We start from the raw sequence: 55064 nt of genomic DNA, 5'->3' as shown, positions 1-55064 counted from the left end.
GCCGCAATGCAACCGGCAGGGTCGAGGAGTTCATAGGGCACGCCGAACTGCTTGAGCACCTCGATATCGCCCCCCGTGCCATCATATTGGCTCTGTTTGCGGAACAGCTGCAATGTGCCCTGACTGCGCTCGTCATAGGTGATGCCTGTTTCAGCCCGCAGATCGCGCAGTGAATCGCGGCTATATTCAGCGATGGGAACCATGCGGATTTTGTTGCGGGCATAACGTGCCGACGTGCAGTTACGCAGCATACGCACCAGCCACAGCGCCATATAGGGATCGAATTTCGGCCGCACGACGAGGGGGCCGAAATGCATCAACATCCATTTGATGGCTTTGATAGGAACGCCGGGGCCAGCCCAAGGCGATGAATAGCCGGGTGAAATCTCACCGGCATTGGCAAAGCTTGTCTCCAGAGCCGGTCCAGGCTGTCGGTCGACCACAGTGACCTCGTGACCTGCCTGTGCCAGATACCAGGCAGATGTGACGCCAACGACGCCACTTCCAAGAACGAGAACTTTCATGGCCACAGGGCTCCTTCATACAATGCAAATTGTGCCGGTGTCTTCGCAGACATCAGCATAGGGGTGACTCGCACTGTGGGATGCCGCAAAAATTCTTTCCAGAGGATTCTTGAAGAATACGCGGAAATATCTTGGAAGAAGCGATGGCGATCTCAGCGCGTGGCCTTGCGCACGATGTCTGCAAGCCTGTTCTCGGTTGCCGCGTCCAGTTCGGTGAAAAACCAAGCCGCCGCCATGAGGTGATCAGTTGCATCTTTCTCGCGGGCGTGATGTGCCTTTTCGGTAAGGCCGAATGTCATGAAATGTTCATCCACGCGAAAGAAGCAGAGGACGGGGCCGTCTTTTGCATATCCCGGCATGCCATACCATACCCTTGGCTTGAGTGCTGGCTCAGTGCGCAGGATAAGCGCATGAATCCGCTCGCCCATGGCACGATAGGGTGCGCGCATTGCAGCGATTTTTTCTAGGACTGCGGCCTCGTCATCGGCCTTCTTGGATGTCTTGCCTGCCATGGCTGCACTCCGACCGGTTGTTCATGCCGTAGTGTCGTCAAAACGTCGATTTTTGCAACCTTTGCCGGGCAATGATGCAAAGACCTCTGCCAACAAGGCAAAATAAAAGGCCGGGAAAACCCGACCTTCTCAATTCATCTTGGCTATCAGTGCCAGTACATCCGTGGTCAAAGACCGCGAAGACGAATCATATCAGCCAGCCTGAAGCTGGTCAGCAGTCATCTTGCCGGACTTGTTGTCACGAACCAGCTCGAAGCTGATCTTCTGACCGTCATTGAGGCTGCGCATACCAGCGCGCTCAACTGCGGAGATGTGAACGAACACGTCTGCCGAACCATCGTCTGGCTGAATGAAGCCGAAGCCCTTTGTGGAATTAAACCACTTTACTGTTCCAGTGCTCATAATGAACCCTTTCAAGGAATATGTTTTGGTGACCTACCAGGCGACGCCCGATAGTTTTAGCTCGATTTTTGAAGAAGGATCGTTGAGAGCGCGTTGGCGCAATAAAACTAAAAACAAACTACCAAATACCGATGGTGCTTACATAGGGCCTGAAGATCATTTCGTCAATGCTGCGCCGGAAAAAATAATTTAATTATAAAAACTTAGCTTGATTCAATGACTATATTTGATGCTTTTACTCCGCAATATTTAAGCGAGGCTGGCAACCATTCCGCATGGGGCAAGCACGTCTGCATTCTGATAAATTGATCCGGCCGCGGCTTAAAAGACCGCGCCAATGCGTATATGAATTGCTGCCGGGTTACTTACCCTTGGTTGCGAGCGTCACCTTTGCCTTCGCCTTGGCTTTCGCAGGCTTCTTGGCCGGTTTCAAAGCGTTTTCAGCTTCTTCTTCCGCTTCCTTGGCCAGCCGCAGTGCCTTCAGGCGTGCGGTCTTGTTTTCCCACTTTGCAGTCTCGTCATTGATAATGGCGGACGCGGCAGCGGTTGTGGCCAGACTTTTCTGTTCCGAAGGACTAAGGACCCGCTTCGGACGGACACCAACTTCAGGCAATTGTTTTGGACTGTGTTTCATCGTGTCTCGCATTTTTGAGCCACAATCATCGCACGCGCGGCTCCACAAGTCTATCGTGCATTCCTGTTCTGCCCCGGCGTCCAGCCCCGTGCAAAGCCATAGGACATGGCCAGAGAGGCATATTCGATCTCGCGCAGCAGGAACTCCCGCTCGGCCAGAAGCGCTGCAATCGTCGCGCGCGTGTCTCCCTGGTGGTAAGCCAAGGCTTCATCAATTTCGTCTTCCGGTTGTTTCAATATGGCGTTCATCGGAATCTCCTTTTCAGAAAGAATGCCACAAGCGGGAACCCTTGAAAAGGAATTTGTTCCTGTTTTGTTCTAATTTTACTCTTGACGCGTGTTTCGGGTTGCGGGGGATGGGCGAACCATGAACCAACTCACCGCAACAATACGGCGCGATCATCACAATCGCGCCGCACCTGAACAATGGTATGTTGGATAAGAGAGAGGCCATTAAGGCTTGGGCTTGCCCTTGCCAATAACCTCTGTCTGTTTGCCAATGGAGCTTGCAAACGGAACAGCGGCCTTTGCCTCAACCTTGTCCTTCTTTGGTTTGCGCACTTCACGGTTGCTGCGCTGTTGACCTTTAGCCATGGTGGTTCTCCTTCTGTTGATTGTAATCTGGACGGGAAGATTTATTCGGGGCGGGACTGATCCTCGAGAAGCGCTGCTTCCAGATCAAAGTGATCAATCGGGAAAACCTGCCGGGTACTGAGCTTTGATGACCGGGATGGAACGTGAATGAAGGTCGCAACGCGGCGATGGGCAACCCTCGCCAGACCATCAATCAGTTCTTCGTCGTGATCGATGTCGTAATCCCCTGCAGGCAATGTCTTGTCCACTCCCTTCAACACAAATGGTGCGTTGAAGTGGACGATGGAATGTGTCGTACGCGTGAACATGCCAACCCTCCTCTGGAAGTGGCAAGCAGCGAAAGCTGACCTGCTGTGTTCTCATCCCGGCGGGTGCCGGAGATCAGTCTTCGTGCAACGTTTAAACCCGTCGCCGCCTGGAATGAGATTGGCGGGTCGAGAACCTCTGACGCCGCGAAGAGCCAAATCTGAACCAAGGATATCCAAAAGGCGACAGCAAAACAATCGTCATCATTTAAGGCATAATTGCGGATGTCTTGTCCGGCAACACCTTCAGCCAAGGACACCGGCAAAGCTTTCTGTCAGCCTGCCTTGCCGGAATGCCTCGGCAATAAAATCAACGAACACCCGCGTCTTTGCCGGTAGCAATGTGCGGCTGGCATAATAGATCGACACCGGCCCGGCATCGACATACCAATCAGGCAAAAGCCGAACGAGTTTGCCGCTCGTCAGAAGGGGCTGGGCAACCGGCGCCGAAAGAATCGTAACGCCCAGACCAAGCAGTGCTGCCTGCCGCATGGCCGCCGGATCGTTGACGACAATCCTTTCCCTGAGATGTGCCGGCTTTTCCTCTCCTGCACTGTTGCGCAGCATTCGAACGGGTATTCGTCCCGTGCGGTCCCTGCGCAAGACAATTCCGTCCATATTGGCAAGCTCCACCGGATCGCTCGGAGATACGCGCCCCTCCATGTAGCTGGGTGAGGCAACGGCAATGAGATGAAGCCTCGCAAGCGAACGCGACACCATGCCGGGCAAAAGCTCGAAGCCACCGCCGATAGCCGCATCGAAACCTTCGCCTATCAGGTCCACCTGCCGGTTTTCGAAATGCCATTCAGGTCGGATCAACGGAAAGCGCTTGAGGAAGTCAGGGAGCAACGGCATGACAAAGCCAATACCCAGTGTCGGGCTCATGCTCACCTTGAGTACACCTGAAGGTTCGTCGCGTTGGGCTGAAACGTCGGCAATTGCTGCCTGCAGATCATCAAGGTTCGTCCTGATAGCCCGCAGAAAGCGCTCGCCTTCCTCCGTCAACGTCAAGTTTCGCGTGCTGCGATGAAACAGCCGGATGCCAAGATTGCGCTCAAGCATCGCCACATTACGGCTCACCGCTGCGGGTGTCAGTTTCAGCCCCCGCGCTGCGGCCGAGAAGCCGCCAGACTCGGCGCTGCGTACAAAAGACTCCAGATTGGCAAGGGTTTCCATGGCGGTACTTTCAATTGATACTTGAAAACACTTAAAGCCATTACTCGGTTATCGTCAATGAATGAACGGACCATATTCAGTCCATGCAACTTCATGCATTCATGACATCAAAGGAAATAACATCATGAGCATTGGTATTATTGGCTCGGGACTGATCGGTTCGGCTTTTGCACGGGCATTGGCGCGCGCCGGGATCGAAGCCACTCTCTCCAACAGCCGCGGACCGGATTCACTCAAAGAACTGGTCGGTGAAATCGGGCCGTCCATCAAAGCGGGTACAGTGCAACAGGCTGCAAGTGCGGATATTGTTCTGATCGCCGTCAACTGGACCAAACTGCCGCAAGCACTGGCCGGTCTGCCCGCATGGAATGGCCGCATCGTTATCAATGCCAACAATGCCACCGAGGCACCCGAATTCAAGCCGTTTGATCTGAAAGGACGTCTGTCGAGCGAAGTGGTTGGCGATCTCGTGCCCGGAGCAAAACTGGTCAAGGCGCTCAACCATCTGCCCGCTGCCCTGCTTGCCGCTGACCCGAAAGCCGAAGGCGGCCACCGCGTGTTGTTCTATTCGGGCGATGACGTAGACGCCAAAGCCAAGGTGGCTGCCCTGTTTGAAAAGCTTGGATTCTTTGCACTTGATCTTGGCAGTCTGGCAGCGGGCGAGAAGATGGCGGGTTTCCCCGGCGGTCCGCTTGTTATCCATAACCTCGTTAAATTCGGCTGATCGCTGTCAAAGGGCCTGCTCCGTGAGCGGGCCCTTTCAGGGCTCTCCTCCCTGTCATCACCGGCTAATTTCCCTCAGGCACTTTTATATTCGGCAAATAATGTTACATTGGCTTCAACGTTAATGAACAAGCGCCTTGCCTGCGTCCTCCAGAGGTTCGCGCGGCGCCCGAAGGATAAGATTTTGAAAGACCCCGAATCGGACGCCCGTAAAGCGTCGAATGAAGGGGCGTCTGGCGGTGGTTCGGTGTCAAATGGCACTACAAATCCCGCCAAGAACGGACCCGGGCCACAAGGGGATTCTGCGCGACAGACGCAGGAGAGCCAGCCTGATTCCCAAGAAGGACGCTTCGACAAGAACCCCAAGAAACGTGCGCGCCGCCGTCGGCGTGGCAAGTCGAAACACGGTGCTGTTTTGGCGCAAAATCCTGTTGTGGCAACGGCTCCGGCTCAATCGGAGACAGAAACCGTTGCACAGGCCAAGACAGGCAAGAAACGCCGTCCAAACCGGCACAGGCGTCGTGGCCGCTCCGGAACCAAACAGCCGGAAGCTGTAGCAGCCGCATCGACAGCGGAAACGAGCCAGCCCAAGCCAGCCGAACAGGATCATGTCAGGCGCGAGCCGAAATATGCGGGCGCTCCGCTCTATGCGGCGCTCGATCTTGGCACCAATAATTGCCGCCTGCTGGTGGCAACACCAACGCGGCCCGGCCAGTTCCGCGTCATTGATGCATTTTCGCGCATTGTTCGTCTGGGCGAAGGTCTTGGTGCAACCGGACGTTTGAGCCCCAATGCCATGAGCCGGGCCATTGAGGCGCTGAAAATCTGCCGCGACAAGCTGGAAAACCACGATGTGCGCAAGGCGCGCCTCATCGCCACGGAAGCCTGTCGTCAGGCGGAAAATGGCGCGGAGTTTCTGGGGCAGGTCAAGCACGAGACCGGGCTTGATCTCGAGATCATCAACCGGCAGACCGAGGCACGTCTTGCAGTATCGGGCTGCGGTACGCTGGTTGAACGGGAAACCGATGCGGTTGTCCTGTTCGATATCGGTGGTGGTTCTTCGGAAATTGCCCTGATCGACGTATCGGAACGGCGTTCGCCGCGTCTGGCTGAGCACATCATTGCCTGGACATCGCTGCCCGTGGGTGTTGTCACGCTGGCCGAACGTTTTGGCGGCCGCGATGTGACGACGGATAATTTCGCTGTCATGGTCAACCATGTGGCGGAACTGCTCAATGATTTCTCCGAGCGGCATAAACTCGGTGATCTCGTGAACAGCCAGAATTTCCACCTGCTTGGCACGTCAGGCACAGTGACCACGCTTGCCGGTATCCATCTGGGGCTCGACCGCTATGACCGGCGCCGCATCGATGGTATCTGGATGCAGAATGATGACGTAACCGAGATGACCAGCAGGCTTTTGTCGTGGAGCTTTGACGAGCGGGTTGCCAATCCGTGCATCGGGGCTGATCGTGCCGATCTGGTTCTTGCCGGTTGCGCCATTCTTGATGCAATTCGCAATGTCTGGCCCAGCCAGAAACTGCGCGTGGCCGATCGCGGCCTGCGCGAAGGTATTTTGACTGAACTCATGTCGCGCGATGGCGCGTGGCGCAATCGATGGTTTCGCGCCAATGTCGCGTAAAAGAGGGGCGTAATTTCCCAATGGCTAAGACAACAACAGGCGGGCGCGGCGGTACGGGTACGCGCGGCCTTCACACCAAGATCAAGAAGAAGGCGGGCACGATCAAGGAATCGTCACGCCGCTGGCTGGAACGGCATATCAACGATCCCTATGTGCAGCGCTCCAAGCAGGATGGCTATCGTTCGCGCGCCGCCTACAAGCTGATCGAAATCGATGACCGCTACAAGATTCTGAAAAAGGGTCAGCGCATCATCGATCTGGGTGCCGCCCCCGGTGGCTGGAGCCAGATTGCAGCGGGTATTGTCGGCTCTCCCGAAGAGGCGCCAACGGTTGTTGGTATCGACTATCTGCATATCGATCCCTTGCCGGGTGTGACGCTGCTTGAGATGGATTTTCTCGATGATGCCGCGCCGGACAAACTGATTGAAGCGCTCGGCGGTCAGCCGGATATCGTTCTGTCTGATATGGCAGCGCCCACCACCGGCCACCGCCGCACGGACCATATCCGCACGACACATCTGTGCGAAGTGGCGGCGGATTTTGCGGTTTCCGTGTTGCGTCCCGGCGGCCACTTCCTGACCAAGACGTTTCAGGGCGGTACGGAAAATGAAGTGCTGACGCTGCTCAAGCAGCACTTCAAATCCGTGCATCACGTCAAGCCGCCCGCATCGCGTGCCGAGTCGGTCGAGCTTTATCTGCTCGCCCGCGATTTCAAGGGGCGTTCCTGATCCTCTATTCGGCGGGTGCGGGCTTGGCGGGCGGGTAATGGCCCGACACTTCAGCGCCCGCATCCGGCTTCATCGGCATGAACGAGAAGAATGCCAGCGAGGATATGGCTGCCACAAGGAAGAATGCCGTGTGGAAATCCGCCAGTCCCAACGGCCCGCCGTGCAGGCTGGTCGAAACCTCGAGAATGCCGCCAGCCACCGCCACGCCTAGCGCAATGGAAATCTGCTGGGCGACTGATGCAATCGGTGTTGCCAGACTGGTCTGCTCATTCGGCACCTCAGCATAAGCAAGCGCATTGGCGCCCGTGAAGAACAGTGAGCGGAAGAAGCCGCTGACCAGAAGCAGAACGATGATCAGCGCTGTCGGTGTCTGTGGTGTGAAAAAACCATTGATGGCAATGAAACTCGCGGCAACGAGCGATCCCCACATCAGCGCATTGCGGAAGCCGGTCTTGCGGAAGAACCATTTTGTCACGAGCTTCATGCCGATGGCACCAGCAGCCGACACAAAAGTGATCAGGCCTGATTGAAACGGCGTCATGCCAAAACCGATCTGGAACATCAGCGGCAGCAGGAATGGTGTGGCACCGACGCCGATACGAAACAGGCTTCCACCGAATATCGACGCGCGGAACACCTGATTTTTGAACAGATCAAGCGCCAGCAGCGGCTCCGGCGTACGCTTGGCATGAATGAGATAAAGCACCGTCGAGATCAGCCCGATAATGAGCGTTGTTATTCCAACCCAGACGGGCAGGGCGGGAAGACTGACAACGGAAAGACCGAAGACGACGCCGGAGGCGGCAATGCCGCTGAGGAAGAAACCGGGCACATCAAGCTTGCGGTGGATCAGTGTCTCCACGTCAGGCAGATATCGGGTGGCGAACCAGATACCGAGCAAGCCGATGGGAACATTGATCAGGAAAATCCAGTGCCAGGTGAAATAGGTGGTCAGGAACCCGCCAATGGGCGGTCCAAGCAACGGGCCGACAAGGGCAGGCACTGTCAGCCACGCCATGGCACCGACAAGCTCACTGCGCGGGGTTGATCTTACAAGCACCAGACGCCCAACCGGTGTCATCATGGCACCGCCGACACCCTGCACGAAACGCGAGATAACGAAGGCCAGCAGCGAATTGGAAACAGCGCAGGCAATCGACCCCAGCACGAACACGATGATAGCCGCGCGGAACACATTCTTCGCGCCAAAGCGGTCGGCCATCCAGCCGCTGACCGGAATAAACACCGCAAGCGAAACGAGATAGGCTGTCAGCGCCAGTTTCAGAGCAATCGGGCTTGTGCCGATATCTGCGGCAATGGCGGGCAGGGACGTCGATATGACAGTCGAGTCCATCTGCTCCATGAACAGGGCGACAGCAAGCACGAGCGGAACAATGCGATTCACAATGAATTCCAGTTCTCAGTAAAGGGCTTCGTCAGCAATCGGGGTCCGTCGCGGGGACTCACACTCAAAAAAACAACCCTTGCTGGCGCTGCGATATCACCAGTGTGGCGGGTGCTCAAGCACCGATCAATCAGATGTGATCCGGCGCGATCAGATTTTCCGCTATTCAGAACGGAACAGCTCGCCAGCCGCCGCGTTGCCCGAGCTTGAATCTCAACCGCAGAACCCAAGACTGCCTGAAGGAGATGCCCCTATGACCCCCTACGAAATTTCCCGTCGCGACTTGTTTCTTGCGTCTAGCGCGATTGCTGGAGGCCTGGCCATGTCGCAGGTTATATCCGAGCCTGCTACGGCAGCGGTCCCGTTGTCTGGTGCGAAGTCACCGGGCTTCAAACGTTTCAAGCTGGGTGATTTTGAAATCACCACGCTTCTCGACGGCTTGCGCCCATCCGATGGGCCATTTCCTACTTTTGGAGCCGATCAGTCGCAGGAAAAGGTCGGCGAACTCATGCGCGCCAACTTTCTTCCCGAAACAAAATTCGTCAACGGCTTTGCACCTGTGCTCATCAATACGGGCTCTGAATTGATCCTGTTCGATACCGGTTTTGGTGCGGCAGGACGTGACAATGGTTTTGGCCAGCTGGAAGCCAATATGAAAGCGGCTGGTTATTCGCCCGATCAGGTGAGCATGGTTGTCATCACCCATATGCATGGCGACCATATTGGTGGCTTGATGAATGGCGATACGCCGGGTTTTGCCAATGCACGCTATATCGCCGGGCAGATCGAATATGATTTCTGGACCGATCCGGCGCGCGCGGGCACACCGGCAGAAGCAGGTGCCAAAGGCGTTGCAGCCAAGGTAAAGCCGCTGGCCGAAAAGACCACGTTCATCAAGGCTGGCGATGCAATCGTATCAGGCATTACCAGTGAAGCCGCCTATGGACATACGCCCGGCCACATGATTTTCCACGTGGAATCCGCAGGCAAGCGTGTGGTGCTAACAGCCGACACAGCCAATCATTATGTCGCTGCCTTGCAGCATCCGGAATGGGAGGTTGCCTTCGACACGGATCGCGCCAAGGGTATCGAGACGCGCAAGCGGGTTCTCGACATGATCGCCACCGACCGGGTGCCATTCATCGGTTACCATATGCCATTCCCGTCAGCCGGTTATCTCGAACGGCTGGGAAGCGGCTATCGGTTTGTGCCTGTAACCTATCAGTTCGACGTTTAAGGCTGTTCCGGCGTTGCCGCTGCGGCTTCGGCGCGCTTGCGCCGGATCGTATCGGCAATGAACACCCGTGACAGAGCATGGTAGAGCGGTTCGTGCGAGATGATCCGCGCCGTGCCATAGCCGAGCATCGATGTACACATCAGGGCAATCACACTGTCGTGGCTGCCGGTCATTTCCAGAATGATGACAAAGGCCGTCATTGGCGCTTGCACCACACCGGCGAAATATCCCGCCATGCCAAGCACAGCGGCAAGGCCGATATTGCTGCCGGTAAGCAAGCCGACGGTACTGCCAAAACTTGCGCCGACAGACAGCGACGGCGCAAAAATACCGCCGGGAATGCCCGATACCATGGAGAGGAAACTGGCGAGCAGCTTCTCCAGAAAGAAATACCAGGGCAGGGCATGGCCTTCCACCGCGCCGCGCGCCTGCTCATAGCCCGTGCCAAAGGTCGTTCCACCTGAAGCCACTCCGATCAGCGCGACGGCAAAGCCGCAGACCGCAGCCAGAAGCAAGGTGCGGCGAAACGGGTCAGGCGCTGCCCAGCGCTTGATCCGGCGCAGTGCCTTGACCGCTCCGGCGCTGAAACAGGCACCGAATGCACCACCGCCAACACCACACAGAATAACCAGCAGCCAGTCGGAAAAGCCGGTTGTTGCCGCCACCGATTCACCAAAATAGGTGTAGTTGCCCACGAGCCCGATAGCAGCCAGACCGGAGAGAATGACCGCGGTCAGAACCAGACCATTGGTGCGCGCCTCATAGGAGCGGCCCATTTCCTCAATGGCAAAGACGATACCCGCAAGCGGTGTGTTGAAGGCTGCGGCGATACCGGCGGCGGAACCGGCCAGAATAAGCCCGCGCGCCTGCGCCATGCCGCCCCAGCGCGCCACCTGCAGCATCAGCGACGCGCCGACCTGCACGGTTGGACCCTCGCGGCCAATGGAGGCGCCTGAAAACAGGCCAACAACAGTCAGAAGTATCTTGCCGAAAACCATGCGCAGGGACAGCAGCCTGACACGATCTTCGTGATCATTGAGATGGCGCGCGGCAATGGCCTGCGGAATGCCGCTGCCCTGTGCATTGGGAAAGAAGCTGTAGGCCATATAGGCACAGAAGACGAAGCCCAGCGGCGTGATGATCAGCGGCAGATAGGTGGTCCAGCCGCTGGTGCCGATCACGCCATGAAATGATTGCTGGGCAAGATCAGCCAGCTTGGCAAAAAGCACGCTGATGACGCCGATCGTGATTGCACCCGCCCAGAAGACAAGGCGCGGTCGCCAGACGCGGGTATTGCCCCACATGGCGCGCGACCGGCGCAGGACGGAAACTTTTCGGTAAATCGGGCGCACTGGATTTCCAATATCAAACAGCAGAAGGGATGTTTCGTCCTAACATGGGCGAAAACATCAGGCCAGTCTCAACAATTCGCCCTTTTCTTGCCAAGATGCACAGGGCAGTTTGCCGGGACAAGGAGGACGCCATGAAACGATTCTACGCTTTGCTTTGTGTTTCGCTGACGCTGGGTGCCGTAGCCCCCGCCTTTGCCGCATCGCCGGAGGAAAAGGTCGACCCGATCGATAAGGCCGCCAATGAATGTCTGGCCAAACCGGAGGGGCAGACAACCGCAGGTATGGTAGATTGCACGCACAAGGCATTCGTGGCGTATGACAAGCAATTGAACGAAGTCTACAAAAAGGTTCTCGCAACAGTGGATGCGGAATCCGCCAAACAGATCCGCGATGCCCAACGCAAATGGGTGGCGTGGCGCGAAGCCCAGATCAAGGCCGATGATGGCCCGTGGCGTGCCGACCGGGGCTCACTGGCCAGCATGGATATCGAGGCGATGAACGTGGATGCGGTGCGTGCGCGGATCAAGGAACTTCAATATTATGCGCCATGAGTATGGGCTCTGCACCACCACTAGCGGGTGATCACGCATTACTGATTGCAGAATAAATACGTTTCCACCTTTCCAAACCGACATATCCATGTTACCAGCCCGTGCCAATTCACCTGAACATTACTGACTCGGCGCACCGCCATCGTGGTGCGCTTGTCGCTTTTTAAGGAATTGGTTATGGCAAAAATCGTAGAATCCGCGACAGGCGCGCTGGCACTGACATTTGACGATGTTCTGCTTCAGCCAGGTCACTCCGAGGTCATGCCCGGCCAGACCGATATTCGCACCCGTATTGCTCCCGATATTGAACTCAACCTGCCGCTGCTCTCCGCAGCCATGGACACCGTCACCGAGTCGCGGCTCGCCATCGCCATGGCGCAGGCTGGCGGCATGGGCGTCATCCATCGCAATCTTTCCCCTGAATTGCAGGCCGAAGAGGTCCGTCAGGTCAAGAAGTTCGAATCCGGCATGGTCGTCAATCCCGTGACCATCGGTCCGGATGCAACCCTTGCCGATGCGCAGGCACTGATGCGTGCCCATGGCATTTCGGGCATTCCCGTCGTCGAGAATGGCGGCGAAGGCAGCCGCAAGCCCGGCCGTCTCGTTGGTATCCTGACCAACCGCGATGTGCGCTTTGCTTCGGACCCGTCGCAGAAGATTTACGAGTTGATGACGCGCGAAAACCTGATCACCGTGCGCGAGAACAATGTTCAGCACGAGGAAGCCAAGCGCCTTCTGCACCAGCACCGCATTGAAAAACTGCTGGTTGTTGATGCCAAAGGCCACTGCGTCGGCCTCATCACCGTCAAGGATATGGAAAAGTCGCAGCTTAACCCGAACGCTGCCAAGGATGCGCAGGGCCGCCTCCGCGTTGCCGCCGCATCCAGCGTGGGCGAAGATGGTTTCGAGCGCGCTGAGCGGCTGATTGCTGCCGGTGTCGACGTTCTCGTTATTGATACGGCCCATGGCCATTCACAGCGTGTTCTTGATGCAGTCACCCGTGCCAAGAAGATGTCCAATGCCGTGCGCATCATCGCCGGTAATGTGGCGACGGCTGCTGGCACACAGGCGCTGATCGATGCGGGCGCTGATGCGGTCAAGGTCGGTATCGGACCCGGCTCCATCTGCACCACACGTATCGTTGCCGGTGTTGGCGTACCGCAGCTATCGGCTGTCATGTCGGCGGTTGAAGCGGCCCACAAATCAGGCGTTCCTGTCATCGCCGATGGCGGCATCAAATATTCTGGTGATTTCGCCAAGGCGCTTGCCGCCGGTGCTGCCGCTGCCATGGCCGGTTCTGCGCTTGCAGGCACCGAAGAAAGCCCCGGCGAGGTCTATCTCTATCAAGGCCGCTCGTTCAAAGCCTATCGCGGCATGGGCTCGGTTGGCGCCATGGCGCGCGGTTCCGCAGATCGTTATTTCCAGGCTGAGGTGCGCGACGAGTTGAAGCTGGTTCCAGAGGGCATTGAAGGTCAGGTTGCCTATAAGGGCCCGGTATCGGGCGTGCTGCACCAGCTTGCTGGCGGTCTTCGTGCCTCCATGGGCTATGTCGGCGCCAAGAACCTTGAAGAGTTCCGCGAAAAGGCAACATTCGTGCGCATCACCAATGCGGGTCTGCGCGAAAGCCATACCCACGATGTGACAATCACCCGCGAAAGCCCGAACTATCCGGGCGGCAACTGACAAAGGCGCGGAGGCCATGTCTGACAACGCCCTCCGCGACCACTTCTCGGCCATGGCGCGTAACAGCGCCTGGTCCAACAATCGGCTGCTTGGTGCCTGTGCAGGGCTGACCGATGCGGAATTTGCGCAGGAGCGGACGAGCTTCTTCCCATCGATCCAGATGACGCTCAACCACAATCTTATCGTTGACCATATCTATATGGCCGACATCAAAGGTATCGGGCGCAAGAATATCAGTCTCGTCGGCGACATCCCTTATCCCAAACTCGTTGATCTGAAAAAGGCGCAGGATGCTTTCGATACGGAGCTTGTCGCCTTTTGCGATAGCCTGAGCGCATCCGATCTCAACCGGATCATATCCATCGAATGGCATGACGGCGCAGTTTCTGAGGAACCCTTACAGCTTGTCCTGTCGCATCTGTTCGTCCACCAGATCCATCATCGCGGTCAGGCCCATGCCATGCTGGCGGGAACAAACGTGCCCCCGCCGCAGCTCGACGAGTTTTTCCTGAATTATGATTTGCCCCGACGGAAGGGTGAGCCTTTTGCGGAGTGAGAGCGGTGCTGTAACGCTAATCGCTTGCGTTGCAGGATGTAACACTCTGCAACCCACTTACTCCGTCATCCTCGGGCTTGACCCGAGGACCCATGGTTAAGAAGTTCAAACGAACGTAGATGCTCGGTGTTTTAAATTGTGGGTCCTCGGGTCAAGCCCGAGGATGACGGAGAGAGGTGGGTTGCGGGGAGTCAAATTCTGCATTTTTCCTCAATCTTGGCGATTATCATTGCAGCCTACACTCTCCCTGATGGTGAGCTTCCTGAGCCTGTCGAAGGGTGAACCATGCACAACCGGCATTGCAATACCGATCCCTTATCAACAATCGAGCTTTACGGAATAATCTTCCGCTCCCGCAAATCGCTGAAAACGCGCAAAAACATTTCTTCCGTATCGACATACTCATGAAATCCGGCGCGGCGCAGTTTTGTGCCGTCGGCGAAGAAATCATAATTCCAGCTGAACACCGCATCGCCAAATCCCCATGAGGAAACATCCTTGTAGGGCGCGACGGCGAGACCGTGTTTCCTGATCATACTGTCCCACAGCGGTTCCTTGTCAGCCATCACCACATTCAGTGACATCGGCAGGGGCGGGGCAACTTCGAGATCAAAGAATTTGGCAATTTTTGGCCACATCTCACTCCAGCGGAACAGGTCGCCATTGTTGATGTTATAGGCATGATTGCCGCTGGCCGGATTGGTGGCGATAAACACGGTTGCCCGGGCGAGCAGTCCGGCATCGGTCATTTCAAGCAGGCTGTCATAGGCTCCCGGTTTTCCCGGAAAACGCAGGGGAATGCCAAGTTCCTTCGACATCGAGGCATAGACAGCGATCACCGATGCAAGATTCATCGGATTGCCCAATGCAAATCCAACCACCACGGAGGGGCGCAGCGCTGACCATGTCCAGCTTTTGCCCTTCTGCAAGGCTTCAAGGAAATCCTGCTGGTCGATGTTGAATTCCGGCGGCATGTGATTGGCGTCGCTTTCCCGGGCCGGGGTCTTGAACGGGCCAAGATGCGCACCATAGACCTTATATCCCTGCATCAGACTGATGTGCTGAAGCGCTGGTGCGATAGGCTCGATTGCACCCACCACATTGACCAACATGGCAAGGTTCGGCGGCACCAGTTCGGCCCATGTCGGGCGATCCTGATAGGCCGCGTAAAAGATATGCGTGATATCTGTCAGGTGCGCGAGCTTTGCCTTGGCATCTGCAGCGTCGAGCAGGTCAACTGCGATATGGCTGAGCCTGCCCTCCGTTTTACCGCCCCGCCGCGATAACCCCACAATCTCCCAGTCGCCAAGTTCTTTAAGATGGGCGATGAGATTGCCGCCGATGATGCCGTTGGCACCCACGATCACGGCCTTCTTGATATTCTCCGTCATTTCAACAGCTCCATTTTCTTGCTGCTGTAATCATCATTCATTTGAAGTTGTTTGCGTAGGCGAGCCATCATGATATCATTCATAAGGATATCTTTTAGGTGATGCATGGACCGGTTCACAGCGATGAAGACCTTTGTGCGGGTGGCGGAGCTTGGCTCACTGTCGGCTGCGGCGCGGGAACTTGGCCTCACACAGCCTGCAGTCAGCCAGCAGGTGGCTGCGCTGGAACGCCACCTCAAGATGCGGCTTCTGCACCGCTCGACCCGCCAGTTGGCCTTGACGGAAAGCGGCGAGACCTATTACCAGCGGGCGCGGCATGTCCTGCAAACGGTTGAGGAGGCAGAAGAGGAGGTGGCCGGTTTTGCCACAGCCATTCGCGGCAATCTTCGTGTTCATGCACCGGTTGGGTTCGGCCAGATGCATCTGGCGCCTGTCATCATCGATTTTCAGCGGCAACATCCGGATTTGACCGTCGAACTCATCCTTGATGACCGCTTTGCCGATCTGGTGGCCGAGGGTGTCGATGTCGCCATTCGCTTCGGCGCGCTGGCATCATCGGGGCTTGTGGCACGAAAACTTGCCATGTTCGAACGCATTCTCGTTGCTTCGCCCGGTTACATTGCACGATACGGCAATCCCTCAACACCAGAGGAATTGTCAGAGCACCCGCATGTCAGGTTCATCTGGTCGCCTCAGGGGGAGGCGGTGCCCCTGATTGGTCCTGAGGGTGCGATCACAGTGCCGGTTAAATCCAGCTTTCTCGCCAACAATGCCTTTGTGCTCAATCAGGCCCTGTGCGCAGGATTGGGAATTGGCGGAGCGCAGGTGCCGCTGATCCGGCAATTTCTTGACGAGGGCAGTCTTGTCAGGGTTCTGCCCGCCTATGGCTATGCGCCGATGGATGTGCATGTGGTCTATGCGTCGGCGCAATTTCTGCCACGCAAGGTGCGCGCCTTTGTTGATCATCTCGCCGCAAGTCTGACGGAAATTCCCGGTCTGAATTGACAGGTTGCGGAAAAAATGAACGTAGACGTAAGATGCGTCAACGATGGAGGAAACCATGTCGCAAACAGCAATTTTCTGGCCAATGATCGCTCTGACGGCACTGATCTACATTGTTTACGGGCTGGTTTTCCTGCGCCGGATGGCAGCTGTCAGCAGCGGGCAGGCATCGGCGCGCGATTTCAAGGTGCCCGTGAAAGAGCCAGAGGCCAGCGCTACGGTGATCCGCAATCTGATCAATCTCTATGAATTGCCCGTGTTGTTCTACGCCGTGTGCATTTCACTTTACGTGGTCAACGGCGCATCATTCGTTGCCGTTATCGTGGCATGGCTGTTCGTGGCGGCACGCATTGCCCACACATTCGTGCATGTCACGTCAAACAGTTTGAAACTTCGCCAGCCCATTTTCACCATTGGCTATATTCTCAACGGTGTTCTCTGGGTCATGCTCGCGCTGCATCTGGCGATACCTGCCACGGTTTAGACGTAGAGTCACTGGTAGAGAAAGCGGTTTCATAGTTCACCCCCCTCTGTCCTGTCGGACTGCCGGGGCGAGCCACGGGTCTCGCCCGTCCTTCGGAGGGGGAGATCAGCCTTCAATGCAATCTTGCACAATCTGAAATGTTTCCTGTTGTGAAAAGGCGGCAATACAGCTGATCTCCCCCCTTGTGGGGGAGATGTCCGACAGGACAGAGGGGGGTGAATGCCGCCGGTTCGTGGTTCGACATAACAACCATGAGGGGCTTGGGTGGATGTAACGCTAATCACCAACGTTGCAGATCACCAATATTGCAGAACTTGACAGCCTTCAACCTACCGCACTCCGTCATCCTCAGTCCTCGGGTTTAACCCGAGGATGACCCGAGGACCATGATCGAGAAGTACTAAAATTGTAGTCGTTCCTTCCTTCCCCTTTGTCGTGGGTCCTCGGGTCAAGCCCGAGGATGACGGAGTGGGTTGAGGTGATGACGGAGAGGACTGAGATGTCGGGAGCTATATTCTGCAATCTTTGCGGTTAGCCTTGCATCACACTCTCCCTCATGGTGAGCTTGTCGAACCACGAACCACGCAACTCCCCAATCCCCTCAGGCAGCCAAATCATCCAACTCATCGGCTGAAATCAGCAATCGCTGGCCGCAATCGATGATCGTGGTGGCAAGAGCTTCAAAATCATCGCGTCGCTCGCTTTGCCTGCGCCAGATCAGGCCAATCTCCCGCGAAGGTTCCGGATCGGCAAAAGCAATAATGCGGACATTGTTGCGGCTGGCTTCCGTGCGCACGGCGATCTCGGGGATCAGCGTCAGGCCCATGCCATGGCTGACCATCTGCAACAGGGTTGCCATGCTGGTGGCACCATAATTGACCAGTTGCCGTTGCTTGACGCTGGTGCAGACTGCCAGGGCCTGATCGCGCAGGCAATGGCCTTCTTCCAGCAGCAGCAGGCGCTCCAGCGCCACGTTTTCCTGCGTCATGGGCGATGTGAGAATGTCGATATCATTGCTTGAGGTGGCAATGAGAAAGCGATCCCGGAAAAGCGGTTTGGCAACCACGCCTTCGCTGTCGATCGGTAGGGCGGCGATCAGCGCATCAAGGTCGCCGAGACGCAAATCTTCGACCAGTTTCGATGTCACCGCCTCACGCAGTTCAATGGTCAAATCAGGATAGGTTGCCCGCAATTCCGGGATGAGAATCGGCAACAGATAGGGCGCGATGGTCGGGATGATCCCCAGCCGCAGGCGCCCCTGCAAAATGCCGCGCCGCTGCGAGGCGAGTTCTTCCAGTGAACGTATCCCGTTCAGAATACCGCGAACCCGTGGCAGAAGCCGTTTGCCCATATCGGTCAGCACGACCGTGCGGCGCGTCCGCTCAAACAGGGTTGTCCCGAGGCGCTGTTCCATTTCGGCGATCTGCGCCGAGAGAGCGGGTTGTGAAATACGCGCAAGTTCCGCCGCTTTGCGAAAGTGCAATGTGGTGGCGAGGATATCAAAATAGCGCATTTGCCGGACTGAAAACATGATAACCAAATCCTATCAATAATAATTCTAAATTCAATTGGAAACTATGATTGGAATAGTTCTATGGTAGTGGCGAGTTCGCAGTGGGCCATGGTGCCCTGCGATTCTGAAATAGTGTCAGAACACGAAATTCAAGGGAGAAGCCAATGGCTGACCGTCCGACGTTGACAACTACTGCCGGTGCGCCGGTATCAGACAATCAGAATTCGAGAACTGCTGGCGAACGCGGCCCTGTTCTCCTGGACGACTACCAGCTGCTTGAAAAGCTTGCTCACCAGAATCGTGAACGTATCCCGGAACGTGTTGTTCACGCCAAGGGCTGGGGCGCATTCGGTACGCTGAAGATCACTGGCGACATTTCCCGCTATACCAAGGCCAAGGCGCTGCAGCCAGGTACCGAAACACCGCTGCTGCTGCGTTTCTCAACCGTTGCTGGTGAACTTGGTGCTGCCGATGCCGAGCGCGACGTGCGCGGTTTTGCGCTGAAATTCTACACCAGCGAAGGCAACTGGGATCTGGTTGGCAACAACACGCCCGTGTTCTTCGTCCGTGATCCGCTGAAATTCCCTGACTTTATCCACACGCAGAAGCGTCATCCGCGCACCAATATGCGTTCGGCCACCGCCATGTGGGATTTCTGGTCGCTGTCGCCGGAAAGCCTGCATCAGGTTACAATCCTGATGTCGGATCGCGGCCTTCCGGTCGCGCCGATGTATATGAACGGCTACGGCTCGCACACCTATTCCTTCTGGAATGATCAGGGCGAACGTTTCTGGGTCAAGTTCCACTTCAAGACCCAGCAGGGCCATAAGCATTATACCAATGCGGAAGCGGAAACCCTCATCGGCAAGTCACGCGAAACCTATCAGGAAGAGCTGTTTGGCGGCATTGAACGCGGCGCATTCCCGAAATGGACCGTTCAGGTCCAGATCATGAGCGAAGCCGACGCTGAGAAGACCTCCTACAATCCGTTCGACCTGACCAAGGTTTGGCCGCATGGCGAATTCCCGCCGATCGAAATCGGTGTCATGGAGCTTAACCGCAACGCCGACAACTATTTCGCCGAGATCGAACAGGCAGCCTTCTCGCCGTCAAACGTTGTTCCCGGCATTGGCCACTCGCCAGACAAGATGTTGCAGGCACGCGTGTTCTCCTATGCGGATGCGCATCGCTATCGCCTCGGTACACATTACGAAGCTCTGCCGGTTAACCAGCCAAAATGCCCTGTGCATCACTACCACAAGGATGGCCAGATGAACTTCTTTGGCCAGAAGACCGGCAATGTGGATGCTTATTACGAGCCCAACAGCTTCTCCGGTGCTGTCGAGCAGCCTTCGGCAAAAGAGCCGCCACTGGCCCTGTCAGGCAGTGCGGACCGTTACAACCATCGTATCGGCAATGATGATTATGGTCAGGTAACGGCTTTGTTCAATCTGTTCGATGCCGGTCAGCGTTCGCGCCTGTTCTCCAACATCGCGGCGGCAATGGGCGGCGTTCCCGGTGCTATCATTGAGCGCCAGCTGGCTCACTTCAAGCTGGTTCATCCTGAGTATGAAGCTGGTGTGCGTGCCGCACTCAAGGAAGCGCATGGTTATGAAGCCAATGCAATTTCCAACGAAGAAAAGCACGCCGCAGCCGAGTAAACACGGCTGAACGTATTTTGTTGAGTAAAGTGAAAGCCGGAGCATCACGCTCCGGCTTTCTTTTATTGGCTTTGCCATGTATGCGATGCCGGTAGATTTAACGAAGGAATTTCCATGCGACTTGGCGGACGCCTGCAGGCGGCAATCGAAGTACTTGATGATATAGAGACCCGCAAACGCCCGGCTTCCGATGCGCTCAAGGATTGGGGCCTGTCGCACCGCTTTGCCGGTGCGGGGGATCGCGCTGTTATCGGCAATATCGTCTATGATGCCCTGCGCCGTAAATTGTCGCTGGGTTGGCGCATGGACAGCGATGCAGCCCGCCATATCGCCTTTGGTGTGCTCCTGTCCGACGCCGAACTGGTTATTGATGAAATCAACGCCGCGCTTGAGGGCGACAAGTTTGCGCCCGAACCGCTGGAAGCTGACCGCATGGCGATCTGGCAGGCGCGTGACCTTGCCGACGCACCGGATCATATCCGCGCTGACGTGCCGGAATGGACCATCCCGCATTTTCAGGCGATTTTCGGCGATGCATGGGTTGGTGAAGCCGCTGCACTCAGCGACCGCCCGCCGGTGGATTTGCGTGTCAACACACTGAAAGCCGACCGCGAGAAGGTGCTGAAGGAACTGGTTCGTGCCGGAGCCAATGCGGCACCGCTGCTTGAAACCGCTGTGCGCGTTCCGCCTCTGCGTGCCATGGGCCGCCACCCGAATGTACAGGCGGAGCCCGCATTCCAGCGCGGTCTTTTCGAGGTGCAGGATCTCGGCTCGCAGATCGCGGCAAAGCTTAGTAATGCCAAGCCGGGCGAACAGGTTCTGGATTATTGCGCCGGTGCCGGTGGCAAAACGCTCGCCCTTGCCGCCCAGATGGGCAATAAGGGACAGATTCATGCCTATGATGCGGAGCGCGCCCGCCTTGCGCCGATCTTCGACCGTCTGAAGCGGGCAGGGGTGCGCAATGCGCAGGCCCATGCCAATATCAGCGAGCTAGACCCGCTTGAAGGTCAGATGGATCTCGTTCTGGTTGATGCCCCCTGCACCGGTTCAGGTACATGGCGGCGCAGGCCCGATGCCAAATGGCGTTTGAGCGAACAGCAGCTGGAACGGCGCGAAGTGGAACAGCGCGAAGTGCTTGATGCGGCCAAGGCCTATGTGAAGCCGGGCGGGCGGCTGGTTTATATCACCTGTTCGCTGTTTGCGCCGGAGAATGGCAAACAGGTCGCTTCATTCCTTGCCGCCAATCCCGGCTATGCGTCCGTGGATACTGCTCCGCTCTGGCAGGAAGCCGTATCGGCAAGCGATAATCTCGGCCCGCTCTTCAAGGATGGCAGCACGATCCTGTCGCCATTATCCACGTCGACAGATGGCTTCTTCATTTCAGTTCTCAGACGCGAGAAATAACGGTACAACCATCCGCGACACTGTCGGCAGGAAAGGTCTACCCATGTCCCGGTCTGTAGGATTTCTGTTGTTTCTCGTGCTCACCATCGGTGGCGGTCTCGCCATCGGCTATATAACGCTGCCGGGCGAATGGTATGCCGGTCTGGCAAAACCTTCCTTCAATCCGCCCAACTGGATTTTCCCGCCGGTTTGGACCATTCTTTATGTTCTTATTGCCATCGCCGGCTGGCGGGTCTGGGATATTGACCTGACATCCGCCCAGCGATTCTGGTGGGCGCAGATGGTCCTGAATTTTCTGTGGTCGCCAACCTTCTTCGGTTTCCAGCAGATGGGATTGGCGCTGCTGGTGATCGCACTTCTGCTGGTTTCGATCATCGGCTTCATCCGGGTGACGTGGGAAGCGGAGCGGCCGTCGGCGATCATGTTCGTTCCCTACCTTCTCTGGGTGGCATTTGCCACACTGTTGAATGTGTCGCTTTATCTGCTCAACCCGGTAGGCTGATATGAGTTTGCCCTATGAACTGGCCGCAATTGGTGGCAAGCAGGTGCTTTTTGTCATGGCCGTGGATGCGGAATATGGGCCGCATTTGCAAAAGCTGTTCCGGCCGCTGATCACCGGCGTCGGTCCGGTCGAAGCTGCCGTCAGCCTCGCCGCCAATCTTGCGGCGCTGGAAAAGGACGGCATTGTTCCTGATCTTGTTGTCTCCCTCGGCTCTGCCGGGTCGCGCACGCTGGAGCAGACCGAAGTCTATCAGGCAACAAGCGTGTCCTATCGCGATATGGATGCCTCACCGCTTGGTTTTACCAAGGGTGCAACGCCCTTTCTCGATCTGCCGGTGATCGTGCCTTTGCCACTGCGTATTCCGGGTGTGAAGGAAGCATCGCTTTCAACCGGCGCGAACATTGTGTCGGGCAGCGCCTACGACCTGATCGATGCGGATATGGTCGAGATGGAAACGTTTGCCATCCTGCGCGCCTGTCAGCGTTTCGGCTTGCCGCTGATTGGACTGCGCGGCATTTCCGACGGCGCGGCGGAACTGCGCCATGTTGATGATTGGACCGAATATCTGCACGTGATTGATGAAAAGCTGGCTATAGTTGTGGGGGCTATGGGGGAAGCTATTGAGGGTGGGAAGATCGTTCTCTGATATTTAAACTTTTAGCTATTTTATTGATACTGAAAAGTGATATCATTATATGAAGCTTAACAGAAAGCATCAGGCGACGCTTGCCGCCATTTTTGCCGAACCTGTTCATGCCGGTATTGGGTGGCGGGATATTGAAGCTCTCATCCTCGCCTGTGGAGGAGAGATCACGGAAGGGCAGGGATCGCGGGTGCGAATTGCATTGAACGGCATTCGTGCGGTGTTTCATCGACCCCACCCGCAAAAGGAAACGGATAAAGGGGCAGTGAAATCGGTGAGACGTTTTCTGCTGGAAGCGGAGATAAGACCATGAGCACGATGCACTACAAGGGCTATGAAGCAATTATAGAATATGACGAAGATGCGAGCCTCTTTCATGGTGAGGTCATCAACTTGCGCGATGTCATAACGTTTCAGGGAACATCCGCTTCTGAACTGAAACAGGCGCTGGCCGATTCCATTGAAGATTATCTGGCGTTTTGTGCGGTGCGTGGTGAAGAGCCTGAGAAACCATTTTCCGGCCAGTTTGTCGTTCGCACCGAACCTGTGCTGCACAAGGCCATATCCAGCGCTGCACGCCGGGCAGGGATAAGTCTCAACAAATGGGTTGTCGCAACGCTGGAGCGGTCTTTGCGCTGATATTGGGTTTTGTGTTGGGTGTTTGGGTTCGTGGTTTGACATAACAACCATGAGGGAGAGTGAGGATTCAAAGACAACCCCTCTCCGTCATCCTCGGATCAAGCCCGAGGATGACGGAGAGGGGGTTTCACCGCCAAGCGCCACACCAGTCCCACCCAAATTGTGAACAAATCACATCGGCATCGATGTGTGGTGGAGTGACCCATTGCATCGACTCAGCAATTGCTTTAAAGGCCCGCCATGAACACTCCCACTCATCCCGATACAGTCCTCATCGTCGATTTCGGCAGCCAGGTAACGCAGCTGATTGCACGCCGCGTGCGCGAAGCTGGTGCCTATTCCGAGATCGTTCCTTTCCAATCCGCAGACGAAGCATTCAGGCGTATTCAGCCGAAAGCGGTCATTCTTTCCGGCAGCCCGCATTCCACTGTCGATATCGGCAGCCCACGCGCGCCGCAGGGTGTGTTTGATGCTGGCATCCCGGTTCTGGGCATTTGCTATGGCGAGCAGACCATGTGCGCGCAGCTTGGCGGCAAGGTCGAAAGCGGCCATCATCGCGAGTTCGGTCGTGCCTTCCTCGATATTCAGGAAGAATGCGCCCTGTTCGATGGCGTTTGGGCCAAGGGGACACGGCATCAGGTCTGGATGAGCCATGGCGACCGCGTTGTGTCCATCCCTGATGGTTTCAAGGTTGTCGGCACATCAACGGGCGCGCCTTTCGCCGCCATCGCCAACGAAGCCAAGAAATTCTACGCCGTACAGTTCCACCCGGAAGTCGTACACACACCTGATGGTGCCAAGCTTTTGCAGAATTTCGTGCATCGCATTGCTGGCATCAAGGGCGACTGGACCATGTCCGCCTATCGCGAACAGGCGGTTGCTGCGATCCGCAAACAGGTTGGCGACAAGAAAGTCATCTGCGCGCTGTCAGGCGGCGTCGATTCCTCCGTTGCGGCATTGCTCATCCACGAAGCTGTCGGCGACCAGCTGACCTGCATCCTCGTTGACCATGGCCTGATGCGCAAGAACGAGGCCGCCGATGTGGTTGCCATGTTCCGCGAGCATTACAACCTGCCGCTCATTCTGGTGAATGCGCAGGATCGTTTCATCGGCGCGCTGGAAGGCGAATCCGACCCGGAAAAGAAGCGCAAGACCATTGGCCGTCTTTTCATCGAAGTCTTCGAAGAGGAAGCCAAGAAGCTTGGCGGTGCGGATTTCCTCGCTCAGGGCACGCTTTACCCTGATGTGATCGAAAGTGTTTCCTTCACCGGCGGCCCCTCGGTGACGATCAAGTCACACCACAATGTCGGCGGTTTGCCTGAACGCATGAACATGCAGCTGGTTGAGCCATTGCGCGAACTGTTCAAGGACGAAGTACGTGTTCTCGGCAAGGAACTCGGCTTGCCCGATAGCTTTATTGGCCGTCATCCGTTCCCCGGTCCCGGCCTTGCCATCCGTTGCCCCGGCGGTATCACCCGCGACAAGCTGGAAATCCTGCGTGAAGCCGATGCTGTCTATCTCGATGAAATCCGCAAGGCCGGTCTCTATGATGTGATCTGGCAGGCTTTTGCTGTGTTGCTACCGGTGCAGACCGTCGGCGTCATGGGCGATGGCCGAACCTATGAGTTCGTCTGTGCCCTGCGTGCGGTCACGTCTGTTGATGGCATGACTGCGGATTTCTATCACTACGATATGAGCTTCCTCGGTCAGGCGGCAACCCGCATCATCAATGAAGTCAAGGGCATCAACCGCGTCGTCTATGACGTGACGTCGAAGCCACCGGGTACAATCGAGTGGGAGTGAGGCTGTCGGTTGTCTTCTGAAGCGCACGTCTCTTAAAATGATTGAGGAGCGATCAGTCCGCTGATGAGAGTAATCGACGAGATTCAACAAGCACCTTAATTCGTTAGGTCGAGTGATGAGTTATCTGGTGCTGTTCGGGGTGTTCAACACGGAGCAAGAGTATGGCAAACGATGATGCGCAGGGGGAGCACATCCGCGCGTTCTTTGAATCTGCCGAAGGTCAATACCTCTTCCCTAACTGCCCCTTTCGGCGGCAACTTGATTGTTTGCACCAATTTGATGCCGAGTCAGTCAGCAGTATTTGGGTCCATATGCTAGGACACATCATAGACCACAAAGCGGGCCAGCCGTGCCGCAATGACTCGGATGAAATGATATCGGCGATCAATCAGGACGATATCAACGATGAACTTCGGCACGTGTACAATGATTGCAACAATCCCGAGCTGAATAAAGCAAGACAGGTTAATCGCGATGTTGATCCATCGGATAGGCTTGAATATCAGGACTTCGGGCCTGAACAGAGGGGCTGTTTCGGCGCCGACGCGCAGGCAGAATTGATGGCGGAAGCCATTCGGGTTTACATGCAGAATCCAAACTATTTGAAAACCGTGGCGCCGAACGTGGCTGCCCGAATCCGTGCCGCGGTAAATCCAAATCCCAACCTGAACAGCATTATCCAATTCAACTGAAGGCCGGTCGACCGAGTCGAGATAATTGACTGTTGCCCCGCCACAATCATTCAGAACAAGCTCGATATGAGTGGATGTGATCGATAGTGAAGGGGGATGGCTGCAAGTTATTGACTAATTAGTCCATAATTGTTAATCCACCCGTTATGGCAAGACCAAGAGAATTCGATCGGGAGATGGCGCTGGAGCGCGCTACGCGCGTTTTCTGGGCGAAAGGCTATGCTTCGACCTCGACGGAAGACCTCCTTGCGGCGATGAGGATCGGCCGGCAAAGCCTGTATAATGCTTTTGGTGACAAGCGGGCGCTCTACCTTGAAGCGCTGGAAAGCTATCAGCAGGGCACCACATCGGGTCATCTGCAGCGGCTGAAGGGTCCGGCTTCGCCTCTGGCCGGGATAGAAGCACTGCTGCTTGGCTTGATTGCCGAAGATGATGGTCAGCGAGCCATGGGATGCATGGGAGTGGGTGCCGCCAGCGAGTTTGGCGCTGATGATCCTGAACTCGTAGAGCTTCGGGCTAAAGTCGTACCTGTTCTCTTTTCCTCTTTGGTTGAGCGTCTGCACGAAGGCCAAAGCCGAGCTGAGATCGATCCGGCTGTGAACGTCGAGGACGCGGCCCGGTTCATCCAGATGACGATGACCGGAATGCAGCTTGCCGCACGCAGTGGCGCGGGTGTTGATGCCTTGCACGCCCTCGCACACTTCGCCGTGAACAGACTTAAAATAGATTGAGCGCCATCTGAACACGAAGGCGCTTTTGTTTGTCTAATTATGGACTAATCAGTCAAGAATGGAGATGGTTGTGAGTGAGAATTTCAAATTGCTGGGTAAGGTCGCGATGGTTTTCGGCGGATCTCGCGGGATCGGTACAGCGATTGTCCGCCGTTTGGCCGAAGAGGGTGCGGATGTCGTCCTGACCTATGCATCCGCCGAAAACAGGGCAGCAGAGACCGTCGAAGCTGTTGAAGCGATGGGCCGCAAGGCACTGGCCATAAAGGCCGACAGCGCCGATGCCGGGGCAATTCAGAATGCCGTTGCGCAGGCCGTCGACCGGTTCGGCCGGCTTGATATTATCGTGGTCAATGCCGGTGTTCTGCGCTTGGGTTCGGTTGAAACTTTCGGCCTTGAGGAACTCGACCACATGCTTGATGTCAACGTGCGCGGCGTGTTCGTGGCAATTCAGGCGGCTGCGCCTCGGCTCACCGATGGCGGACGTGTGATCACTATCGGCAGCAACACCGCCATTCGCACCGGTTTTCCCGGCTCCAGCGTCTATTCGATGACCAAGGCAGCCGTGGCGACCATGGTGAAGGGTATCGCGCTTGATCTCGCGCCTCGCGCAATAACCGTCAACAATGTTCAGCCGGGACCGACCGAGACCGATATGACAGCCGATCATCTGGAGAAGGTAAAATCTCTGGTTCCTCTCGGGCGTGTTGGCCAACCGCATGAGATCGCGGGCTTGGTTGCTTATCTCGCCAGCGATGAATCTGCCTATATGACCGGCGCCAGCCTGACGATTGATGGCGGATATGTGCTCTGAGAGTAGAAAAATAGATTAGTGTTGACTAATTGATTAGTATGAGCTAATTTGTTTTCATGATTGAAGCTGCCACCATCACCACTGTCATGCGCACGCTCGCCGATCCGACAAGGCGGGCGGTGTTTGAGCGGATTGTTAAATCCGATGAGATCAGTGTGGTTGAACTGACGCGGGGAAGTGGCGTGACACAGGGCGCCATTTCCCAGCATCTCAAATCCCTGAAACAGGCGGGTCTGGTTGCCGAGCGCCCTGAGGGCCGCAATGTCTATTATCGTGCCCAGCCCGAGGGATTGGAGCCGCTGGTCGACTGGATGAGCCATTACGGCGTCTTCTGGCGTGAGCGGTTTGCGGACCTTAGAACCTTGCTGAAGGAAATCGACCCATGAACCAAGCTGCAGTGAAGTCCGATACGCAGGCCATCGTCGTCGACGAAATCTTTCCGCACGCCCCGGAGACGATCTGGAAAACACTGACATCGGGCGATTTGATCAGCCGGTGGTTGATGGAACCTGCGGGTTTCGAGCCTGTCGCTGGCAATCAGTTCACGTTTCGGACGAAACCGGCAGGTGCATGGGATGGCACTATCCACTGCGAGGTGTTGGAAGTCGTGCCGAATGAGCGACTTGCCTATGCGTGGAAGGGTGGCCATGCGGGCAATGACGGCTATGGCTCAAAACTGGAAACGGTAGTCACCTTCACCTTGTCCAAGGCAGAGACAGGCACGCGCCTGCGTCTTGTTCACTCCGGCTTCGTGCTGCCGAAGAACGACACGGCGCTCAGGAATATGAGTGAGGGCTGGAGAACGATTCTCCCGCGCATCGGCACGATCGCCGATGAGCAGGACTGACGATCAAATCAATCATATCAATTTGGGAGGGGAATATGAGCAAATCCTATGCCGGTGGTTGCGCCTGTGGCGCAATCCGTTACGAGATTTCAGGTGAACCGGCTGTCATGGTCGACTGTCAGTGCCGCCAGTGTCAGCACGACAGCGGCACCGGACATCAATCTCACCTGACCTTTGTGGCGGTACAAGTGAAGGTTGAAGGCGACGTATCGCAGTGGCAGACCGTCGGCGATGGCGGAACCGTGAAGCGGCGCTCCTTCTGTCCGACCTGTGGTTCATCCGTCTATATGACATTTCCTGATATGCCTGACGTGTTCATCGTCACGCCCGCAAGCCTCGATGATCCAAGCCGCTATAAACCGCAGCTGGTTTCATGGACCGCAGCGGGATTTGCCTGGGATCATCTTGATCCGGCTGTGCCGAAATTCGACAGAATGCCTCCTGCTTGAATGAAAAAGGGCGCCCGGAGAGATCCGGACGCCCTTTTATATGCCAATGCTTGATCAGGCCGTCTGGGCAAAGGCAGCCATGTCCATCCACATGACTTCCCAGACATTTCCATCCGGATCTTCAACGCTGCGGCTGAACATAAAGCCATGGTCTTGTGCCGGATTGGGATCGGCACGGCCGCCAGCAGCCGTTGTTTTCGCCAGCGTTGCATCCACCGCATCGCGCGTTTCGACACTAAGCGCGATAAGGGCCTGACTCTCGCGCCGCGCATCGCCAATCGGACGCTTGGTGAATTCACTGTAACGCTCATGGGTCAATAGCATGATCCCGATCACGTCCGACAACATCACCGATGTCGAGCGTTCATCTGAGAATTGCGGGTTTACCTCGCCGCCCAGCGCAACATAGAATGCCGTTGCTGCGGCCAGATCGCGCACGGGCAGGTTCACAAATATCATCTTGCTCATCACTTCCTCCTTTTGCGGGGGGTCCAATTGTGTTATTCCCCATGATTAAGTTACTATATAGAATGTATCTTGATGTCAAGATACTTTGTGTGAAGGGAATTCGCGATGGATCGTGCGGATATCGCCGTTGAACAATGGGGTCGTGAGCGCCCGGATTTGCCCGCTTTGCCCATGGAGGTTTTTGGCCGCCTGTCTGACGCGTCCGAGCGCGTGCTGCGCGATCATATGAATCCGCTTTTTGCGCAAGCGGGATTGCAGCCCGGCGAGTTCGATGTGCTGGCAACCTTGAGGCGCTCCGGCGAGCCATATCTGCTCTCGCCGACCCGGCTTTATGAAGCGGCGATGATCTCATCAGGCGGCATGACCAATCGTCTTGATCGGCTGGAGCGTGCCGGATTTGTCGAGCGTCGCCCCGATCCCGGCGACCGCCGCGGCAAACTGATTGCACTCACCGATGCCGGTAAACGCGTGATTGACGAGACGATTGGCCGTCATGTAGCAAATGAGGAGCGGATACTGTCGGCGCTGACACAAGACGAACAGCAAACGCTCAACACTTTGCTCCGCAAACTGATCGCCGCGCTCTGACGGGGGCGGATCGCAAGCTATGCCGCCTTGTTTGCTTCACCTTGCCCGCCTGCGTTGAAGAGATCGCGTCCGATATCTCTTGCCTTTGCGAGGAACGGCGCCGTATCACGGATCTCGGAATCAAACAGGAGTTCCGACGTTACGACGCGAGCGCCGCAATAATCGAATATCCCATGGTCAATCTGCGTCTTCATGGCAGTCAGATAGTTGTGCCGCGTATACATCTCCTCATCAGCGCCACCAATGCCAATGAGATGGACTTTGAGGTGATGGAGCTTTTTTGCCGAACCGGTATCCGGGCTGAAATCAAAAGCCCAGCCATTGGAAAATACGCGGTCGATCCATCCTTTGAGCAGACCCGGCATGGACCACCAATAAACGGGGAACACCAGCACCAGCGTATCGGCACGGTCGATCCTTGCCTGTTCGGCGACAACATCGGCAGGCGGCGTTGCCTGTGTACGATGCACTGCGAGGTCGGCCGCTGAATATCTGGGATCAAAAGCTTCTGCTGAGAGATCGGCGATTTCAAAGGTGTGACTGGACAGAGACAGACCTTCGGCAACCTGCGCCGCGATGCTATGGCTGAGTGAGGTAGGCTCGGGGTGCGCAACAACGATGAGTGCATGCATGACGAAACTCCTGTAGAGGATTGCAGGTGGGTGGCTTACGCTATATACTTTTAGTAAGCTACTAAAGGTAAGTTACTTTTGGTATATAAGCATGTCAAGCGTTGAAACAAGAGACGACGATCCCAGTCCGCAGCCGCGTCGCCGGCTATCGCGCGAGGAGCGGCAGCGCCAGCTTCTGGATGTTGCGTGGCGGATCATCCGTGAGGAGGGGACGGAAGCCCTGACGCTCGGACGGCTTGCCGAGCAGTCCGATGTCACCAAGCCTGTCGTTTATGACCATTTCGGCACACGGGGCGGGTTGCTCGCCGTACTCTATCAGGAATTCGATACCCGGCAGGCCACCACTATGGATGCCGCGCTTGCCGCAAGCGGGCCGACCCTGAAAGAGAGGGCCGATGTCATTGCATCGTGCTATGTGGACTGTGTACTGGTTCAGGGACGCGAGATCCCGGGCATTATCGCAGCGCTGGCCGGTTCGCCTGAACTGGAAAAAATGAAGCGCGAATATGAAACTGTCTTTATCGAAAAGTGCCGGGTGCTCCTCGCACCATTCGCCGCATCGGGCACAATTTCAACCGCCGGTCTTTGGGCAATGCTGGGTGCTGCCGAAGCCTTGTCGGACGCGGCGGCGACAGGTGAAATAACGCCGGTAGAGGCGCAGGACGAACTCTATGAAACAATTGTTGCGATGGTGCGCAGAGGCACGCGCGACGCGGCAGCGCCTCGCTGATTTTTTCTGAAATCTCTTGAATATTGTTCACTATTTGTTCTAGTGTGGCCGATCGAAAATGCAGGAGGCATTTCAGCGGGCATGCCGGAGCATTTCGGCGAACATGCCTGGGCATTTCGGGAGGTGTGAGCAGATGCAAGGCGAATTGAACCTGGGCGACAACTGGCCCAATAGACCCAAGCGACCCAATTTACAGGAACGGTTGTTCTTTGGCATCATGCCAAATGTCGATGTGGGCGATATTGTCGACGTCTGCCGCGCGGGCATTATCAACGATTTCCAGCTGGTGCGAAGCAGTCTTATCGGGACAGAACGTTACCACATCTCTTTGCGTGCTCTGGGCGATTTCAAACGTCTGCCCAGCTCGATCGTCTTTGCAGCAAAGCGGGCAGGGGACGCGGTATCCGTGCCGCCCTTTGAGGTCACATTTCCGTCTCTTAGAAGTTTTGAAGTAAAGGGACGGCGCAATCAGCCGCTGGTGCTCATCGGCGAAGGAAATGGCCTGACACAGCTTTATACGGTGCTTGGCTCTTGCCTTATCCGCAATGGTCTGCCAGGCAGACTTGGCGAATTCACCCCGCATTTGACCTTGCTCTACAGCCCGAAGCGGATCGCTGAGCAGCCCATCGAGCCCATCCGCTTCACTGTCCGCGAGTTTGCGCTGATCCACAGCAAACGCGGGCTTTCTGAGTATGACATACTAAAGCGGTGGACCTTGCATTAAGGCGCTGCTTCTAGTGTTTGCTCAGATATTTCATTCCCGTATCGCACATAATGGTAACGATGGTTGCGCCGGGGGAAAGGTTCTCGGCCAGCCGCAGCGCAGCGACGACATTGGCTCCCGTGGATGTACCCGCAAAAAGCCCCTCTTCACGCGCCAGTCGTAATGTCATGTCGGCGGCCTCCGCCGTTGATACCTGCTCTATCCCGTCGGCTATATCGTTTTGCCAAAGGGGAACAATGTAGCCCGCGCCAATCCCGTCGATTTTGTGGGCTCCGGTTTTCCCGCCTGACAGGACGGGGGATTCTGCCGGTTCCACCGCAATAATTCTGGTGCGTTCATTGTGGCGGCGCAAGGCTTCGCCAACGCCGCACAGCGATGCGGCGGTGCCGACACTTTGAACAAAGCCGTCAATCGGCCCGTTGGCCTGTGCGCAGATTTCCTCTGCCATGGCGTGGTATGCGGTCAGCTGATCCCGGTTGTTCATCTGGTCTGTCCAGAAGCTGCCGGGAGTTGCTTCCGCAATGATCCGCGCGGCTTCAATCATGTCACGGGTCAGCTTTTCCGTCATGCGGCCGCTTTCGCTGGGCAGGATTTGCAATCTGGCACCGAGCATTTTCATGTGATCCAGCTTTTCGCGGGCAAAGGCATCTGACGTAACGATATGCAACGGATATCCCTTGACCGCACAGACGAGGGATAGGGAAACGCCCGTGCTGCCGCCTGTGTATTCGACCACGCAGCCATTCGCGATAAGACGCCCATCCGCCTCCGCCGCCTCGATCATGGCAAGCGCCATGCGGTCTTTCATGCTGCCGGTCGGGTTTTCACTCTCAAGTTTGAGCAGGATGCGCGAACCGTTTGCCGGGACGATGTTCCGCAGCGCCAGCAATGATGTATTGCCAATCGTGTGCAGGATATTCCGTTGAAAGTCGTTCATGCTGGCTATGCTCCGCGATCAATCAACGCCGATCTGGCAGCGCTGATCTGACTGTCGAACGTGCAAATTTCAATTTCCATTTCCATGTAGATACATATAATGTATATGCATATATCCATGAGCATTGAGAAACAACCGAAAAAGACATTGCGATCCGATGCCCGTGCGCTGGTTGAAACATGTGCGGGCTGGAACAGCCGTCTTGCGGCGCGCCGCATCACCAATTTTCTCGATCATGAGTTGGCAGGCCTTGGCCTGACTTCGGCGCAGATTGGTCTGATGGCACAGATCGCCAGCCTGCCGGATGATACGCTGGGCGTATTGGCGCAGAAGAGTGGGCTGGAACAATCGACCCTATCGCGCAATCTGCGCACGCTGGAGCGTGAGGGTTTGATTGAAATCACCATGGTGGAAACCGACCTGCGACGCCGGGCCGTGTGGCTCACCGAGACGGGCGCACGGCGTCTGGAAGCGGCCATTCCGCTCTGGCGTGAAGCGCAGTTCAGGCTTGCGGAACTGCTCTCGGCCGATTTGGCCCGCCAACTGGCGGACCAAGCCGAGAATCTATCTAAGCAAGAAGGGCTCTAGATCGTCTTCACATATTCCACGAGCTGGTCGAGCACCGTGCCCCAGCCGTCGTAAAAGCCCATTTCCTCATGCTTCTGCCGCGTTGCCTCATCCCGGTGAATTGCCATGGCTGTGTATTTGGTACCGCCATTTCCATGTGGTTCCAGCATGAGGATCGACGTCAGAAACGGTTCCGCTGACGGACGATAACCGGGCAGCAGGGCGTCGGTCCACACGAGCCGTTCGTTCGGGACAATGTCCAGATAACAGCCGTGAATGATGGATTGTTCGCCTTCGGGTGAGTTCATGACGGTGCGGAAAATACCGCCCGGACGCAGATCAATCTCACAGTCGGAAATATACCATGGCTTGGGCGTGAACCATTTGGAGATATGCTCTGGTCTCGTCCATGCTTTCCAGACGAGTTCGCGGGGCACGTCCACAATGCGTTCAAGCACAAGGTCGAGTTTTGGATCAGGTTTCAGCAATGGGGTCATGGTTTTTCCTCCTCCTTGAGGGTCAAGAGATAATCATCCAATTGATCCAGCCTGCGTTCCCATAGCGCCCGCTGTTCCGTTAGCCAGTCTTCCGCCAGCTTCAACCGGGCGGGAGCGATCTGATAGGTGCGCACGCGTCCGGTTTTGCGCGAAAGCACAAGGCCGCATCCTTCCAGCACCCGTAAATGTTCGACAAAAGACGGCAGCGCCATATCGAAGGGCGACGCCAGTTCGCTGACCGAAGCGGGACTTCGGTTAAGCCGCTCGATCACATGGCGGCGCGTGGGGTCCGCCAATGCGCGAAACACCGCGTCGATCGGCAAAATGTTGGGGTCAGGCAGGGTGGTGGCCGCTCTTGCAGTCATCGGGACAGAATCTTCCGGCTGGTTTCAATCGATGAGGAGCCAATCATAGGGCAATTTGAAACTTAGGACAATACCTAAGTTTCAAATTATGCCGGCTGGCCCGGAATGTTGTATGAATAAATGAAGGGGGGATTCCGCTGATCGCGGAGCGCAACCTTTGTGCAATGTGAATGACATAATTGTGTCGCCACCTTTGTAACCTCGTGCATGACTGGGCCTGAATATTGCGTATTTTGCTGGTGGAAGACGAGCCCGAAATGGCCGCTGCCCTTGGGGAAGCCCTCAAGAACTATGACATGGTCGTCGATCATGTCGGAACACTTGCCCAGGCCGAAGAGGCCGTGTCGGTCAATGTCTATGCGGCAATTCTGCTCGACAGGCAGTTGCCCGACGGCGATGGGCTGACAATCGTGCCGCAGCTTCGCGCGAAGGGTGAGGGCGTGCCGGTCATTGTACTGACCGCGCGCGGCGAACTGGCGGATCGTATATCCGGTCTCGACAAGGGAGCTGATGACTATCTCGCCAAACCCTTTGCCGTTGAGGAATTGCTGGCGCGGCTGCGCGCCGTCCTGCGCCGTCCCCCGAACATGCCATCGGAACTTCTGAATGTCGGTAATCTTTCCTTCGATCTGATCAATCGGGAAGCCAGAATCAGCGGCAACCGGCTTGACCTGCCTCGCCGCGAACTCCTTGTCCTCGAAACGCTTTTGCGGCGCATGGGGCGCACGGTGTTGCGATCCTCGCTGGAAGATGCCGTTTACAGTATTGATGATGAAATTCAGTCCAATGCATTGGATACCCATGTTTCCCGGCTGCGCCGCAAGCTGACGGAGTCCCGGGCCGGCGTTGAAATCCACGCCATTCGCGGCGTGGGCTATCTGCTGAAGCGCCCTTCCTGATGGCCAATACAAAACCGCACTCCTTGAAGTGGCGTCTTGTCAGCCGGCTGGTTCTCCTGCAGGCGATAATGCTGACATTGTTCGTCGTGCTCGTGCTGTGCGCGCTTTGGTATAGCGGGATGTTGGGCTCAATCGACACGGAAGATACGACGATCAATGCCTTGCGCGACTCTATCGGGCGCAGCGCTGAAGGCCGATTGTTTGTGCAGGAAACGCCGATCCTTACGCGCGAGCGTGCCACCAATCCGAATTTCTGGTTTGTGGTGCGCGATGGGCAGGGCCAATCCCTGACGCAGGGCAATGTGCCGCCCGAATATGCCCGTATCGGAGATGCACTGAGCGATGTCGGCCAGGCCCGGTTTGGCTGGAATCTCGGCGATGCGCCACGCTCCACCGCCCGGTTCAAGCGTGTATCCACCAAGGCAGGGATGATACAGATACTGACAGGACCGGGCGGCTCCGTACCGTTAAGCTTTTATCTGGCTGCATTGGGCGCTGTCCTTGCAACAATCATTCTGCCCGGCATCATCGTCATGGCGCTCAGCACGCTTTTGGTGACGCCGTTTGTTGTCCGAAGAGCCCATGCAACGCTTGGCCATGTGGCGGCGCAGGCGGAGAGGATCAATATTGACGAGCGCGGCACACGTCTGCCGCTGGACGGGGTACCCAGAGAAGTCACGCCTCTGGTGACGGCAGTCAACAACGCCCTTGGCCGCCTCGATGATGGTTATGAACGGCATAAGCGGTTTCTGCTGGATGCCGCCCATGAGTTGCGCACGCCCATCGCCATTCTGCAGACCCGGCTGGAATCTCTGCCCGTCACGCCAACCAATGGCCGTTTGCTGGAGGATGTGGCCCGTCTCGGCATTCTCGCCGAACAATTGCTCGATCTGCAACGCCTTAACCAGAGCGGCGTTCAATTTGCGGCTGTTGATCTTGTGGCGCTTTGCAGGAGGGTTGTGGCTGACCTTGCCCCGCTGGCTATCGCCGCCGGTTATGCCATGTCGTTGGAGCCGGAAATGCCCAGTGTTGTTGTCAGGGGCGATCAGGCAGCGCTGGAGCGTGCGATCATCAATCTGGTGCAGAATGCCATTCAGCATGGTGGGCGCCAAGGCACCATATCCATCCGCATCAAGGCACCTGCGATTATTCAGGTTGAGGATGAGGGGCCGGGCATACCACCGGAACAGCGAAACCGCGTCTTTGAACCGTTTCATCGTCTGCATACCCGGGATCGCGGGGTTGGCCTTGGCCTCAATCTTGTGCAGGAGATCGTGCAATTGCATCATGCGCAGGTTATAGTCACAAAGGCGCCCGGCGGCGGTGCCTGTTTCATCATAAAATTTGCCGCTACTTCTCTGGTGCCGTAATCTTCCGCCAATACGTCCAAGTTCTGTTCAAACCATTTCCCTGCGGGTATTTTGTCGCAGACGGTTAGGGTCCGGGCCCTACCGCAATCTTCCCACAATATTGGCGCCATAAGCAGATTGCACTAAAACGTTGGAGCATGATTTTTATGATGACCGGTAGCGTTTGGACTTTCATGCGGGCCTTGTTGAGCGATCCGTTTCGCGTCAGCGCGATTGCCCCGTCGGGAGCCGCCCTTGCGCGCTTGATCACCAGCGAAATCACCCCTGCATCGGGGCCCGTGCTTGAACTTGGACCCGGTACAGGTGTTTTCACCGACGCACTGCTTGCGCGCGGCGTTCGCCCCAAGGATCTGACCCTGATTGAATATGGCGCCGAATTTGCCCGATTGCTGCAATCGCGGTTTCCCGGCATGCGTATCCTGCAGATGGATGCTGCCCAGCTTGACCTGCACGAATTCTTCGACATCCAGCCCGCTGGTGCCGTTGTCAGTGGTCTGCCGCTTCTCAGCATGACGCAGGAGAAAGTCGCAGCAATCCTTGGCGGTGCATTCAGCAATCTGCGGCCCGAAGGGGCCTATTATCAGTTCACCTATGGTTTTCGCTGTCCGGTGTCGAAGTCTGTGCTCGACCAGTTGGATCTGGACGCCGTTTGTATCGGACGGGCTTTTCGCAACATCCCACCAGCAGCCGTTTACCGTATTGTCAGGCGCGGCGCGGCCACACCCGTTGCGATCTGAACCATAGCGGTTGATCGATCATCATCTGTGACAGGTTGATCAATTTTATTGTCTTGTCATGCTGCATCGCAGCGATAATGTCCGCGGCATGACATTTTCAGGCGCTTCCCCCGTTCGCTACGCCCTTGGCGGGTTTGTCACTATGGCGGTTGCCATGGGTATCGGGCGTTTCATTTTCACGCCCATCCTGCCTGCCATGATGAAGGACCTTGCGTTGACTGCCGGTGCCGCCGGTGTCATCGCTTCGGCCAATTATGTCGGTTATCTTCTGGGTGCTATCATTGCGGGGTACGGCTGGGCCTCGGGAAGAGAACGCCGGGTAGTGCTGGTTTCGCTTGGTATAAGCGCGTTCCTGTGCCTTGTCGCAGGTTTGAGCACCACAATTCTTGAGTTTATCGTCTTGCGGTTTCTCGCCGGTATGGCCAGCGCTTTCATGCTGGTGCTGTCAGCGACCATTGTTTTCAGCCATCTCGCAGCAGCCAACCGGCAGGATTTGCAGGCATTGCATTTTGGCGGCGTCGGCGTGGGTATCGCGCTTTCATCCGTGCTGATTGTGATAACCGGAAACTATGGCTGGCGGTTTGACTGGTTTGGAGCAGCCATCCTCTCCCTTCTTGGCCTGTTCGCGGTGATGTACCTGCTGCGCGAAGGGCCGGTGCGCACCGGAACCGATCACAAGGAACCACCACTGCGCTGGACGCGTGCCTTCCTCCAACTCAATATCGCCTATGGGGTTTTTGGTTTCGGCTACATCATCACGGCCACGTTTATCGTTGCCATTGTGCGCGCAAACCACGGCGGTACCGAAATGGAAGCGCTGGTCTGGTTTCTCACCGGCGTCACGGCTGCTTTCTCGGTATGGTTGTGGACGCCGGTCTTACGCCGCGTCGGCCCGTTTATTGTGGTCGCGCTGGGCATGCTCGTGCAGGCGGTGGGTGTTGCGGCAAGTGTTCTCCTGCCGCTGCCTGCGGGACCGATCCTCGGCGGCGTGCTGCTGGGCCTTACCTTTATCGTGCTGACCGCAGCGGGCTTTCAGGCGGGGCGGGCACTTCTGCCGCAATCACCACGCCGTGTCATGGCTGTCATGACCGCCGCCTTCGGTATCGGCCAGATCATCGGGCCGCTGGTGGGCGGATACCTTGCCAATATCACCGGCAACTTCACCACAGCGACGCTTGCCGCCGCTGCCAGCCTCGTCATCGGGGCTGTCTTTGCTTATCTTTCCCGGCAGTGAAGATTACAGCAATTTAATTGCTGTCATACAACCTTTGCCCTATTCGTGGTGGTAGACTCACATAAAATCAACCCTGATTTGTGTGTTTATGCGAGGGTCCTGCTACCGTGTTTGTCTCATTTTTCCCAAAGCCAAAGCTGTTTTTTATCTCGGCAGTCCTTTGGTCGCTGTTCGCGGTCCTGTTCTGGATATTTGCCGGTGAACAGCTAGGTGCTTATTTCGGTATGCCGCCAGCTGATCCGAACGCGCCGCCAATCATTGGTGTGGGGGTATTTATATCCAAGCCATACCTTTGGCTTTATATCTACTTCGCAGCTTTCGTTGCTGTGTTTGCTACATTTTGGATGTGGTATGCACCACATAGATGGCAAAGATGGTCTGTTCTTGGATCAGCCTTGATCCTATTTTATACCTATTTTTCGGTTCAGATAAACCTTGCCATCAACGCTTGGCGCGGCCCTTATTGGGACTTCTTTCAACAAGCGTTTGCAAAGCCGGGCTCTGTATCAGCGGCAGAGTTTTATTGGCAAAATTGGTTGTTTGCCGGGATTGCATTTCTTGCCATTGGGTTGAGCGTAATTTTCACCTATTTTACCAGCCATTATATATTCCGCTGGCGTACCGCGATGAACGAGTTTTATGTGGAGCACTGGAACCAGTTGCGCCACATCGAAGGTGCATCGCAGCGTGTTCAGGAAGACACAATGCGCTTTTCAACGATAGTTGAAGCGCTTGGTGTAAGTCTAATTCAAGCCGTGATGAATTTGATTGCGTTTATGCCCTTGCTCGCACAGCTTTCTCACCATGTCACAGAAGTTCCGATTATCGGGCAGATCCCTTATTCATTAGTGGTTTTGTCGATCGTTTGGTCATTGCTCGGCACTCTTCTGCTTGCAGTTGTCGGAATTAAGCTCCCTGGACTGGAATTCAAAAAGCAGCGTGTGGAAGCGGCATATAGAAAGGAACTGGTGTTTGGCGAGGATGATGAAACACGTGCCGAGCCCTTAACACTCGCGGAACTCTTCCGAAATGTCCGGAAGAACTATTTCCGGCTCTATTTCCACTATGCCTATTTCAACATTGCAAGAAGCTTTTATGGACAGGCAGATGGGCTCATTCTTGATATCATTCTCATCCCAAGCATCGTGGCTGGAAAATTGACCATGGGGCTTTGGCAGCAGATTTCAACTGCGTTCAGCCAAGTCAGCAACTCATTCCAATATCTGGTAACTGCGTGGCCCACGATTGTTGAGCTTATTTCTATCTATAAACGTTTGAGAGCCTTCGAAGCGACATTGGAAGGTGAACCGCTGCCAACCATCGATCAGCATTTCATGGAAACAGGTGTCGAACACTAAGCCAAAAAAACGGGTGGCGGTCAGATGCCGCTGCCCGTTGCATTCCGGCTTGCTGCCGGAACAACTGCAACAGGCGCTTCGGCGCCTGTTTGTCTTAGGTAATCGCTATAGGTCGTGCAGCGCACATCCGGCTTGGTGCATACTTCAGCAGTAAAACGTTCCAGTGCGCGCCAATAGGCATCGCCATTCATCAGCGTGAAGTGAATGCCGATCTGAAAGGGGATGCGCTCGCCCTTGTACTGGCGCTCAAACGCGCCCTTGAATGCATCATAGGCGCGGTTTTCAAATTCATTGAGATGATCCGCCCGCTCAAAACCACCGGAGTGGCGCACGAACATATTGTAGTCCATGGCAACAACAGGCCGATGTTCCGGGCCTTCGCTGATGGTCGGCAATGCGAACTGATAGAGTCCGCCCGCATGTACAGGCAGCGCCGGACCCTTGGAAACGCTGCTGGCATCAAAGGCGTAACCCATATCCTTCAAGGCTGACAGCAAAGCGGGGCTGCTGGAAAGATAGGGCGCGCGAAAGCCGCGCACTTCCTTGTCGACAAACGCCTTCCAGCCCTCCGGCTCCGGATCGCTGCCATATTTTGCCCATGCCGTGCGCAGCACCTGCTTGTAGGTTGTGAACTCGCGTTCCCAGTCTGCCTTGCTCCACGTGCGTCCGTCGAAATGCCCGCAGGCATGGCTGGCAATCTCGTTGCCCTCATTGCGCGCCCGCCAGATATTGTCGAGCCGCTTGGCAATATCATCCTTCGACGCGGCATAGCCGATATTGGAGCGGCCAAAGCTTTCGCCCGGTGCCTGATAGGATTTGCGGTCGCTGCGGTCGATCAGAAACACGCAGGAGAGAAAATAGGTGAACTTTGCATTGGAGCGTTCGGCCAGCGCCCGGCTGCGCTCCCACAGGGCATTGCTGCCCGAATTATCGAAAGAGATCAGTACATATTGCGGCTTGCTACCCATGGAACCACGCAATTCCGGATCACCAGCATAAGCAGGAATGCACACCGAAACGGCTAGGGACGCAGCAATGATACCGGAAATCAGACGCATAATGCAGGCACAACACAACCAATGAGAGAGATACCCCTCGCTACAGGTGAATTGTGGCGATGATCGGACGCGTCGATCCACCGCAAGCGCCCGTCTTGGAACTGTTCTAAAGCCGCTATACTCTGCCGCCAGCCAAGGGGGAGCGGTCATGCTTGTTTTGATTCTGGGTATTGTCGTCTTTCTGGGAATTCATTCGGTCCGTATTGCCGCGCCACAATGGCGTTTGGACAAAATCGCTGCATGGGGCGAGGGCAAGTGGAAAGGTTTTTATTCGGCCATTTCCTTTGTCGGGCTGGTACTCATCATATGGGGTTATGTTCTGGCGCGGCCCTATTCTCTGTTTATCTATGAGCCGCCTGTCTGGATGAAACACATCACGCTGCTCCTGATGCTGTTTTCCTTCATCTCCGTGATGATTTCCAATTTCAGGCCGGGCAAGTTGAAGCCTATCCTCAAGCATCCCATGCTGATTGCTGTGAAAATCTGGGCACTTGCCCATCTTCTGGCCAATGGCGATCTGGCATCGCTCATCCTGTTTCTGTCATTCCTCGTTTGGGCCGTGGTTGACCGTATCGCGATCAAACGGCAACAACGGGCTGGCTTTGCCCAACCGGTGATCGTGCCCGGTCCAGTCTCGAACGACATCATGGCCATTGTCGCCGGTGTGGTGCTCTACATCCTGTTTGTGTGGAAATTGCATGCCTGGTTAATCGGCGTATCACCACTTTAAACAGCTGACGAAGGGCTATTTTTCACTTAGCCCTTACATCTCAAGGATTTTCCGACTAAAAGCGCTCTGACTATATGCGCGGAGTGGCGAAAGCTGCTTCGCGCATCTGCAATTCATTTAATGGCAGGCCCCCAAGGGCACCAATGAGGCACTATGACTGACGACGGCTTTTTCCGTGAGGTAAATGAGGAACTGCGCTCCGACAAGATGCGGGCGTTCTGGAAGCGTTTTGGCGGCCTGTTGATTGGCGCCGCTGTTGCGCTTGTCGTCGGCACGGGCGTTTTCGCCTTTTATGAATACTGGACGGAAAAACAGGCTTCGAAATCCGGCGATCAGTTTCTCGCCGCGCTCAACCTTGTCCGTGATGGCAAGAATGACGAAGCGTTGAAGACACTGGATGAACTTGAGAAGACTGGTTACGGCGCCTATCCGGTGCTGGCGCGGATGCGCGCTGCCGGTGTGCAGGCGCAAAAGGGTGATCCTGCGGCGGCTGTTGCGGCCTTTGACAAGGTTTCTGCCGATACGTCCGTTCCCCAGTCCATTCGCGATCTGGCAAAGCTGCGTGCTGCATTGCTGCTTCTCGATACGGGCACCTATGATGATGTTGCAAGCCGGGTCGAATCCCTGTCATCAAGCAGCAATCCAATGCGCCATACCGCTCGGGAGGCTCTTGGCCTTGCCGCATGGAAAGCCGGTCGCGGCGCGGATGCGGAAAAGCTGTTCAAGCAGATTTCCGATGATCAGGCAGCGCCCGCCAATATTCGCCAGTTTGCCGACACAATGCTCGACATGCTTCGCAGCACTGGCGCAGCACCTGCTGCTGCAGCCGGTTAACACAGGAATTTGAGTCTTTGAGTTTCACCCTCGCCATTATCGGCCGTCCGAATGTCGGTAAGTCCACCCTGTTCAACAGGCTTGTCGGTCGCAAGATCGCGCTGGTGGATGATCTGCCGGGCGTAACGCGCGACCGCCGCGTTCATGCCGCCAAGCTTTATGACCTGAAGTTCGATGTTATCGACACCGCCGGTCTTGAAGAAGTTGCCAGCGATTCGCTGGAAGGTCGTATGCGCGCGCAGACGGAACTGGCGATTGGCGAAGCTGATCTCATTCTGTTTATTGTCGATGCAAAAGCGGGCATCACGCCTGCCGACGTGACTTTCGCCGATCTCGTCCGCCGCTCGAGCAAGCCGGTTATTCTGGTTGCCAACAAGGCCGAGGCGCGCGGCGCCGAATCCGGCATGTATGATTCCTATCAGCTTGGTCTGGGCGAACCATGCCCGATTTCAGCGGAGCACGGGCAGGGCTTTCCGGACCTGCGTGATGTGATTGTCGCCGCCATGGGCGAAGAGCGCGTTTTCCCGGATGAATATGAGATCAAAGACCCTGTCAGCGATGCTGTCGCTGTCACCATTCCGGCAGTGGCTGGTCCAAAAGACGATCTGATCGGCGATGATATCGACGATCCGGATGCCGAAGACATTCCAGCCTATGATTCCACCAAGCCGCTGCGCATTGCCATTGTTGGTCGCCCGAACGCGGGTAAATCAACACTCGTCAACACGATGCTGGGTGAGGACCGTCTGCTGACTGGACCGGAAGCCGGTATCACGCGCGATTCCATCTCCGTCGACTGGGAATGGAATGGCCGGAAGATCAAGCTGTTTGATACCGCAGGTTTGCGCCGCAAATCGCGCGTTCAGGGCAAACTCGAAAAGCTTTCCGTGGGCGATGCATTGCGCGCCATCCGCTTTGCCGAGGTGGTCATCATCGTGCTTGATGCGACGATCCCCTTCGAGAAGCAGGATTTGCAGATTGCCGATCTGATTATCCGTGAAGGCCGTGCGCCGATTATCGCCTTCAACAAATGGGATCTGGTGGAAAACCGCCAGATGGTTCTGGCTGATCTGCGTGAAAAGACTGAACGGCTGCTGCCGCAAATTCGTGGTATTCGCGCCGTGCCGATCTCGGGCGAGCGCAATCAGGGTATCGACAAGTTGATGGCTGCAGTGGCGACCACCGATGAAATCTGGAACCGCCGCATTTCCACCGGGCGTCTCAACCGCTGGATGGAAGGTGTGACGACCCATCATCCGCCGCCGGCTGTGGCTGGTCGCCGTCTCAAGATCAAATACATCACGCAGGTGAAAACCCGTCCGCCGGGCTTTGTCATCTCGTGCTCGCGCCCCGAGGCGTTCCCGACATCCTATGTTCGCTACCTGACAAACGGTCTGCGCGAGACATTCGAGATGCCCGGTGTGCCACTGCGTGTGGTCTTGCGCACGTCAGACAACCCGTTTGCCGGGCGCGCAAAAAAGAAGCGCTGAACACTTTCGACGCAACGAATTTTACCGCCTTCGTGTCCTGCACGAGGGCGGTTTGCATTTGAGGCGGCCCGCACAACACAACCCGCCACGTTCTTTTTGCGGCGATCGTTAACTCTCCATCAAGGTTAATGCTTCATTTTTGCAACCAGTATTGTTCGGTTGTGAGTGGGGTATTCGCGTGCGTTTCTCTGAGTTTTTTCGGGCATCGAGTTCCCGGCGAAAGAATCGGACAAACAGGAATTTCATCGGTCCGGTGGTCATCGGCACGGCGATTTATCTATTCTCGCCGACCGTCATTGCATATCAGGATATGGCCAGCATGTTGTCGGGCGTCGAATCCGGCAAAGGGCGCTGGACTGCCTATCTGGAAAATTCGCCTGCCGGTTCCATCCAGAAGGCCAATATGACCTTTGTTGATGACAGGGCCATCACGTCAGGCATTCCGGCAAGTGGTGTCAATGTTCCGGGCATTGGCCCTGTTGTTGTCAATGGCACCCAGAAATCTCCCGGCGCAACGCCCGATGAAGAACGTATCAACCGCGCTGAAAAGCAGGGACGTATCGTCACCATCAGCAAGAAAGCGCCGCCAAAGGCATTCAGCGCGGGTTCGATTCTGCAGCGTTCGAGCATGCTGATCCGCCCGACCCACGGCGTTGAGGTCGAGATGGCCTTCGCCAAACCGAAAATCGCCGGCAAGGAAATCCAGATTGCGCTGGCTTTTCATAATCGCGCCCCCGCCAAGGCTGACCCGCAGGTCTCGCCAATGCTGGCAAGCCTGATTACCAGCAACACACCGGATGTCCTGGCGCTCGGCTACGCACCGGCTCAACCCGATTATGCCAAGACGTCGCCCTTCGACAACATTCTTAACGAGCCAAAGCAGCCCGGCCGGTTCATTCCGCAACTTGGCGCAGGCGACCATGCCTGGCTGGCATCACCGCTGCCCCCCGTTGTTTTCACCAAGGAAGAACAAAAATGCCTGGCGACAGGCATTTATTTTGAGGCAAGAAGCGAGAGCCTCAAAGGTCAGGCCGCCGTTGCACAGGTTATTCTCAATCGCGTCCGCAACCCTGCTTATCCCAAGACCATTTGCGGCGTCGTCTACCAGAACGATGACTGGATCAATCGTTGCCAGTTCTCCTTCGCCTGTGAAGGCCGCAAACTGGTGGTAACAGAGCCAAGATATTGGAAAATGGCGCAGGAAATCGCCATGGCTGTCACGGCAGGGCGTATTTTCCTGCCGGAAGTCGGCTCCGCCACCCATTATCATGCTATCTATGTTCGCCCGAACTGGGCACGCACGATGAAACGCGTCGACAAGATCGGCCAGCATGTTTTCTACCGCACCTATGGCGGTGGTTGGATTTGATACCCCTTGGAAGCTGAGCAAAAGCTGCTATTATTGTTCTTGGAGTGAGGAACGGGTTTTCACCCGTCCCTCTTTCCTGGTTATATGAATTGAACCCGGATACTCAGCGACCAACTGGTTCGGGTTCTTTTCACTACCAGAGTGATGCTAAGCGGCAGATACCACATAGTTCACCTCCAAGTTTGAGGGCAGGGCCACTGCCATCAAGAACAATCCAGAAAAATCGACGCGATTTTTTTGGATTGTTCTGATGGGGGAGACCCATCGTCCCGATACACCGGTTGGCTCGGTGTGTACTGCTTTGCCCTCAAAACGTATTCGCGCATCGTCCTTTATTGTTTGGTTTGCCTCGAGCCGCAAGAAACGCAGGGTTGCGTCAGGCTGTTTTGAGCGATCGGAATCTGCTTCATCGCTCGGCTGGATTTGCTTCCAGCTACCTGTCTATTGCCTGCCTCATCCACAGGATTCGCGGGCGATTCTTGGCCTCAGAGGTGAGACATAAAGTCATATTTACCTAAGGTATTGATATTTCCCGCGAAAATTACCTTTAAGAGTCCTGCTTCTGCGCCTTGACTAGCGAGGATCGTAACAATATGTTGCGCGCGACTTCGAAGCGGGGGTGAAGCCCTGCATTCAGCGTGTAAAGGACATGCCATTGACCACGGGAAATGAACCCGATCAGTCAGGTTCTGTCGGTAATACGCCGGATGCTGGAAAGCCGCTGACTTCAGTCGAGCTGGAAAACCGCCGCCGCGATCTTGAAGCAAAGCTTGCTTCAAAAGGGGTGGGCCGGAAGGCCAGTTCGAAGGGCGAGGGGACGGGGGCCGCCTCCGGTGTCGCGCAGGCCATGAAATTGTCGAGCGAATTTATCGCGGGCGTTCTGGTTGGTGCGGGGTTGGGCTGGTTAGCTGACCGATTTTTGGGTACTTCACCCTGGGGGCTGATTATTCTGCTCCTTCTGGGTTTTTGTGCCGGAACGCTGAACATCCTGCGCTCTGCAGGACGTGTGGCGGAGAACCGCGGTTTTGAGCTTGACGAGAGCAAGGACCGTGAGAAACCGGAATAAGCCTGCGGGCATGGAACGATATAGACGAGGTTAGCGTGGCCAACGATCCGATCCATCAATTCCAGATTGCACGATGGATTCCCATTGATGTCGGTGGAATTGATCTGTCCTTCACCAATTCGTCAGCCTTCATGGTTGCGACGGTTGCGGTGGCATCGGCGTTTCTTTATCTCACCTCATCCAATCGCGGCCTGATCCCGACCCGTCTGCAGTCGGTTTCCGAGATGGCCTATGAATTCGTGGCCTCGACGCTGCGTGATTCGGCCGGTACTGCCGGGATGAAGTTCTTCCCGTTTGTTTTCTCGCTTTTCATGTTCGTGCTCACAGCCAACATGCTTGGCATGTTCCCCTATTTTTATACGATCACCAGCCAGATTATCGTGACATTCGCCCTTGCGATCCTCGTTATCGGCACGGTTCTCGTTTACGGCTTTGCCAAGCACGGCTTCAAATTCCTCGGTGTTTTCGTACCATCCGGCGTGCCGGCACCGCTGCTGATTCTCGTGGTACCCATCGAGATCATTTCCTTCCTATCCCGCCCGATCAGCCTTTCAGTTCGTCTTTTTGCCAACATGCTTGCTGGCCACATTACGCTGAAAGTCTTTGCTGGTTTCGTGGTGTCGCTGAGCGCGTTCGGAGCTGCCGGTGTCGGCGGCGCGATTCTGCCGCTCGCCATGACGGTCGCCCTGACCGGTCTCGAATTCCTGGTGGCTTTCCTGCAGGCCTACGTCTTCACGGTGCTGGCATGCATGTACCTGAATGACGCAGTGCATCCTGGCGGTCACTAAGAAAGAACTTCGCCGGCGGTGCTCCGCCAAACGCAATCTATCAATGACTATTCTATCCAAAGGAGTTTAACATGGATCCCGTAGCAGCAAAGTACATCGGTGCAGGTCTCGCCTGCTTTGGTATGGCCGGAACGGCCCTCGGCCTTGGCAACATTTTCGGCAGCTACCTCTCCGGTGCATTGCGCAACCCATCCGCAGCTGATGGCCAGTTTGGTCGTCTGGTATTCGGCTTCGCCGTTACCGAAGCTCTGGGCATCTTCTCGCTGCTCATCGCTCTGCTGCTTCTGTTCGCTGTTTAATCAGCAGACAACCCAATACTGGCTGCGCTTTGCGCGGCCAGTATAATATTTATAGTCAGTAGCTCGGGAAATGCCCGAACCAAGGGGACAACATATGTTTGTGTCTTCGGCTCAAGCCGCATCCACAACCGCTCAGAACGAGACACCTGCGCATGCCGAAACGGCTGCACCGGGTGCCGCGCCTGATGCTCACGGTACCGCGACCCACTCCGAAACGGGTGTGGCGCATAAAGGTGTTTTCCCGCCCTTTGACACCAGCCACTTTGCTTCACAGCTGCTCTGGCTGGCACTGACATTTGCATTTTTCTATCTGTTCCTGTCGCGCGTGGTTCTGCCGCGTATCGGCGGCATCATCGAGACGCGCCGCGATCGTATCGCCACCGATCTTGATCAGGCTGCCCGCATGAAGCAGGAATCGGATGAGGCGCTGGCCGCCTACGAACAGGAACTTGCTGAAGCCAAGCAAAAGGCTGGCAGCATTGCCCAGACGGCCCGTGACGAATCCAAGGCAAAGGCGGATGCAGAAACTGCACAAATCTCTGCTGCCCTGGAAAAGAAGCTGGCTGATGCCGAAGCAAGCATTGCATCCATCAAGGAGAAGGCAATGGCTGGCGTCGGTGCTATCGCCGAAGAAACGGCGACAGAAATCGTCAAGAAGATCGTGGGTGGAACTGTCGACAAGGCAAGTGTTACCGCTGCGGTCAAAGCCGTGCGCGGCTAAGGAGAACCATCATGGACGCAACATTTTGGGCTCTGGTTGGTCTGGTCATTTTCCTGGCACTGCTGGTTTACCTGAAGGTTCCGGGCACTGTCGGCAAGTCGCTTGATGGCCGCGCTGACCGTATCCGCGACGAGCTGGAAGAAGCCCGTCGCCTGCGTGAAGAAGCACAGTCCCTGCTGGCTGAATATCAGCGCAAGCGCAAGGAAGCCGAAAAGGAAGCTGGCGAGATCGTTGCCGCAGCGCAGCGCGAAGCCCACGCCATCCTTGAGGAAACCAAGCAGAAGACCGAGGAATATGTTGCCCGCCGCAACAAGCTCGCCGAGCAGAAGATCGCTCAGGCCGAGACAGAGGCAGTCAACGAAGTTCGCGCTTCGGCAGTTGATATCGCTGTTGCCGCCGCCAGCCGCCTCCTGAAGGACAAGGTTGATGCCAAGACATCGGCAGACCTGTTCAAGTCGTCGCTGAGCGAAGTCAAATCCCGCCTGAACTGATTTCAGGCGAATGGAACTGGATCAAGCCGCCGCAAGGCGGCTTTTTGTTTTGGCCTCCGGTTGGGTTGCTTCTCACGATGGATATGCCAATCACCCAGAGATAGTTCGCTATTTCAGCGCGTTAAAGCGTGAAGCACGTGGTTGCAGAACCAATTGTGCGCCCTTCGACGGGCTCAGGATGAGGGACATGGATGGGTTGCAGAACCAATTGTGCGCCCTTCGACGGGCTCAGGATGAGGGACATGGATGGGTTGCACAACCATTCTCGCCCCTTCGACGGGCTCAGGATGAGGGACATGGATGGGTTGCACGACCATTGTCGCCCCTTCGACAGGCTCAGGATGAGGGAGAGTGTTGGCTGCAATGCTAGTCGCAGAGATTGCAGTGCAAAAGGTTGCAGAACTTGGCTCCCTGCAATCCTCCCTCTCCCTCATCCTGAGCCTGTCGAAGGGCGCGACAATGGTTCTGCAACCACCCATTTTCAAAAAATCAGCCAACTTATCCAACACCATCCCACCTCGCTTATTCTGATGGTGTCCTTTCCGGCGGGAATGCTCCGGAAACTTTCTGAAGTCAGGAAAGGATCGGTGATTTCATCTGCGGGGAGACCCCAACCGCAGGGGAACGGTTTTATCTCACACGGGTAAAACCAGTCATCGGGACGGGTGATCCGGTTGTTTTCTTGACAAAACAGGAAAATCTCCGGGGAACGCATGACTACACTACCAATACCAAGACACCCGCGTTCCCCTTATGGATCGCCCGTCTTTCCCACCTCATCAATAGCCAGACGCAAAAGCGGGCGTGGTAATGGGGAGGTATATTCCGCAACTGGTGAATGCCGCCGGTTCGTGGTTCGACATAACAACCACGAGGGAGAATGAGGGTTGCAGGGAGCTAAATTCCATCCCCTTTATGATCCGCAACGCTGGTAACTAGCATTGGACCAAGCATCCGCCCAATAGCGGTAAAACCTACACTTCCCGGTTTTTCAGCGGGGCAAAGCTGAAGCGGTGCAGACCAACCACCGGGCCATGGGTTTCCATGGCATTGCGGTGGAACTCCGTGCCATATCCCGCATGGGTTTCAAGCCCATAGAGCGGATAGCAGCGGCCCGCCTGCGCCATCATGCGATCGCGGCTGACCTTGGCAAGGATCGAGGCGGCAGCGATGGATACGGAACGCTGGTCGCCCTTGATCATGGCTGTGCCGGGGCAGGGAAGGCCACGAGGCACGTCGCGCCCATCAATAAGCGCATGGCCGGGCAGTATCGACAGGCCGCAGGTGGCGCGGCGCATGGCCTCCAGCGCGGCTTTCAGAATATCCGTAGCGTCGATGGACGGCGCGGCGACACTGGCAATACCGGATGCAAGGGCGCTGTTCAGAATAATGTCGAACAGCTCTTCCCGTTTTCTGGCGGTCAGGCGCTTGGAATCATCAAGGCCATCAGGAATTCTTCTGGGGTCGAGAATGACTGCCGCTGCAACAACCGGTCCGGCCAGAGGACCCCGACCTGCCTCGTCAATGCCGACGACAAAGGGCGCACCATCGCGCAAAAGCCTGCTCTCCGTGGCAAAATCCGGTTTGCCAGGGTCGAGAGGAAGAAGCAGAGAATCAGAACGTGATCGAGCCATGTTGCGGCGAGACTCGCATTCGTTCTGATTCTCTGCAAGGCCCTGATGCTGATGGGGTAGGGCATCAGGGCTTCCGTCAGGGGGATGGGGGTCGCCTGACGGAGTTTCGGAACCGGGAAAATTGCCCGATTGAATGTTTAAAACAGCGACAATTGTTCGCTTCCGGCTGTTGGCACGAACAGATCCGTGCGCAGGCGGCGCTTGGCCAGATTGAGACCGAGCCGCTTGGCAGCAATTTCAAACCGGCGCCCAATCTGCCAGGCATAGGGGCCTTCACCGCGCATGCGCTTGCCCCATTCCGCATCGTAGTCCTTGCCGCCGCGCATGGAGCGTATGAGCGACAGCACATGGCGGTAGCGATCCGGATAGTTGCGCAGGAGCCATTCCTTGAAGATCGGGCTGACTTCCAGCGGCAGACGCAGCAATACATATCCAGCTTCGCGTGCGCCGGTGGCATACACACTGTCGAGAATGCGCTCGATCTCATGATCATTCAGACCGGGAATGATGGGCGCCACCAGTGAACCCGTGGGAACACCCGCATCGGAGAGCGCGCGCAGTGCCTGTAATCGCCGTGTCGGCGTCGATGCACGCGGCTCCATGGTCCGTGCAAGCTTGCCGTCAAGCGACGTGACCGACAGAAAGACCTTCGCCAATCCCTTTTCCGCCATGCGCGACAGAATATCGATATCCCGCATGATCAGGGCCGACTTCGTGACGATTCCAACCGGATGCTGATGCTCTTCCAGCACCTGCAGGACCTCGCGCATGATGCGCCATTTCTTTTCAATCGGCTGATAGGGGTCCGTATTGGTGCCAATGGCAATGGTTTTGGCCGAATAACCGGGCTTTGACAGTTCACGATCCAGCATTTTGGCCGCATCGGGCTTGGCAAAGAGCTTTGATTCAAAATCGAGGCCGGGAGACATACCCATATAGCTATGAGTAGGCCGGGCAAAGCAATAGACGCAGCCATGCTCACATCCACGATAGGGATTGATTGAGCGGTCGAAACCCACATCGGGAGAATCATTGCGTGTGATGATGGTGCGTGGCTTCTCGATCTGCACCTCTGTTTTGAAAGGCGGCAAATCCTCAATGGTCTCCCAGCCATCATCAAAGACATGACGGCTTTCCGGTTCGAACCGCCCGGATGGATTCATACCAGCGCCACGTCCACGCCGCCGCTCATGATCGATCCGCAGTCCGGCTTCCTCGACCAGCACATTGGCATGTTCGGCCCGGCCTTGCCCGAAGGCGGCCTTATCGGCCTGCACCATGATGTTCATTGACATTCTCCTTGAGACCGGAGCGATTGTGAGTCGCTCACACCGTCGCAACATGAATGTATTCCTAGCAAATTATGAGAACAAAGCAAGAACAATCTACTGAAAAAGTAGGATGGAAATTTCAATAATAATACTATAACTGAAATGAATGATCTCAGTCCTGATTGAAACACGAAATGCCGATGAACCCTTGGCCAGAACCCTCGGCGGGCTGGTGGGCGGAGCCGTCGAAGGCGTATTGAGCGATGTCATTGTCATTGATCAGGGATCGACGGATCAGACCCACCGGGTGGCCGATGCGGCTGGGTGTATTTTCCTGCAGGATCAGACATTGATCGACGGTTTGCGCCGCGCGCGCAGCGACTGGATTCTGTTCATTGAGCCGGGCGCAAGGCTGATTGACGGCTGGATTGAGGTGGTCGCTGCCCATGTGGAACGCATGCAGGGCCCGGCCTGTTTCACCCGCTCGCATGCACATCGGCGGCCATTCTTCGCCCGCGTTTTCTCGCCGGGTAATCCGCTGGCCGATGGTCTGCTGATCTCGAAGCGTCAGGCTATGGCTTTGTCAGGACCGGGCAAGAGTGCAGTCGATCTGGCACGCGGTCTTGCCATGAAGCGGCTGCGGGCGGAAATCATCCCCGGCGCGTTGAAATAATCTCTTACCCGCGTTTCAGGTGTTCATCCAGCCGCGGCATGATCTCGACGAAATTGCAGGGCATGTGGCGATAGTTGAGCTGAAACTGCAGAATATTGTCCCAGGCATCCTTGCAGGCGCCGGGTGAGCCGGGCAGCACAAATACGAAAGTGGCGTTCACCACACCGCCTGTTGCGCGGGACTGGATGGTCGATGTGCCGATCTTGTCATAGGAGATGCGGTGGAACACTTCGGAAAAGCCATCCATCCGCTTTTCAAAGATCGGTTCCAGTGCTTCGGGCGTTACGTCCCGGCCGGTGAAGCCGGTGCCACCCGTGGTGATGATCACATCCACCTCAGGGTTCTTTGACCATGCCAGCACTTTATCGCGTATCCTGTCGCGGTCATCGGTAACGATGGCGCGGTCCGCAAGGCGATGACCGGCGGCTGTGATGCGATCCGCCAGCGTGTTGCCGGATTTATCATCATCCAGTGTACGGGTATCGGAAACGGTCAAAACGGCAATGCCGACGGGGACAAAGGGGCGCGTCTCGTCAATACGGGTCAAGATCAGTTCCCTTCCGTGCTGGTGGCGACGACAAACCAATCGGGCTGGTTTCGGCGCAACCGGGTTGCCGCCGCTTCCGCCGTTTCATCATCGGCATAGATTGCAAAACAGGTGCCGCCTGAGCCGGACATGCGCGCAAGCAGCGGATTGGTTTCGCGCAATGCCTGCATGCTGTCATTGATCGATGGAGCCAGTTTTTGTGTTGCTGCGAAAAGATGATTATCGGTTTGCCCGAGATAGGCGCAGACATCGCCCGGAGCCATCCGTAAAGGCAGGGCGGGAAGGGCAGGATTGTCGCGGCGGCTGAGCGCAGAAAAGACCTGCGGTGTTGAAACCGTCACGCCATTATTGACCAGAACCACCGGGAGGCGCGGAAAGGCGGCGATCCGCTCGATATCTTCGCCAATGCCGCGTGCGATTAGCGCTTCACCGTGCAGGCACATAGGGACATCCGCCCCCAGCGGCAGGCCGAGCGCGGCCAATTCGGTCAGGCTGGCCTCGATGCCCCAAAGGGTGGTCAGCGCGCGCAAGGCCGCTGCGGCGTCACTGGAGCCGCCGCCAATACCGGATGCGATGGGAAGATGTTTTTCCAGATGAATGGCAACGGGCATTGCCTTTTCAGGATAATGGCGGCGCAGTGCATCACGCGCCTTGAGCACAAGATTGCTTTCATCGCCGGGAAGATCAGCACCGTAAGGGCCGGATATGGTGAAGGAATCCACTGCCGCTTTTGTTACATCAAGCCTGTCGCCGAAGCGGGCGAAGACCACGAGACTATCGAGCAGGTGATAGCCATCATCGCGTCTGCCGGTTACATGCAGTGCAAGATTGATCTTGGCCGGAGCGATCAGGCTGATTGTGTGGTCAAAACTGGCGAGCATCGCATCAATCTTTGCGCAGGCGATATTCACCGGTCTCGGGGTCCTGAACCAATGTTCCCTGCGCGCGGTTCTGCGCTTCTTTCTCAGCCTCGCGAACGCGTTGCGACACGCGCTGTGCTTCCTTCTTGAACGAACGATAGCCGTAATAGGCGGCGGCGCCGACAAGAGCAAAAAAGATCAATTGTGGCATCGTCTGTAACCCTCAATTACCGGTATCATTCCTCGCTCATATCAATAGCACGGAGTTTTGGCCTTGCCAAAAAATCCTGTGTCGATTTACAAACCAAAACGCGCCCACAGCGCCCGTTCTTCGGCGGCATCCACAAGCCCATTGGCCAAACCGGTGCCAATTCCGGCAATCTGCACGCTTGTCGAAGGAATTCGGCGGCCAAACAGGCCACGCGGTTGCGAGATCAGCTTTAGCTTGGTTTTGGGGCCATATTGCGACTGAAGGTAGGAGCGCATATCGCCGAGACCATCGACCAGACCAAGCTCAACACCGCGCACGCCGGTCCAGAACTGTCCGGTGAAAAGATCCGGACTGTCGCTCAGCTTGTCGCCGCGCCGGTCCTTGACAAGATTGATGAAGGTTTCGTGGATTTCCAGCTGCAACGCTTTGACATGTTCGATATCCGCCTTGTTCTCAGGCTTGAAAGGATCGAGCGTCGCCTTGTTCTTGCCTGCCGTGTAGACGCGCCGCTCCACGCCGATTTTCTTCATGAGTTCGGTGAAACCGAAACTTGCGGAGACCACGCCGATCGAACCGACAATGGAAGATGGGTCGGCAATGATTTCGTCACCGGCAATAGCGATCATATAGCCGCCGGAAGCTGCCACGTCCTCAACGAAGACATAGACCTTCTTGTTCTTTTCTGCGGCCAGATCGCGGATACGCCGGTAGATCAGCCGCGACTGCACGGGCGAACCACCCGGCGAATTGACTGAAATCGCCACGGCGGGCGAATCCTTGTCCTCAAACGCCTTTTCAAGCACGGCTGCGGCGCTGTCCAGAGAAAGGCTTTGCCGGAATTGACCACCGCCAGACATGATGGCGCCATGCAGGCGAACCACCGGAATCTCCACATAATCGGGGCGCCAGCGGCGCGGCAGCAATTTTCTGATCAATCGGGCCAATGCTTTCTCCTTTGGCGGTTTTGGTCATGCGCATGTAAGCGATGCCTATGAAATCACAATGGCACCGGGCCGAAAATGCTACAAAAGTGCTGTAATACCGTTGTTTATGGCAATGGCGCGGTCGGTAAAGCCATTGCCGGTCTCGTGATGCATGATGAGGGTTGGGGCAAGGGTCAGCCCGGCGCGGCTGCCACGAACACCCCGGATAATGATGCGGATCGCTGCGTCCTGCGGCCTTGGCTGTACAGGCACGATAACCAGCCCGCCAAAGCGCCGTTGCAATGCATCCAGCAGTTCAGCGAATGAAGTCGGGCGGGCAATGATGGCAAGCGAGCCACCGGGTTTAACGATGGCGGCAGCGGTGCGAATCCACTGTT

67 protein-coding genes (2 of these 67 cut by a window edge) are annotated in these 55064 nt (G+C 56.2%); 42 read left to right on the top strand and 25 right to left on the bottom strand.

Annotated features, from left to right (window positions below; all coding sequences use genetic code 11):
- The 3 genes from FHW17_RS12285 to FHW17_RS12275 form a co-directional block, all read right to left on the bottom strand.
- Positions 1-524, bottom strand: the 5' portion of a protein-coding gene (locus tag FHW17_RS12285) for a D-amino acid dehydrogenase (RefSeq protein WP_182509964.1). It extends 733 nt beyond the left edge of the window; 524 of the gene's 1257 nt are visible here — the first part of the coding sequence; the start codon lies at positions 522-524; its stop codon lies off the left edge, out of view.
- A gap of 152 nt (positions 525-676) precedes the next feature.
- Positions 677-1036 (bottom strand): DUF1801 domain-containing protein, encoded by a 360-nt coding sequence (locus tag FHW17_RS12280; protein ID WP_182509963.1) that lies wholly within the window; start codon positions 1034-1036, stop codon positions 677-679.
- Positions 1037-1228: 192 nt separating this feature from the next.
- A complete protein-coding gene (locus FHW17_RS12275) occupies positions 1229-1438 on the bottom strand; it encodes a cold-shock protein (protein ID WP_091881096.1) in 210 nt (69 codons plus the stop codon).
- A gap of 28 nt (positions 1439-1466) precedes the next feature.
- Here FHW17_RS12275 and FHW17_RS12270 point away from each other — a divergent pair, with 28 nt between their 5' ends.
- The gene (locus FHW17_RS12270; protein ID WP_162700436.1) at positions 1467-1631 is read left to right on the top strand and encodes a hypothetical protein; all 165 of its coding nucleotides are present in this window, start codon (positions 1467-1469) and stop codon (positions 1629-1631) included.
- 168 nt (positions 1632-1799) lie between these two features.
- Here the strand turns inward: FHW17_RS12270 and FHW17_RS12265 are convergent, their stop codons facing one another.
- The 5 genes from FHW17_RS12265 to FHW17_RS12245 all read right to left on the bottom strand — a co-directional run bounded on the left by FHW17_RS12265 (position 1800) and on the right by FHW17_RS12245 (position 4146).
- Positions 1800-2072 (bottom strand): hypothetical protein, encoded by a 273-nt coding sequence (locus tag FHW17_RS12265; protein WP_112530304.1) that lies wholly within the window; start codon positions 2070-2072, stop codon positions 1800-1802.
- 50 nt (positions 2073-2122) lie between these two features.
- Positions 2123-2320, bottom strand: coding sequence for a hypothetical protein (locus tag FHW17_RS12260; RefSeq protein WP_112530306.1), 198 nt, complete (start codon positions 2318-2320; stop codon positions 2123-2125).
- Positions 2321-2524: 204 nt separating this feature from the next.
- Positions 2525-2665, bottom strand: coding sequence for a hypothetical protein (locus FHW17_RS12255; RefSeq protein WP_182509962.1), 141 nt, complete (start codon positions 2663-2665; stop codon positions 2525-2527).
- Positions 2666-2706: 41 nt separating this feature from the next.
- Positions 2707-2973 (bottom strand): hypothetical protein, encoded by a 267-nt coding sequence (locus FHW17_RS12250; protein WP_112530308.1) that lies wholly within the window; start codon positions 2971-2973, stop codon positions 2707-2709.
- A gap of 243 nt (positions 2974-3216) precedes the next feature.
- The gene (locus tag FHW17_RS12245; RefSeq protein WP_182509961.1) at positions 3217-4146 is read right to left on the bottom strand and encodes a LysR family transcriptional regulator; all 930 of its coding nucleotides are present in this window, start codon (positions 4144-4146) and stop codon (positions 3217-3219) included.
- 124 nt (positions 4147-4270) lie between these two features.
- Here FHW17_RS12245 and FHW17_RS12240 point away from each other — a divergent pair, with 124 nt between their 5' ends.
- The 3 genes from FHW17_RS12240 to FHW17_RS12230 all read left to right on the top strand — a co-directional run bounded on the left by FHW17_RS12240 (position 4271) and on the right by FHW17_RS12230 (position 7239).
- Positions 4271-4870 carry an NAD(P)-binding domain-containing protein gene (locus FHW17_RS12240; protein WP_182509960.1) on the top strand — a complete coding sequence of 200 codons (600 nt, stop codon included), beginning with the start codon at positions 4271-4273 and terminating at the stop codon, positions 4868-4870.
- 183 nt (positions 4871-5053) lie between these two features.
- On the top strand, positions 5054-6511 hold the full coding sequence (locus FHW17_RS12235) for a Ppx/GppA phosphatase family protein (RefSeq protein ID WP_182509959.1): 1458 nt from the start codon (positions 5054-5056) through the stop codon (positions 6509-6511).
- Between the two features lie 20 nt (positions 6512-6531).
- Positions 6532-7239, top strand: coding sequence for an RlmE family RNA methyltransferase (locus FHW17_RS12230; protein ID WP_112530312.1), 708 nt, complete (start codon positions 6532-6534; stop codon positions 7237-7239).
- A gap of 4 nt (positions 7240-7243) precedes the next feature.
- Here the strand turns inward: FHW17_RS12230 and FHW17_RS12225 are convergent, their stop codons facing one another.
- Complete coding sequence (locus tag FHW17_RS12225) at positions 7244-8644, bottom strand: MFS transporter (protein WP_182509958.1); 1401 nt, start codon at positions 8642-8644, stop codon at positions 7244-7246.
- 253 nt (positions 8645-8897) lie between these two features.
- Here FHW17_RS12225 and FHW17_RS12220 point away from each other — a divergent pair, with 253 nt between their 5' ends.
- Positions 8898-9881 carry an MBL fold metallo-hydrolase gene (locus FHW17_RS12220; RefSeq protein ID WP_182509957.1) on the top strand — a complete coding sequence of 328 codons (984 nt, stop codon included), beginning with the start codon at positions 8898-8900 and terminating at the stop codon, positions 9879-9881.
- Here FHW17_RS12220 and FHW17_RS12215 read toward each other — a convergent pair.
- Positions 9878-11233 (bottom strand): chloride channel protein, encoded by a 1356-nt coding sequence (locus FHW17_RS12215; protein ID WP_348643728.1) that lies wholly within the window; start codon positions 11231-11233, stop codon positions 9878-9880. The two genes, FHW17_RS12220 and FHW17_RS12215, sit on opposite strands and share 4 nt — an antisense overlap.
- Positions 11234-11364: 131 nt before the next feature.
- On the opposite strand from FHW17_RS12215, the gene FHW17_RS12210 reads away from it, so the two are divergent.
- The 3 genes from FHW17_RS12210 (at position 11365) to FHW17_RS12200 (ending at position 14023) form a co-directional block, all read left to right on the top strand.
- Entirely contained in the window at positions 11365-11784 is a 420-nt protein-coding gene (locus FHW17_RS12210; protein ID WP_112530318.1) for a lysozyme inhibitor LprI family protein, read from the top strand.
- Positions 11785-11961: 177 nt separating this feature from the next.
- Positions 11962-13467: an IMP dehydrogenase gene (guaB, locus tag FHW17_RS12205; protein WP_112530320.1), complete on the top strand. Its 1506-nt coding sequence runs from the start codon at positions 11962-11964 to the stop codon at positions 13465-13467.
- Positions 13468-13483: 16 nt separating this feature from the next.
- Positions 13484-14023: a DinB family protein gene (locus FHW17_RS12200; protein WP_182509956.1), complete on the top strand. Its 540-nt coding sequence runs from the start codon at positions 13484-13486 to the stop codon at positions 14021-14023.
- 332 nt (positions 14024-14355) lie between these two features.
- Here FHW17_RS12200 and FHW17_RS12195 read toward each other — a convergent pair whose 3' ends face one another.
- Positions 14356-15414, bottom strand: a complete 1059-nt coding sequence (locus tag FHW17_RS12195) for an SDR family oxidoreductase (RefSeq protein WP_182509955.1) — start codon at positions 15412-15414, stop codon at positions 14356-14358.
- A 105-nt stretch (positions 15415-15519) separates the two neighbouring features.
- Between FHW17_RS12195 and FHW17_RS12190 the strand changes: the two genes are divergently transcribed.
- Both FHW17_RS12190 and FHW17_RS12185 read left to right on the top strand, forming a co-directional pair.
- Positions 15520-16419, top strand: coding sequence for a LysR family transcriptional regulator (locus tag FHW17_RS12190; RefSeq protein WP_182509954.1), 900 nt, complete (start codon positions 15520-15522; stop codon positions 16417-16419).
- Positions 16420-16474: 55 nt separating this feature from the next.
- Positions 16475-16900, top strand: a complete 426-nt coding sequence (locus FHW17_RS12185) for an MAPEG family protein (RefSeq protein ID WP_182509953.1) — start codon at positions 16475-16477, stop codon at positions 16898-16900.
- Between the two features lie 601 nt (positions 16901-17501).
- On the opposite strand, the gene FHW17_RS12180 is transcribed toward FHW17_RS12185, so the two are convergent.
- Positions 17502-18431: a hydrogen peroxide-inducible genes activator gene (locus FHW17_RS12180; RefSeq protein WP_112530328.1), complete on the bottom strand. Its 930-nt coding sequence runs from the start codon at positions 18429-18431 to the stop codon at positions 17502-17504.
- Between the two features lie 146 nt (positions 18432-18577).
- Between FHW17_RS12180 and katA the strand changes: the two genes are divergently transcribed.
- From katA to FHW17_RS12115, 13 genes are all read left to right on the top strand, one after another.
- Positions 18578-20074, top strand: a complete 1497-nt coding sequence (gene katA, locus FHW17_RS12175; protein WP_112530330.1) for a catalase KatA — start codon at positions 18578-18580, stop codon at positions 20072-20074.
- A 114-nt stretch (positions 20075-20188) separates the two neighbouring features.
- The gene (locus FHW17_RS12170; protein ID WP_112530332.1) at positions 20189-21478 is read left to right on the top strand and encodes an RsmB/NOP family class I SAM-dependent RNA methyltransferase; all 1290 of its coding nucleotides are present in this window, start codon (positions 20189-20191) and stop codon (positions 21476-21478) included.
- Positions 21479-21521: 43 nt separating this feature from the next.
- Positions 21522-21980 (top strand): TspO/MBR family protein, encoded by a 459-nt coding sequence (locus tag FHW17_RS12165; RefSeq protein WP_182509952.1) that lies wholly within the window; start codon positions 21522-21524, stop codon positions 21978-21980.
- Between the two features lie 7 nt (positions 21981-21987).
- On the top strand, positions 21988-22626 hold the full coding sequence (locus FHW17_RS12160) for a 5'-methylthioadenosine/S-adenosylhomocysteine nucleosidase (RefSeq protein WP_182509997.1): 639 nt from the start codon (positions 21988-21990) through the stop codon (positions 22624-22626).
- Positions 22627-22675: 49 nt separating this feature from the next.
- Complete coding sequence (locus FHW17_RS12155; RefSeq protein ID WP_112530336.1) at positions 22676-22936, top strand: type II toxin-antitoxin system HicA family toxin; 261 nt, start codon at positions 22676-22678, stop codon at positions 22934-22936.
- On the top strand, positions 22933-23262 hold the full coding sequence (locus FHW17_RS12150) for a type II toxin-antitoxin system HicB family antitoxin (protein WP_182509951.1): 330 nt from the start codon (positions 22933-22935) through the stop codon (positions 23260-23262). Before FHW17_RS12155 ends, FHW17_RS12150 begins: the two co-directional genes overlap by 4 nt.
- Positions 23263-23502: 240 nt before the next feature.
- A complete protein-coding gene (guaA, locus tag FHW17_RS12145) occupies positions 23503-25065 on the top strand; it encodes a glutamine-hydrolyzing GMP synthase (protein WP_182509950.1) in 1563 nt (520 codons plus the stop codon).
- Between the two features lie 161 nt (positions 25066-25226).
- Entirely contained in the window at positions 25227-25757 is a 531-nt protein-coding gene (locus FHW17_RS12140) for a hypothetical protein (RefSeq protein WP_182509949.1), read from the top strand.
- A gap of 146 nt (positions 25758-25903) precedes the next feature.
- On the top strand, positions 25904-26488 hold the full coding sequence (locus FHW17_RS12135; protein ID WP_182509948.1) for a TetR/AcrR family transcriptional regulator: 585 nt from the start codon (positions 25904-25906) through the stop codon (positions 26486-26488).
- 64 nt (positions 26489-26552) lie between these two features.
- The gene (locus tag FHW17_RS12130) at positions 26553-27299 is read left to right on the top strand and encodes a 3-oxoacyl-ACP reductase family protein (protein WP_210275865.1); all 747 of its coding nucleotides are present in this window, start codon (positions 26553-26555) and stop codon (positions 27297-27299) included.
- Positions 27300-27355: 56 nt separating this feature from the next.
- The gene (locus FHW17_RS12125) at positions 27356-27685 is read left to right on the top strand and encodes a metalloregulator ArsR/SmtB family transcription factor (protein ID WP_182509947.1); all 330 of its coding nucleotides are present in this window, start codon (positions 27356-27358) and stop codon (positions 27683-27685) included.
- The gene (locus FHW17_RS12120; protein ID WP_112530344.1) at positions 27682-28146 is read left to right on the top strand and encodes an SRPBCC domain-containing protein; all 465 of its coding nucleotides are present in this window, start codon (positions 27682-27684) and stop codon (positions 28144-28146) included. Before FHW17_RS12125 ends, FHW17_RS12120 begins: the two co-directional genes overlap by 4 nt.
- A gap of 35 nt (positions 28147-28181) precedes the next feature.
- The gene (locus FHW17_RS12115; RefSeq protein WP_182509946.1) at positions 28182-28595 is read left to right on the top strand and encodes a GFA family protein; all 414 of its coding nucleotides are present in this window, start codon (positions 28182-28184) and stop codon (positions 28593-28595) included.
- A gap of 54 nt (positions 28596-28649) precedes the next feature.
- On the opposite strand, the gene FHW17_RS12110 is transcribed toward FHW17_RS12115, so the two are convergent.
- The gene (locus tag FHW17_RS12110) at positions 28650-29063 is read right to left on the bottom strand and encodes a VOC family protein (RefSeq protein WP_182509945.1); all 414 of its coding nucleotides are present in this window, start codon (positions 29061-29063) and stop codon (positions 28650-28652) included.
- A gap of 105 nt (positions 29064-29168) precedes the next feature.
- Here FHW17_RS12110 and FHW17_RS12105 point away from each other — a divergent pair, with 105 nt between their 5' ends.
- Positions 29169-29651 (top strand): MarR family transcriptional regulator, encoded by a 483-nt coding sequence (locus FHW17_RS12105; RefSeq protein WP_112530351.1) that lies wholly within the window; start codon positions 29169-29171, stop codon positions 29649-29651.
- A gap of 17 nt (positions 29652-29668) precedes the next feature.
- On the opposite strand, the gene FHW17_RS12100 is transcribed toward FHW17_RS12105, so the two are convergent.
- Positions 29669-30283 (bottom strand): NAD(P)H-dependent oxidoreductase, encoded by a 615-nt coding sequence (locus FHW17_RS12100; protein ID WP_182509944.1) that lies wholly within the window; start codon positions 30281-30283, stop codon positions 29669-29671.
- A gap of 91 nt (positions 30284-30374) precedes the next feature.
- Between FHW17_RS12100 and FHW17_RS12095 the strand changes: the two genes are divergently transcribed.
- Complete coding sequence (locus FHW17_RS12095) at positions 30375-31013, top strand: helix-turn-helix domain-containing protein (protein ID WP_182509943.1); 639 nt, start codon at positions 30375-30377, stop codon at positions 31011-31013.
- Positions 31014-31146: 133 nt separating this feature from the next.
- Positions 31147-31737, top strand: coding sequence for a 2'-5' RNA ligase family protein (locus FHW17_RS12090; RefSeq protein ID WP_182509942.1), 591 nt, complete (start codon positions 31147-31149; stop codon positions 31735-31737).
- A 10-nt stretch (positions 31738-31747) separates the two neighbouring features.
- Here FHW17_RS12090 and FHW17_RS12085 read toward each other — a convergent pair whose 3' ends face one another.
- Positions 31748-32674: a cysteine synthase family protein gene (locus FHW17_RS12085; RefSeq protein ID WP_182509941.1), complete on the bottom strand. Its 927-nt coding sequence runs from the start codon at positions 32672-32674 to the stop codon at positions 31748-31750.
- 117 nt (positions 32675-32791) lie between these two features.
- Here FHW17_RS12085 and FHW17_RS12080 point away from each other — a divergent pair, with 117 nt between their 5' ends.
- Positions 32792-33262: a MarR family winged helix-turn-helix transcriptional regulator gene (locus FHW17_RS12080; protein ID WP_112530400.1), complete on the top strand. Its 471-nt coding sequence runs from the start codon at positions 32792-32794 to the stop codon at positions 33260-33262.
- On the opposite strand, the gene FHW17_RS12075 is transcribed toward FHW17_RS12080, so the two are convergent.
- Both FHW17_RS12075 and FHW17_RS12070 read right to left on the bottom strand, forming a co-directional pair.
- Positions 33259-33738, bottom strand: a complete 480-nt coding sequence (locus FHW17_RS12075; protein WP_112530362.1) for an SRPBCC family protein — start codon at positions 33736-33738, stop codon at positions 33259-33261. The genes FHW17_RS12080 and FHW17_RS12075 overlap by 4 nt on opposite strands.
- Positions 33735-34103: a metalloregulator ArsR/SmtB family transcription factor gene (locus FHW17_RS12070; RefSeq protein ID WP_112530364.1), complete on the bottom strand. Its 369-nt coding sequence runs from the start codon at positions 34101-34103 to the stop codon at positions 33735-33737. Before FHW17_RS12070 ends, FHW17_RS12075 begins: the two co-directional genes overlap by 4 nt.
- A gap of 224 nt (positions 34104-34327) precedes the next feature.
- On the opposite strand from FHW17_RS12070, the gene FHW17_RS12065 reads away from it, so the two are divergent.
- From FHW17_RS12065 to sbmA, 5 genes are all read left to right on the top strand, one after another.
- Positions 34328-35002 carry a response regulator transcription factor gene (locus tag FHW17_RS12065; RefSeq protein ID WP_182509940.1) on the top strand — a complete coding sequence of 225 codons (675 nt, stop codon included), beginning with the start codon at positions 34328-34330 and terminating at the stop codon, positions 35000-35002.
- Complete coding sequence (locus tag FHW17_RS12060; protein ID WP_182509939.1) at positions 35002-36372, top strand: HAMP domain-containing sensor histidine kinase; 1371 nt, start codon at positions 35002-35004, stop codon at positions 36370-36372. The genes FHW17_RS12065 and FHW17_RS12060 overlap by 1 nt, the downstream gene beginning before the upstream one ends.
- Before the next feature lie 149 nt (positions 36373-36521).
- Complete coding sequence (locus FHW17_RS12055; RefSeq protein WP_112530402.1) at positions 36522-37109, top strand: methyltransferase domain-containing protein; 588 nt, start codon at positions 36522-36524, stop codon at positions 37107-37109.
- Between the two features lie 88 nt (positions 37110-37197).
- Positions 37198-38343: a YbfB/YjiJ family MFS transporter gene (locus FHW17_RS12050; RefSeq protein WP_182509938.1), complete on the top strand. Its 1146-nt coding sequence runs from the start codon at positions 37198-37200 to the stop codon at positions 38341-38343.
- Between the two features lie 107 nt (positions 38344-38450).
- Positions 38451-39701 (top strand): peptide antibiotic transporter SbmA, encoded by a 1251-nt coding sequence (sbmA, locus tag FHW17_RS12045; protein WP_182509937.1) that lies wholly within the window; start codon positions 38451-38453, stop codon positions 39699-39701.
- A gap of 20 nt (positions 39702-39721) precedes the next feature.
- Here sbmA and FHW17_RS12040 read toward each other — a convergent pair whose 3' ends face one another.
- The gene (locus FHW17_RS12040; RefSeq protein WP_182509936.1) at positions 39722-40759 is read right to left on the bottom strand and encodes a polysaccharide deacetylase family protein; all 1038 of its coding nucleotides are present in this window, start codon (positions 40757-40759) and stop codon (positions 39722-39724) included.
- Between the two features lie 148 nt (positions 40760-40907).
- On the opposite strand from FHW17_RS12040, the gene FHW17_RS12035 reads away from it, so the two are divergent.
- From FHW17_RS12035 to FHW17_RS11995, 9 genes are all read left to right on the top strand, one after another.
- Complete coding sequence (locus tag FHW17_RS12035) at positions 40908-41489, top strand: NnrU family protein (protein WP_182509935.1); 582 nt, start codon at positions 40908-40910, stop codon at positions 41487-41489.
- 153 nt (positions 41490-41642) lie between these two features.
- Positions 41643-42323, top strand: coding sequence for a tetratricopeptide repeat protein (locus FHW17_RS12030; protein WP_112530374.1), 681 nt, complete (start codon positions 41643-41645; stop codon positions 42321-42323).
- 17 nt (positions 42324-42340) lie between these two features.
- Positions 42341-43813: a ribosome biogenesis GTPase Der gene (der, locus tag FHW17_RS12025; protein WP_112530376.1), complete on the top strand. Its 1473-nt coding sequence runs from the start codon at positions 42341-42343 to the stop codon at positions 43811-43813.
- Positions 43814-43985: 172 nt separating this feature from the next.
- Positions 43986-45182 (top strand): cell wall hydrolase, encoded by a 1197-nt coding sequence (locus FHW17_RS12020; protein WP_182509995.1) that lies wholly within the window; start codon positions 43986-43988, stop codon positions 45180-45182.
- A gap of 649 nt (positions 45183-45831) precedes the next feature.
- Positions 45832-46248, top strand: a complete 417-nt coding sequence (locus FHW17_RS12015; protein ID WP_182509934.1) for an AtpZ/AtpI family protein — start codon at positions 45832-45834, stop codon at positions 46246-46248.
- Positions 46249-46283: 35 nt separating this feature from the next.
- Positions 46284-47036 (top strand): F0F1 ATP synthase subunit A, encoded by a 753-nt coding sequence (locus tag FHW17_RS12010; RefSeq protein WP_091881015.1) that lies wholly within the window; start codon positions 46284-46286, stop codon positions 47034-47036.
- Between the two features lie 71 nt (positions 47037-47107).
- Entirely contained in the window at positions 47108-47335 is a 228-nt protein-coding gene (locus FHW17_RS12005) for a F0F1 ATP synthase subunit C (RefSeq protein WP_008125314.1), read from the top strand.
- A gap of 94 nt (positions 47336-47429) precedes the next feature.
- Positions 47430-48056 (top strand): F0F1 ATP synthase subunit B, encoded by a 627-nt coding sequence (locus tag FHW17_RS12000; RefSeq protein WP_182509933.1) that lies wholly within the window; start codon positions 47430-47432, stop codon positions 48054-48056.
- Between the two features lie 11 nt (positions 48057-48067).
- Positions 48068-48547 (top strand): F0F1 ATP synthase subunit B, encoded by a 480-nt coding sequence (locus FHW17_RS11995; protein WP_091881011.1) that lies wholly within the window; start codon positions 48068-48070, stop codon positions 48545-48547.
- Between the two features lie 974 nt (positions 48548-49521).
- On the opposite strand, the gene FHW17_RS11990 is transcribed toward FHW17_RS11995, so the two are convergent.
- The gene (locus tag FHW17_RS11990; RefSeq protein ID WP_182509932.1) at positions 49522-50181 is read right to left on the bottom strand and encodes a ribonuclease HII; all 660 of its coding nucleotides are present in this window, start codon (positions 50179-50181) and stop codon (positions 49522-49524) included.
- Between the two features lie 137 nt (positions 50182-50318).
- On the bottom strand, positions 50319-51470 hold the full coding sequence (locus FHW17_RS11985; RefSeq protein ID WP_113094861.1) for a PA0069 family radical SAM protein: 1152 nt from the start codon (positions 51468-51470) through the stop codon (positions 50319-50321).
- A gap of 148 nt (positions 51471-51618) precedes the next feature.
- On the opposite strand from FHW17_RS11985, the gene FHW17_RS11980 reads away from it, so the two are divergent.
- On the top strand, positions 51619-52125 hold the full coding sequence (locus FHW17_RS11980; protein ID WP_112525099.1) for a glycosyltransferase: 507 nt from the start codon (positions 51619-51621) through the stop codon (positions 52123-52125).
- Between the two features lie 4 nt (positions 52126-52129).
- Here FHW17_RS11980 and moaB read toward each other — a convergent pair whose 3' ends face one another.
- The 5 genes from moaB to FHW17_RS11955 form a co-directional block, all read right to left on the bottom strand.
- Positions 52130-52672, bottom strand: coding sequence for a molybdenum cofactor biosynthesis protein B (gene moaB / locus FHW17_RS11975; RefSeq protein WP_182509931.1), 543 nt, complete (start codon positions 52670-52672; stop codon positions 52130-52132).
- 2 nt (positions 52673-52674) lie between these two features.
- Positions 52675-53583 (bottom strand): 4-(cytidine 5'-diphospho)-2-C-methyl-D-erythritol kinase, encoded by a 909-nt coding sequence (locus tag FHW17_RS11970; protein WP_348643727.1) that lies wholly within the window; start codon positions 53581-53583, stop codon positions 52675-52677.
- Positions 53558-53743, bottom strand: coding sequence for a hypothetical protein (locus FHW17_RS11965; protein ID WP_091880998.1), 186 nt, complete (start codon positions 53741-53743; stop codon positions 53558-53560). The genes FHW17_RS11970 and FHW17_RS11965 overlap by 26 nt, the downstream gene beginning before the upstream one ends.
- 86 nt (positions 53744-53829) lie before the next feature.
- Positions 53830-54687, bottom strand: a complete 858-nt coding sequence (locus FHW17_RS11960) for a S49 family peptidase (protein ID WP_113094857.1) — start codon at positions 54685-54687, stop codon at positions 53830-53832.
- Positions 54688-54765: 78 nt separating this feature from the next.
- A protein-coding gene (locus tag FHW17_RS11955) for a methyltransferase (protein WP_182509930.1) crosses the window boundary here: on the bottom strand, positions 54766-55064 show its final stretch. The gene runs 475 nt beyond the window's last position; the window shows 299 of its 774 coding nt (coding positions 476-774); the start codon falls outside the window, past its right edge; the stop codon is at positions 54766-54768.

This window comes from Phyllobacterium sp. P30BS-XVII, from assembly GCF_014138335.1.
GTDB classification, from domain to species: Bacteria; Pseudomonadota; Alphaproteobacteria; order Rhizobiales; family Rhizobiaceae; genus Phyllobacterium; species Phyllobacterium meliloti.
This window is presented reverse-complemented; position numbering and strand designations above follow the sequence as displayed.

Coding starts and splice junctions, on each gene's coding strand:
- FHW17_RS11980 (WP_112525099.1), top strand. CDS start 51,619: ATGATCTCAGTCCTGATTGAAACACGAAATGCCGATGAACCCTTGGCC.
- FHW17_RS12135 (WP_182509948.1), top strand. CDS start 25,904: ATGGCAAGACCAAGAGAATTCGATCGGGAGATGGCGCTGGAGCGCGCT.
- FHW17_RS11990 (WP_182509932.1), bottom strand. CDS start 50,181: ATGGCTCGATCACGTTCTGATTCTCTGCTTCTTCCTCTCGACCCTGGC.
- FHW17_RS12035 (WP_182509935.1), top strand. CDS start 40,908: ATGCTTGTTTTGATTCTGGGTATTGTCGTCTTTCTGGGAATTCATTCG.
- FHW17_RS12185 (WP_182509953.1), top strand. CDS start 16,475: ATGTCGCAAACAGCAATTTTCTGGCCAATGATCGCTCTGACGGCACTG.
- FHW17_RS12050 (WP_182509938.1), top strand. CDS start 37,198: ATGACATTTTCAGGCGCTTCCCCCGTTCGCTACGCCCTTGGCGGGTTT.
- FHW17_RS12000 (WP_182509933.1), top strand. CDS start 47,430: ATGTTTGTGTCTTCGGCTCAAGCCGCATCCACAACCGCTCAGAACGAG.
- FHW17_RS12060 (WP_182509939.1), top strand. CDS start 35,002: ATGGCCAATACAAAACCGCACTCCTTGAAGTGGCGTCTTGTCAGCCGG.
- FHW17_RS12165 (WP_182509952.1), top strand. CDS start 21,522: ATGTCCCGGTCTGTAGGATTTCTGTTGTTTCTCGTGCTCACCATCGGT.
- FHW17_RS12250 (WP_112530308.1), bottom strand. CDS start 2,973: ATGTTCACGCGTACGACACATTCCATCGTCCACTTCAACGCACCATTT.
- FHW17_RS12265 (WP_112530304.1), bottom strand. CDS start 2,072: ATGAAACACAGTCCAAAACAATTGCCTGAAGTTGGTGTCCGTCCGAAG.
- FHW17_RS12075 (WP_112530362.1), bottom strand. CDS start 33,738: ATGACCCCATTGCTGAAACCTGATCCAAAACTCGACCTTGTGCTTGAA.
- guaA (WP_182509950.1), top strand. CDS start 23,503: ATGAACACTCCCACTCATCCCGATACAGTCCTCATCGTCGATTTCGGC.
- FHW17_RS12080 (WP_112530400.1), top strand. CDS start 32,792: ATGAGCATTGAGAAACAACCGAAAAAGACATTGCGATCCGATGCCCGT.
- FHW17_RS12255 (WP_182509962.1), bottom strand. CDS start 2,665: ATGGCTAAAGGTCAACAGCGCAGCAACCGTGAAGTGCGCAAACCAAAG.
- katA (WP_112530330.1), top strand. CDS start 18,578: ATGGCTGACCGTCCGACGTTGACAACTACTGCCGGTGCGCCGGTATCA.
- FHW17_RS12200 (WP_182509956.1), top strand. CDS start 13,484: ATGTCTGACAACGCCCTCCGCGACCACTTCTCGGCCATGGCGCGTAAC.
- FHW17_RS12220 (WP_182509957.1), top strand. CDS start 8,898: ATGACCCCCTACGAAATTTCCCGTCGCGACTTGTTTCTTGCGTCTAGC.
- FHW17_RS12180 (WP_112530328.1), bottom strand. CDS start 18,431: ATGTTTTCAGTCCGGCAAATGCGCTATTTTGATATCCTCGCCACCACA.
- FHW17_RS12240 (WP_182509960.1), top strand. CDS start 4,271: ATGAGCATTGGTATTATTGGCTCGGGACTGATCGGTTCGGCTTTTGCA.
- FHW17_RS12005 (WP_008125314.1), top strand. CDS start 47,108: ATGGATCCCGTAGCAGCAAAGTACATCGGTGCAGGTCTCGCCTGCTTT.
- FHW17_RS12085 (WP_182509941.1), bottom strand. CDS start 32,674: ATGAACGACTTTCAACGGAATATCCTGCACACGATTGGCAATACATCA.
- FHW17_RS11995 (WP_091881011.1), top strand. CDS start 48,068: ATGGACGCAACATTTTGGGCTCTGGTTGGTCTGGTCATTTTCCTGGCA.
- FHW17_RS12155 (WP_112530336.1), top strand. CDS start 22,676: ATGAAGCTTAACAGAAAGCATCAGGCGACGCTTGCCGCCATTTTTGCC.
- FHW17_RS12070 (WP_112530364.1), bottom strand. CDS start 34,103: ATGACTGCAAGAGCGGCCACCACCCTGCCTGACCCCAACATTTTGCCG.
- FHW17_RS11965 (WP_091880998.1), bottom strand. CDS start 53,743: ATGCCACAATTGATCTTTTTTGCTCTTGTCGGCGCCGCCGCCTATTAC.
- FHW17_RS12130 (WP_210275865.1), top strand. CDS start 26,553: ATGGTTGTGAGTGAGAATTTCAAATTGCTGGGTAAGGTCGCGATGGTT.
- FHW17_RS12245 (WP_182509961.1), bottom strand. CDS start 4,146: ATGGAAACCCTTGCCAATCTGGAGTCTTTTGTACGCAGCGCCGAGTCT.
- FHW17_RS12190 (WP_182509954.1), top strand. CDS start 15,520: ATGGACCGGTTCACAGCGATGAAGACCTTTGTGCGGGTGGCGGAGCTT.
- FHW17_RS12105 (WP_112530351.1), top strand. CDS start 29,169: ATGGATCGTGCGGATATCGCCGTTGAACAATGGGGTCGTGAGCGCCCG.
- guaB (WP_112530320.1), top strand. CDS start 11,962: ATGGCAAAAATCGTAGAATCCGCGACAGGCGCGCTGGCACTGACATTT.
- FHW17_RS12280 (WP_182509963.1), bottom strand. CDS start 1,036: ATGGCAGGCAAGACATCCAAGAAGGCCGATGACGAGGCCGCAGTCCTA.
- FHW17_RS11985 (WP_113094861.1), bottom strand. CDS start 51,470: ATGAACATCATGGTGCAGGCCGATAAGGCCGCCTTCGGGCAAGGCCGG.
- FHW17_RS12230 (WP_112530312.1), top strand. CDS start 6,532: ATGGCTAAGACAACAACAGGCGGGCGCGGCGGTACGGGTACGCGCGGC.
- FHW17_RS12150 (WP_182509951.1), top strand. CDS start 22,933: ATGAGCACGATGCACTACAAGGGCTATGAAGCAATTATAGAATATGAC.
- FHW17_RS12030 (WP_112530374.1), top strand. CDS start 41,643: ATGACTGACGACGGCTTTTTCCGTGAGGTAAATGAGGAACTGCGCTCC.
- FHW17_RS12115 (WP_182509946.1), top strand. CDS start 28,182: ATGAGCAAATCCTATGCCGGTGGTTGCGCCTGTGGCGCAATCCGTTAC.
- FHW17_RS12120 (WP_112530344.1), top strand. CDS start 27,682: ATGAACCAAGCTGCAGTGAAGTCCGATACGCAGGCCATCGTCGTCGAC.
- FHW17_RS12170 (WP_112530332.1), top strand. CDS start 20,189: ATGCGACTTGGCGGACGCCTGCAGGCGGCAATCGAAGTACTTGATGAT.
- FHW17_RS12095 (WP_182509943.1), top strand. CDS start 30,375: ATGTCAAGCGTTGAAACAAGAGACGACGATCCCAGTCCGCAGCCGCGT.
- FHW17_RS12090 (WP_182509942.1), top strand. CDS start 31,147: ATGCAAGGCGAATTGAACCTGGGCGACAACTGGCCCAATAGACCCAAG.
- FHW17_RS12100 (WP_182509944.1), bottom strand. CDS start 30,283: ATGCATGCACTCATCGTTGTTGCGCACCCCGAGCCTACCTCACTCAGC.
- FHW17_RS12260 (WP_112530306.1), bottom strand. CDS start 2,320: ATGAACGCCATATTGAAACAACCGGAAGACGAAATTGATGAAGCCTTG.
- FHW17_RS12015 (WP_182509934.1), top strand. CDS start 45,832: ATGCCATTGACCACGGGAAATGAACCCGATCAGTCAGGTTCTGTCGGT.
- FHW17_RS12275 (WP_091881096.1), bottom strand. CDS start 1,438: ATGAGCACTGGAACAGTAAAGTGGTTTAATTCCACAAAGGGCTTCGGC.
- FHW17_RS12195 (WP_182509955.1), bottom strand. CDS start 15,414: ATGACGGAGAATATCAAGAAGGCCGTGATCGTGGGTGCCAACGGCATC.
- FHW17_RS12140 (WP_182509949.1), top strand. CDS start 25,227: ATGGCAAACGATGATGCGCAGGGGGAGCACATCCGCGCGTTCTTTGAA.
- FHW17_RS12040 (WP_182509936.1), bottom strand. CDS start 40,759: ATGCGTCTGATTTCCGGTATCATTGCTGCGTCCCTAGCCGTTTCGGTG.
- FHW17_RS12210 (WP_112530318.1), top strand. CDS start 11,365: ATGAAACGATTCTACGCTTTGCTTTGTGTTTCGCTGACGCTGGGTGCC.
- FHW17_RS12055 (WP_112530402.1), top strand. CDS start 36,522: ATGACCGGTAGCGTTTGGACTTTCATGCGGGCCTTGTTGAGCGATCCG.
- FHW17_RS12110 (WP_182509945.1), bottom strand. CDS start 29,063: ATGAGCAAGATGATATTTGTGAACCTGCCCGTGCGCGATCTGGCCGCA.
- FHW17_RS12125 (WP_182509947.1), top strand. CDS start 27,356: ATGATTGAAGCTGCCACCATCACCACTGTCATGCGCACGCTCGCCGAT.